The organism is Parafrankia sp. EUN1f (genome assembly GCF_000177675.1).
In the GTDB taxonomy this organism is placed as follows: Bacteria; Actinomycetota; Actinomycetes; order Frankiales; family Frankiaceae; genus Parafrankia.
On sequence record NZ_ADGX01000011.1, the window covers coordinates 1 to 57671 of the forward strand.

The 57671-nt window shown below is 68.6% G+C and carries 45 protein-coding genes (1 of these 45 running past the window's edge); 14 read left to right on the forward strand and 31 right to left on the reverse strand.

The annotated features are described in order from the left end of the window. On the forward strand, positions 1-453 hold a 453-nt coding region (locus tag FREUN1FDRAFT_RS04705; RefSeq protein WP_035950010.1), incomplete at its 5' end, for an acyl-CoA dehydrogenase family protein. A 105-nt stretch (positions 454-558) separates the two neighbouring features. Here FREUN1FDRAFT_RS04705 and FREUN1FDRAFT_RS44950 read toward each other — a convergent pair. The 3 genes from FREUN1FDRAFT_RS44950 to FREUN1FDRAFT_RS04720 all read right to left on the reverse strand — a co-directional run bounded on the left by FREUN1FDRAFT_RS44950 (position 559) and on the right by FREUN1FDRAFT_RS04720 (position 3148). Next, positions 559-1581 carry a hypothetical protein gene (locus FREUN1FDRAFT_RS44950; RefSeq protein ID WP_006538813.1) on the reverse strand — a complete coding sequence of 341 codons (1023 nt, stop codon included), beginning with the start codon at positions 1579-1581 and terminating at the stop codon, positions 559-561. A 662-nt stretch (positions 1582-2243) separates the two neighbouring features. Then, positions 2244-2741 (reverse strand): GNAT family N-acetyltransferase, encoded by a 498-nt coding sequence (locus tag FREUN1FDRAFT_RS04715; RefSeq protein ID WP_006538814.1) that lies wholly within the window; start codon positions 2739-2741, stop codon positions 2244-2246. A gap of 104 nt (positions 2742-2845) precedes the next feature. Further along, positions 2846-3148 carry a DUF1778 domain-containing protein gene (locus FREUN1FDRAFT_RS04720; RefSeq protein WP_006538815.1) on the reverse strand — a complete coding sequence of 101 codons (303 nt, stop codon included), beginning with the start codon at positions 3146-3148 and terminating at the stop codon, positions 2846-2848. A gap of 177 nt (positions 3149-3325) precedes the next feature. Here FREUN1FDRAFT_RS04720 and FREUN1FDRAFT_RS04725 point away from each other — a divergent pair, with 177 nt between their 5' ends. Then, on the forward strand, positions 3326-3724 hold the full coding sequence (locus FREUN1FDRAFT_RS04725; RefSeq protein ID WP_083828554.1) for a YkvA family protein: 399 nt from the start codon (positions 3326-3328) through the stop codon (positions 3722-3724). On the opposite strand, the gene FREUN1FDRAFT_RS04730 is transcribed toward FREUN1FDRAFT_RS04725, so the two are convergent. The 5 genes from FREUN1FDRAFT_RS04730 to FREUN1FDRAFT_RS04750 form a co-directional block, all read right to left on the reverse strand. Next, positions 3700-6483 carry an aconitate hydratase gene (locus FREUN1FDRAFT_RS04730; RefSeq protein ID WP_006538817.1) on the reverse strand — a complete coding sequence of 928 codons (2784 nt, stop codon included), beginning with the start codon at positions 6481-6483 and terminating at the stop codon, positions 3700-3702. The two genes, FREUN1FDRAFT_RS04725 and FREUN1FDRAFT_RS04730, sit on opposite strands and share 25 nt — an antisense overlap. 549 nt (positions 6484-7032) lie before the next feature. Then, on the reverse strand, positions 7033-8451 hold the full coding sequence (locus tag FREUN1FDRAFT_RS04735; RefSeq protein ID WP_006538818.1) for a glycosyltransferase: 1419 nt from the start codon (positions 8449-8451) through the stop codon (positions 7033-7035). A 322-nt stretch (positions 8452-8773) separates the two neighbouring features. Then, complete coding sequence (locus FREUN1FDRAFT_RS04740) at positions 8774-10150, reverse strand: nucleotide sugar dehydrogenase (protein WP_035950013.1); 1377 nt, start codon at positions 10148-10150, stop codon at positions 8774-8776. A gap of 27 nt (positions 10151-10177) precedes the next feature. Continuing rightward, on the reverse strand, positions 10178-11356 hold the full coding sequence (gene wecB, locus FREUN1FDRAFT_RS04745) for a non-hydrolyzing UDP-N-acetylglucosamine 2-epimerase (RefSeq protein WP_006538820.1): 1179 nt from the start codon (positions 11354-11356) through the stop codon (positions 10178-10180). Then, on the reverse strand, positions 11353-13848 hold the full coding sequence (locus FREUN1FDRAFT_RS04750) for a bi-domain-containing oxidoreductase (protein ID WP_006538821.1): 2496 nt from the start codon (positions 13846-13848) through the stop codon (positions 11353-11355). The genes wecB and FREUN1FDRAFT_RS04750 overlap by 4 nt, the downstream gene beginning before the upstream one ends. 233 nt (positions 13849-14081) lie before the next feature. Between FREUN1FDRAFT_RS04750 and FREUN1FDRAFT_RS04755 the strand changes: the two genes are divergently transcribed. The 6 genes from FREUN1FDRAFT_RS04755 (at position 14082) to FREUN1FDRAFT_RS04780 (ending at position 22602) form a co-directional block, all read left to right on the forward strand. Continuing rightward, positions 14082-15272, forward strand: coding sequence for a glycosyltransferase family 4 protein (locus FREUN1FDRAFT_RS04755; protein ID WP_006538822.1), 1191 nt, complete (start codon positions 14082-14084; stop codon positions 15270-15272). A 102-nt stretch (positions 15273-15374) separates the two neighbouring features. Further along, positions 15375-16874 carry a glycosyltransferase family 4 protein gene (locus tag FREUN1FDRAFT_RS04760; RefSeq protein WP_006538823.1) on the forward strand — a complete coding sequence of 500 codons (1500 nt, stop codon included), beginning with the start codon at positions 15375-15377 and terminating at the stop codon, positions 16872-16874. Continuing rightward, positions 16871-17782, forward strand: a complete 912-nt coding sequence (locus tag FREUN1FDRAFT_RS04765; RefSeq protein ID WP_006538824.1) for an NAD(P)-dependent oxidoreductase — start codon at positions 16871-16873, stop codon at positions 17780-17782. The genes FREUN1FDRAFT_RS04760 and FREUN1FDRAFT_RS04765 overlap by 4 nt, the downstream gene beginning before the upstream one ends. A gap of 269 nt (positions 17783-18051) precedes the next feature. Beyond that, positions 18052-19728 (forward strand): heparinase II/III family protein, encoded by a 1677-nt coding sequence (locus FREUN1FDRAFT_RS04770; protein WP_232295045.1) that lies wholly within the window; start codon positions 18052-18054, stop codon positions 19726-19728. 16 nt (positions 19729-19744) lie between these two features. Beyond that, positions 19745-21250 carry a DUF362 domain-containing protein gene (locus tag FREUN1FDRAFT_RS04775; protein ID WP_232295046.1) on the forward strand — a complete coding sequence of 502 codons (1506 nt, stop codon included), beginning with the start codon at positions 19745-19747 and terminating at the stop codon, positions 21248-21250. Continuing rightward, positions 21247-22602 carry a phenylacetate--CoA ligase family protein gene (locus tag FREUN1FDRAFT_RS04780; RefSeq protein ID WP_006538827.1) on the forward strand — a complete coding sequence of 452 codons (1356 nt, stop codon included), beginning with the start codon at positions 21247-21249 and terminating at the stop codon, positions 22600-22602. Before FREUN1FDRAFT_RS04775 ends, FREUN1FDRAFT_RS04780 begins: the two co-directional genes overlap by 4 nt. 470 nt (positions 22603-23072) lie before the next feature. On the opposite strand, the gene FREUN1FDRAFT_RS41040 is transcribed toward FREUN1FDRAFT_RS04780, so the two are convergent. From FREUN1FDRAFT_RS41040 to FREUN1FDRAFT_RS04810, 6 genes are all read right to left on the reverse strand, one after another. Continuing rightward, complete coding sequence (locus FREUN1FDRAFT_RS41040) at positions 23073-23963, reverse strand: glycosyltransferase family 2 protein (RefSeq protein WP_006538828.1); 891 nt, start codon at positions 23961-23963, stop codon at positions 23073-23075. Between the two features lie 208 nt (positions 23964-24171). After that, positions 24172-25689 carry a hypothetical protein gene (locus FREUN1FDRAFT_RS04790; RefSeq protein WP_006538829.1) on the reverse strand — a complete coding sequence of 506 codons (1518 nt, stop codon included), beginning with the start codon at positions 25687-25689 and terminating at the stop codon, positions 24172-24174. Continuing rightward, positions 25686-26696: a glycosyltransferase gene (locus FREUN1FDRAFT_RS04795; protein WP_232295047.1), complete on the reverse strand. Its 1011-nt coding sequence runs from the start codon at positions 26694-26696 to the stop codon at positions 25686-25688. Before FREUN1FDRAFT_RS04795 ends, FREUN1FDRAFT_RS04790 begins: the two co-directional genes overlap by 4 nt. Before the next feature lie 29 nt (positions 26697-26725). Next, positions 26726-28102 (reverse strand): oligosaccharide flippase family protein, encoded by a 1377-nt coding sequence (locus tag FREUN1FDRAFT_RS04800; RefSeq protein ID WP_006538831.1) that lies wholly within the window; start codon positions 28100-28102, stop codon positions 26726-26728. Beyond that, a complete protein-coding gene (locus tag FREUN1FDRAFT_RS04805; RefSeq protein ID WP_232295048.1) occupies positions 28099-28845 on the reverse strand; it encodes an FkbM family methyltransferase in 747 nt (248 codons plus the stop codon). Before FREUN1FDRAFT_RS04805 ends, FREUN1FDRAFT_RS04800 begins: the two co-directional genes overlap by 4 nt. Before the next feature lie 498 nt (positions 28846-29343). Further along, positions 29344-30552, reverse strand: a complete 1209-nt coding sequence (locus FREUN1FDRAFT_RS04810) for a glycosyltransferase family 4 protein (RefSeq protein ID WP_006538833.1) — start codon at positions 30550-30552, stop codon at positions 29344-29346. 1162 nt (positions 30553-31714) lie between these two features. Here FREUN1FDRAFT_RS04810 and FREUN1FDRAFT_RS45855 point away from each other — a divergent pair. The 5 genes from FREUN1FDRAFT_RS45855 (at position 31715) to FREUN1FDRAFT_RS04835 (ending at position 37866) form a co-directional block, all read left to right on the forward strand. After that, the gene (locus FREUN1FDRAFT_RS45855; protein ID WP_255348191.1) at positions 31715-32572 is read left to right on the forward strand and encodes a glycosyltransferase family 4 protein; all 858 of its coding nucleotides are present in this window, start codon (positions 31715-31717) and stop codon (positions 32570-32572) included. Between the two features lie 142 nt (positions 32573-32714). Then, complete coding sequence (locus FREUN1FDRAFT_RS04820; protein WP_006538835.1) at positions 32715-33731, forward strand: UDP-glucuronic acid decarboxylase family protein; 1017 nt, start codon at positions 32715-32717, stop codon at positions 33729-33731. A gap of 345 nt (positions 33732-34076) precedes the next feature. Beyond that, positions 34077-35141: an NAD(P)-dependent oxidoreductase gene (locus FREUN1FDRAFT_RS04825; RefSeq protein WP_006538836.1), complete on the forward strand. Its 1065-nt coding sequence runs from the start codon at positions 34077-34079 to the stop codon at positions 35139-35141. Positions 35142-35648: 507 nt separating this feature from the next. After that, positions 35649-36809, forward strand: a complete 1161-nt coding sequence (locus FREUN1FDRAFT_RS04830; RefSeq protein WP_006538837.1) for a glycosyltransferase — start codon at positions 35649-35651, stop codon at positions 36807-36809. A 169-nt stretch (positions 36810-36978) separates the two neighbouring features. After that, entirely contained in the window at positions 36979-37866 is an 888-nt protein-coding gene (locus tag FREUN1FDRAFT_RS04835) for a TylF/MycF family methyltransferase (RefSeq protein ID WP_006538838.1), read from the forward strand. 270 nt (positions 37867-38136) lie between these two features. On the opposite strand, the gene FREUN1FDRAFT_RS04840 is transcribed toward FREUN1FDRAFT_RS04835, so the two are convergent. Further along, positions 38137-39384, reverse strand: a complete 1248-nt coding sequence (locus FREUN1FDRAFT_RS04840; protein WP_006538839.1) for a DegT/DnrJ/EryC1/StrS aminotransferase family protein — start codon at positions 39382-39384, stop codon at positions 38137-38139. Continuing rightward, complete coding sequence (locus tag FREUN1FDRAFT_RS04845) at positions 39381-40124, reverse strand: sugar transferase (RefSeq protein WP_006538840.1); 744 nt, start codon at positions 40122-40124, stop codon at positions 39381-39383. Before FREUN1FDRAFT_RS04845 ends, FREUN1FDRAFT_RS04840 begins: the two co-directional genes overlap by 4 nt. Before the next feature lie 267 nt (positions 40125-40391). Between FREUN1FDRAFT_RS04845 and FREUN1FDRAFT_RS04850 the strand changes: the two genes are divergently transcribed. Further along, the gene (locus FREUN1FDRAFT_RS04850) at positions 40392-41174 is read left to right on the forward strand and encodes a DapH/DapD/GlmU-related protein (RefSeq protein ID WP_006538841.1); all 783 of its coding nucleotides are present in this window, start codon (positions 40392-40394) and stop codon (positions 41172-41174) included. An 87-nt stretch (positions 41175-41261) separates the two neighbouring features. Here FREUN1FDRAFT_RS04850 and FREUN1FDRAFT_RS47625 read toward each other — a convergent pair whose 3' ends face one another. The 15 genes from FREUN1FDRAFT_RS47625 to FREUN1FDRAFT_RS04925 all read right to left on the reverse strand — a co-directional run. Beyond that, positions 41262-41840 carry an acyltransferase gene (locus tag FREUN1FDRAFT_RS47625; RefSeq protein WP_006538842.1) on the reverse strand — a complete coding sequence of 193 codons (579 nt, stop codon included), beginning with the start codon at positions 41838-41840 and terminating at the stop codon, positions 41262-41264. Then, positions 41800-43062 (reverse strand): glycosyltransferase, encoded by a 1263-nt coding sequence (locus FREUN1FDRAFT_RS04860; protein ID WP_198144241.1) that lies wholly within the window; start codon positions 43060-43062, stop codon positions 41800-41802. Before FREUN1FDRAFT_RS04860 ends, FREUN1FDRAFT_RS47625 begins: the two co-directional genes overlap by 41 nt. A gap of 8 nt (positions 43063-43070) precedes the next feature. Then, the gene (locus tag FREUN1FDRAFT_RS39475; protein WP_006538844.1) at positions 43071-44102 is read right to left on the reverse strand and encodes a bifunctional 2-polyprenyl-6-hydroxyphenol methylase/3-demethylubiquinol 3-O-methyltransferase UbiG; all 1032 of its coding nucleotides are present in this window, start codon (positions 44100-44102) and stop codon (positions 43071-43073) included. A 65-nt stretch (positions 44103-44167) separates the two neighbouring features. Next, positions 44168-45691 (reverse strand): lipopolysaccharide biosynthesis protein, encoded by a 1524-nt coding sequence (locus FREUN1FDRAFT_RS04870; RefSeq protein ID WP_006538845.1) that lies wholly within the window; start codon positions 45689-45691, stop codon positions 44168-44170. Next, positions 45688-47334, reverse strand: coding sequence for an O-antigen polysaccharide polymerase Wzy (gene wzy / locus FREUN1FDRAFT_RS04875; protein ID WP_198144242.1), 1647 nt, complete (start codon positions 47332-47334; stop codon positions 45688-45690). The genes FREUN1FDRAFT_RS04870 and wzy overlap by 4 nt, the downstream gene beginning before the upstream one ends. Continuing rightward, positions 47322-48494, reverse strand: a complete 1173-nt coding sequence (locus FREUN1FDRAFT_RS04880; protein ID WP_006538847.1) for a glycosyltransferase — start codon at positions 48492-48494, stop codon at positions 47322-47324. Before FREUN1FDRAFT_RS04880 ends, wzy begins: the two co-directional genes overlap by 13 nt. Next, positions 48491-48739, reverse strand: a complete 249-nt coding sequence (locus FREUN1FDRAFT_RS42870) for a hypothetical protein (protein WP_006538848.1) — start codon at positions 48737-48739, stop codon at positions 48491-48493. Before FREUN1FDRAFT_RS42870 ends, FREUN1FDRAFT_RS04880 begins: the two co-directional genes overlap by 4 nt. Continuing rightward, positions 48700-49770: a glycosyltransferase gene (locus FREUN1FDRAFT_RS04890; protein ID WP_006538849.1), complete on the reverse strand. Its 1071-nt coding sequence runs from the start codon at positions 49768-49770 to the stop codon at positions 48700-48702. The genes FREUN1FDRAFT_RS42870 and FREUN1FDRAFT_RS04890 overlap by 40 nt, the downstream gene beginning before the upstream one ends. A gap of 140 nt (positions 49771-49910) precedes the next feature. Then, positions 49911-51284: a choice-of-anchor P family protein gene (locus FREUN1FDRAFT_RS04895; RefSeq protein WP_006538850.1), complete on the reverse strand. Its 1374-nt coding sequence runs from the start codon at positions 51282-51284 to the stop codon at positions 49911-49913. A 243-nt stretch (positions 51285-51527) separates the two neighbouring features. Continuing rightward, the gene (locus tag FREUN1FDRAFT_RS04900; protein WP_232295050.1) at positions 51528-52172 is read right to left on the reverse strand and encodes a NeuD/PglB/VioB family sugar acetyltransferase; all 645 of its coding nucleotides are present in this window, start codon (positions 52170-52172) and stop codon (positions 51528-51530) included. A 190-nt stretch (positions 52173-52362) separates the two neighbouring features. Next, positions 52363-53070: a Protein-tyrosine phosphatase, low molecular weight gene (locus FREUN1FDRAFT_RS04905; protein ID WP_006538852.1), complete on the reverse strand. Its 708-nt coding sequence runs from the start codon at positions 53068-53070 to the stop codon at positions 52363-52365. Positions 53071-53181: 111 nt separating this feature from the next. Continuing rightward, positions 53182-55218 (reverse strand): bifunctional diguanylate cyclase/phosphodiesterase, encoded by a 2037-nt coding sequence (locus FREUN1FDRAFT_RS04910; RefSeq protein ID WP_006538853.1) that lies wholly within the window; start codon positions 55216-55218, stop codon positions 53182-53184. 547 nt (positions 55219-55765) lie between these two features. Further along, positions 55766-55924, reverse strand: coding sequence for a hypothetical protein (locus FREUN1FDRAFT_RS44955; protein WP_006538854.1), 159 nt, complete (start codon positions 55922-55924; stop codon positions 55766-55768). Positions 55925-56023: 99 nt separating this feature from the next. Continuing rightward, positions 56024-57016 carry a class E sortase gene (locus FREUN1FDRAFT_RS04920; RefSeq protein ID WP_006538855.1) on the reverse strand — a complete coding sequence of 331 codons (993 nt, stop codon included), beginning with the start codon at positions 57014-57016 and terminating at the stop codon, positions 56024-56026. 21 nt (positions 57017-57037) lie between these two features. Then, positions 57038-57671 carry the 3' portion of an energy-coupling factor ABC transporter ATP-binding protein gene (locus FREUN1FDRAFT_RS04925; RefSeq protein WP_006538856.1) on the reverse strand. The gene runs 140 nt beyond the window's last position, so the window shows 634 of its 774 coding nt (coding positions 141-774); its start codon lies beyond the right edge, outside the window — the gene reads right to left on this strand; its stop codon occupies positions 57038-57040.

A 57671-nucleotide genomic window follows, 5' to 3' on the forward strand; every position in this document is an offset into this window, starting at 1 on the left:
CTGCGCACCGCGCTGCGCACCCTCGACCACACCCGGCCGACGATCGGCGCGCAGGCCGTCGGCATCGCGCAGGGCGCGCTGGACGCGGCGATCGGCTACGTGAAGGAACGCCGCCAGTTCGGCCGCCCGATCGCGGACAACCAGGGCGTCCAGTTCATGCTCGCGGACATGGCGATGAAGATCGAGGCGGCTCGGCACATGGTGTATGTCGCGGCGGCCCGCGCCGAGCGCGGCGAGCCGAATCTCGGCTTCATCACCGCCGCCGCCAAGTGCTTCGCCTCGGACGTCGCCATGGAGGTCACCACCGACGCCGTCCAGCTCTTCGGGGGCGCCGGCTACACCCGTGACTTCCCGGTCGAGCGGATGATGCGCGACGCGAAGATCACGCAGATCTACGAGGGCACCAACCAGATCCAGCGGATGGTCATGTCCCGGGCCCTGCTCCGGGGCTGAGACCGTCCCGTCCCACGGTGAGGCGCCGCCGATACGCGCGGCGGCGCCTCACCACCTGCGTGGCCCGGCTGGCCTACGCCGGGCTCCCGCTGGATTACCTGCCGACTACAGAGCGCCCACAACTGCGGACGTCTCCGACGGACCGTCGACAGAGTCGCCGTAGTCGCCGTAGTCGCCCCACTGGTAGTCATCCTTGCCGGGCTTGTCGTACTTCTCGTGGTGCTTCTTCTTGTCGTGCTTCTTCTCGAACCAGAGAACCTTCTCGAAGGTGATCCGGATCTTCTTCTTCACCAGGTTCTTCTTCTCGTGGTGCTTGTAGTCCCCGCCCGGCCTGGGGCTGTAGGCCACCGGCTCCTCGACAGCACCCGGGGTCCCCCAGTCTCCGGGGTCGCCGTAGGAGTCGTCACCGTACGAGTCGCCACCGTAGTAGGGGTCGTCGTCACCGTAGGAGTCGTCACCGTAGGAGTCATCGCCGTACGACTCCTCGCCGTACTCCTTCTTGTCGTGCTTCTTGTGGTGCTTCTTCTTCTCGTTCTCGAACCAGAGAACGCGCTCGTAGCTGATGGCGTCCTTGCGCTTCGAGATGTTGTCGTGCTTCTTCTTGTGGCGCTTCTTGTCGTACGGACCAGCCAGCGCCTCCTCGCCGGCAACCGGCCCGTCCACGACCGTCGGGTCCACGACTGGGGCGGCCGGGTCCACGACGGCGGCCGTCGGGTCCACGACGGGAGCAGACGGGTCGTCAAAGCCGCCGGTGGGCGGGAGAAGCGCCGAGTCGTCGAACCCGCCCCAGCCCTCATCGCCGCCCGGGCCCTCGAAACCGGTACCCGGCTCGTCGGCCGTCGGGTCGGCGGCCTCGTCGTCGTAGCCGGGCCACTTCTTCTTGTGGTCCTTCTCGTCCTTGCCGTGGTGGTCCTTCTTCTTGTGCTCCTTCTTGTCCTTGTGGTCGAACCAGAGAACGCGCTCGTAGCTGACGGCGACGCGCTCCTTCTTGACGTTCTGCTTGCCGTGGTGCTCGCCGCCGTACGGAGCGGCCTGCGCGACACCGGCGCCCGCGCCGAGCGTCACCGCGACGGAAACCAAACCGGAGGTCGCGAGAATCGCGGTACGGCGCCCAATTCTGCTCGCCATTTCCAACCTTTCAAAAAAGATCTGCTGCATCGGTTCGTCGGGCGACAACATAGCCGCTGGCCAGCAGGCGGACGGAGGCTCAAAACAGACGTGTCGCCAGGACCTTTGGACCTTCTGTTCCGACCCATTTAGCCGAATGCGCAGGCGACGGGAGGCTGACCCGAAACAACGATCCTTTTCCATCTCACGGTGTACGGTCAGGGATGCCACGGGTCCGAGTCGAGACGGAAAAGGCCCTTGATTCCCACCCCGAGATCAGACCATAGGAGCGCAGAAATCACGCGAATCCACCCGCCACCCACCCGTACACCAGACGCCAGAACGGGGAAATAGGCGTATGCGGCGCCCGACCAGGCATGACACCCGGAACAATAACCCGCCGGCCATGACGGGTCGCCGGCGACCTGTTTACCTGCACTGTTGAGCGACCGAAAGACGGCAGGAAAGGTGCGCCGCCTTCCGGAGCCGGCAGAAATTGTGTCGACCGCGAAATCAGGCGCCGGCGGAGAACCCACCCCGGCACCCGGCGCCGGCACAGGGCCTGGCTCTCCCGCGGCGCCACCCGGCCTCGGCGCAGGCCCTGGTCGTGTTCATGGCCGCGTTCGTGGCCGCGTTCGTGGCCGGAGCCCGGTGGCCGGCGGCCGGCGGCGGCCGGCCGGCGGCTAGCTCGGGAGGCTGGCGGCGTCCTGCAGGGGCAGGAGCAGCAGGTGCGGGTCCACCCCGGTGGGCGCGAAGCCGAAGTGCCGGTAGAAGGCTCGGCCGGTGGAAGCGATGGCGTGGGCGCCCAGCAACGGAGTTCCCACCATGCGACGCACCGTCAACGCCCGCATCGTCGCGTCCCGCAGCAGCCGGGCACCGACACCCCGCCCCTGATAACGGACGTCCACGGCCAGTCGACCGACGAGCATCAGCGGCACGGGGTCGGTGGGGCGGCGGGACCGCCACCGCGACGGTGGCGCCACCCGCTCGGCTGCGGCTGTCGCAAGGCAGTAGAACCCCGCGATGGTGGTGCCGTCGAGGATCACGAAGGTGTTGGTGATCCGTTCCTTCTGGTGGTCCTTGGCGTGATGGCGCAGCCAGCCGTCGACGGCCGGGTCACCACAGCCGAACGCGACCGTGTCGTGGTCCTCCAGCAGGGCCGACGGCTTCGTGAACGACACGGAACAAGCTCCCATCCAGCCAAGACCGATCTCAGATGTGCTGACGTCCGGTACCGACGCGGAACCGGCGTGGCCGGGGCCTGCGGGCCGGCACCGGCGTTCGACTAGGCGTCCGGCTGGCCGGGCTGTTGGCCGGGTGGCTGCTCACGCGGTTCCTCGTCGAGCAGGCGTCGCATCCGCGGGTTGTCGGCCGGCGGTGCCTGCAGCATCGCCTCCAGCTCGGCCCAGGCGGACTCGGCGACCCGGAACAGGCGGCGGTCGGCGAGCACGTCCCGGGCGTGGCGCCGCATGCTCTCGACCGCGAACATCGCCAGGCTGAGACCCTCTGCCTCGGCAGCGGACCGGATGATCTCCGCGTCGTCCTCGGGCAGGTCACACGTGATCTTCTCGTCGCCAGCGAAGGTCATACCGGCAGTCTGCCGTCCCGACCCGGGCGAGGGGAAGCCGGGGTACCGCGGCGCCCAGCGAGCGCAGCTGCGCGCGAGCGAGGAACGTTGGTGCCGCCGGGAACGTTCGCAATGGCGTCGGAACGGGCATTCGGAGTGCGGATCACTCCGACTGCCGAAGGAACGGTGAGCATCACTATGAGCGACGATCTCGGCACCGCCCTGGTGGTGATCCTCGGCGTGATCGCCTTGGTCGGCGTGCTGCTGGCCGGTGGCGCCTGGTACCTGCTGCGCCGCTACCGGCTGCCGTTGCACGCCGTGGCCACGACGATCGCCAGCCTGCTCTACGTGATCTCGCCGGTGGACGCCGTGCCGGAGGTTCCACTCGGGCCGGTCGGCCTGGTCGACGACCTCACAGTGATCATCGCAGCGGCGCTGTACCTGCGCAGGCTCGTCGGCGCGAGGAGCACTGCGGCGGCAAGGAGCACTGCGGCGGGGTCCGCCCAGAAGGCCTCGGGAGGCCATCCCGGACGAACCCCGACCTCGACTCCGACTCCGATTCCGACCCAGGATCAGATCAGAGAGCGCAGGACGTAAAGCAGGATGCCGCCGTGGCGGTAGTACTCCGCCTCGCCGGGGGTGTCGATACGGACCACGGCCTCGAACGACCTGTCCCCCGCCTGGACGGTGATGGTGGGGGTCTTCTCGTCGATGGTGGCCAGGCCCGTGATGGTGAAGGTCTCCTCACCGGTGAGCCCGAGCGACTCGGCCGACTCGCCGACCGGGAACTGCAGCGGCAGCACGCCCATCCCGATCAGGTTCGACCGGTGGATCCGCTCGTAGGACTCGGCGATGACCGCCCGCACGCCGAGCAGGGCCGTGCCCTTCGCGGCCCAGTCACGCGAGGAGCCGGAACCGTACTCCTTGCCCGCGAGCACCACCAGCGGCACGTTCTCGGCCGCGTACTTCTGCGCCGCGTCGTAGATCGCCACCTGCTCGCCGTCGGGCAGGTGCCGGGTGACGCCACCCTCGACGCCGGGCACCAGCTTGTTGCGCAGCCGGATGTTGGCGAAGGTGCCCCGGATCATCACCTCGTGGTTGCCGCGGCGCGACCCGTAGGAGTTGAAGTCGGACGGGGCCACCCCGTGCTCGGTGAGGTAGCGCCCCGCCGGGGAGTCCTTCTTGATGGAGCTGGCCGGGGAGATGTGGTCGGTGGTGACCGAGTCCCCCAGGTAGGCCAGCACCCGGGCGCCGACGATGTCGGTGCGCGGCGTCGGCTTGGCGGACATCCCCTCGAAGTACGGTGGGTGGCGCACGTAGGTGGAGTCCTCCACCCAGCCGAAGGTCTGGGAGACCTCGCCGCCGTCACCGATGGGCAGCGCCTGCCAGCGGGCGTCGCCGGAGAGGTCGGCGTAGCCACTCGAGAACATCTCGGACGCGATCGAGCTGGCCACGACCTCGGCGACCTCGGCCTCGCTCGGCCAGATGTCACGCAGGTAGACCGGCTCGCCGGCGGTGTCGGTGCCCAGCGGGTCGGTGTCCAGGTTGATGTCCATCGTGCCGGCCAGCGCGTAGGCGACCACCAGCGGCGGGGACGCCAGATAGTTCATCTTGATGTCCGGGCTGATCCGGCCCTCGAAGTTCCGGTTGCCTGACAGCACGCTGACGACCGCCAGGTCCGCCTTGTTGATCTCGGCGGAGATCTCGTCGGCGAGCGGGCCCGAGTTGCCGATGCAGGTGGTGCAGCCGTAGCCCACCAGGTTGAACCCGACCTTCTCCAGGTAAGGGACGAGGCCCGCGCGCTCGTAGTAATCCATGACCACCTTGGAACCGGGAGCCAAGGTGGTCTTCACCCACGGCTTGCGGGTCAGGCCCTTCTCCACCGCGTTCCGCGCAAGCAGCGCCGCGCCCAGCATGACCTGCGGATTCGAGGTGTTGGTGCAGGAGGTGATCGCGGCGATGGCGACCGCGCCATGGTCGATCTCGAAGGTGGTGCCGTCGGCCAGGGTCACCCGCGTCGGCTTCGACGGGCGGCTGCTGATGTCACCGGCGACCGCGTTGGCCGAGACCGGCGCGTCCGACGGCTTGTCCGCGAACGGCGCGGCCGAGTCGGAGGCGGGGAACGACTCGGCGTCGGCCTCGTCCAGACCGCCGTTGACCAGTTCCGTCGGACCGGCGTAGGTGCCCAGCGCCTTGCGGAAGGCGGGCTTCGCCGTCGACAGCGGAACCCTGTCCTGCGGGCGCTTCGGGCCGGCGAGGGAGGGGACCACGGTCGAAAGATCCAGCTCGAGAGTGGTGGTGTAGTTGGCCTCGTGGCTCGGGTCGTGCCAGAGGCCCTGCTCCTTGGCGTAGGCCTCGACCAGCGCGACGAGCTCGTCCGGGCGGCCGGTGAGCCGCAGGTAGGACAGCGTCTCGGCGTCGATCGGGAAGATCGCGCAGGTGGAGCCGTACTCGGGGCTCATGTTGCCGATGGTGGTGCGGTTCGCCAGCGGGACGTTCGCGACGCCCTCGCCGTAGAACTCGACGAAGCGGCCGACCACGCCGTGCTTGCGGAGCTGCTCGGTGATGGTGAGCACCATGTCGGTGGCGGTGGTTCCCGGCGGGAGCTCACCGGTGAGCTTGAAGCCGACGACGGTCGGGATCAGCATGCTGACCGGCTGGCCGAGCATCGCCGCCTCGGCCTCGATGCCGCCGACGCCCCAGCCGAGCACACCGAGGCCGTTGACCATCGTGGTGTGGCTGTCCGTCCCCACGAGGGTGTCGGGGTAGGCCAGCGTGCCCTCGGCGGTCTCCTTCGTGAAGACGACCCGGGCGAGGTGCTCGACGTTGACCTGGTGCACGATGCCGGTGTTCGGCGGCACCACGGTGAAGTTGTCGAACGCCGCCTGGCCCCAGCGCAGGAACTGGTAGCGCTCGCGGTTGCGCTCGAACTCCAGGGTCGCGTTCAGCTCGAACGCGTCGGGCCGGCCGAAGTGGTCGGCGATGATCGAGTGGTCGATCACCATCTCGGCCGGCGCCAGCGGGTTGATCTTCGACGAGTCACCGCCGAGCGCGACCATCGCCTCCCGCATCGCGGCGAGGTCGACCACACAGGGGACACCGGTGAAGTCCTGCATGATGACCCGGGCCGGGGTGAACTGGATCTCCTGGCTCGGCTCGGCCGCCGGGTCCCAGTTGGCGAGCGCTCGTACGTGGTCGGCGGTGATGTTCGCGCCGTCCTCGGTACGCAGCAGGTTCTCGAGCAGAACACGGAGGCTGTACGGCAGGCGGTCCGCCCCGGGCACCGCGTCCAACCGCCTGATCGTGTAGGTGCGATCACCTACCGCGAGTCTGCCGGTGCTGCCGAAGCTGTCCATGGCCTTCGTCTCCTCCTCGTCACCTCCCCGCTTCTCGTCAGCGGGAAGGTTCGACACAACCACCGATCACTGTGGCCGACCCTGAGTTCGCCACGGTCGTCCACTCGACCCCATCCTGGCACTGTCAGGGGTGACGGCGACGCCGAGAGCCGTTGGTCACATTCCCACAGGGCTCGACGTGGCTGTGACCGCCGCCTCCCGGGCACGTGCCCCCGGTCCCGGCGGTCCACGCCGTTTTTCCCTCGCAGAGGCTACAAATATCAGGTGGTCGGTCCGGACGTGTACCGCATGCCCCCTGGTCAGGCCGGACGAGACGGCCGGGATCACGGCGACGGGGGGTGCGTTGTCCGCTGGCCATGACACCGGAAGGTGGGATGTCCCACCCAGGCCGGACCCACCTTGGACGGACCCGGCCCGCACCGGATCATCCGGCGCGGGTAGAGGCTGCGCTGGAACAGCGGGTAGATGCTGCGCTGGAACAGACCGTGCCGGAACAGGCTGTGCCGGAACAGGCTGTGCCGGAGCAGGCTGTGCCGGAGCAGGCAACGGCTACGACCACACGGCCGTGATGTCGCGCTGCCAGTTCTCCATCGTGAACGGAGATCGCCGCAGCCGGCGCATCGCTTCCCGACGCTCGTCCAGCGTCGGCGGCACGACCGCCAGGTCGGCGGCGGTACTGGCCCAGATCTCGTTCGGCGTTCCCAGCGGAAGCATGGTGATCCCGGGCAGCACCCGGGCGATCTCCGCGACACCCGGCAGATCCGACGACAGCACCGGGGTACCGACCGCGCACGCCTCGAGCACGACGCTCGGCAGGCCCTCGTGCAGCGAGGTCACCAGCAGCAGCGACGAGTTCACCAGGAGCTTGGGAACATCGCCCCGCTCGCCGAGGAACTCGACCCGGTCCGACACCCCCAGACCGCTGGCGAGGGTCATCAGCCGCTCGGTCTCCTCCGGGCTCTGCCGACCCACGAACCGCAGCCGGACGTCGAGCCCGCGGGTACACATCGCCGCGACGATCTCGATCGCGCGCGACCGGTTCTTCACCGGATCGGGGCGGGCGATGTGCAGGACCGTCAGCGGCGGCGGTGCGACGTCCCCCAGCTCGTCGAGTTCCGGCAGGGAGGGCATCGGGCGCTGGCCGGCGATGGCCACCCCGAAGGGCTCGAGCTCGACGCCGTTGTAGATGACCCGGCACCGGGGGTCCAGCCGCCAGGACTCGCGCCACAGGCCACGCATGGCCGCCTCGCTGACCGCGATCAGATCGGTGGCGAACGCATCCAGCAGAACCCGGCCCAGCGCCCGCTGGAGCCGACCGCGGACACTGTCGCCGCGGCGATCCGTACTGGTGAAGAAGTGAGCCACCCGGCGGCGCACACCGGCGGCCCGGGCAACCGTCAGCACCACACCCGAGAAGGTCGCCACCCCGGAGTGGACGATGTCGGGCCGGACCTGGCGCAGCAGCCGGTGGAACGCGAACGGGAAGCTCGGATCCGCGCGGCAGTAGTACACCTCGCCCCCGAGCGACCGGATCTCCTCGTCCAGCGATCCGGGCGCCCCCGAGGTGACGCAGAACAGCAGCCGGAACTCGGCCGGGTCCAATCGTCGCAGCAGGTTGACGGCCCGAATCGTCTCACCGGCCACGTCCATCCTCGACAGCACCTCGAGCACCGTCACCGGGTTGGCACGGCTGGACGGGGCGGGAGCCGGGCTCACCTGCCCGGCCGGCGGGGGGAGCAACCGGTCGCCGGTCGCCGCGCCGCGCGCGTCCCCCGCCGCGGGTGCCGGCCCGTCGACCACACTCTGCCCGTCGACCGCACTCTGCCCGTCGACCACACTCTGCCCGTCGACCACACTCTGCCCGTCGACCACCGCGAGGAGCCCGTCGACTGTCACCGGCCCGCCGGACCGGTCGGCGCCCGCAGGCCATCGATCGGTCCGAGCGCCACCCGTGCCCCTGCCACCCATGCGCATGCCACCTGCCGGTCCGCCGCCGCTTCGTCTGCCCTTGGCCCGTTCGTCACCGATATCCACCCGCCGCCGCGACTGCGCACACGTTCCGAACTCGGATGTGGACGCTCAGCACCTGGCCAGGACATCTGGCAACCTTCGCCAACCTACAGAGAGAGTTCTACTACACAGAGTTATGACACTCGGCAACGTGAGACGAAAAGGCGGGGCGCCGCCTCGCGACGCCCCGCGCCGAACCTGCGATTCGGGCCAGACCGACGGGTGACCGCTCGACCGCGGATCCCCAGGCCAGGTGGCGGCGTACGTTCCCAGCGCGGCGTCACATGGACTCGACCATGGCCCGTCCCGGCGCGGAGCGCTGCGCGGGAACGAAGGCTCTCGCCGAGCCGCTCGGAGCAGCCACGCCGACCGTTGCGGCCGTTGCGGCCGTTCCCGCCGCCGACCCCGCGGACGGCTGCAGCCAGTGGCGGGTGTCCAGCACGGCCCGGGCGTGGCGCAACACGATGTCGCGCCGGAACGCGTCGTGATCGACCAGCACGACAACCAGGTCCGCCGCCGCCGTCTGCTCCTCGTCGGCATCGACCAGCTCGATCCGCCCCGGAACGTGCGCGGGATCGACGTGCGGGTCGGCCGCAAAGACCTCCGCTCCGCGATCAGCCAGCAGCGCGGCCACCCGGGCCGCTGGCGACTCCCGCGAGTCCCCGGTGTTCCTCTTGTAGGCGAGCCCCAGCAGCAGAATACGACTTCCGTGCACAGAACATCCTCGTCGGCCAAGCATCTCGGCCACCCTGCTCACCACATGGTCCGGCATGTGGTGATTGATATCGTTGGCCAGTTCGACAAACCTGAAGCTGCGACCAAGCCGCGACCGGACGCGCCATGACAGGTAGGACGGGTCGATCGGAAGGCAATGACCTCCGACGCCGGGACCCGGTCGGAACGGCATGAAGCCGAAAGGTTTGGTGGAGGCGGCGTCGATCGCCGCCCAGACGTCCGCGCCGAGCTCGTGCGCAAACATGGCGAGCTCGTTGACCAGAGCGATGTTGACATGGCGGAAGGTGTTTTCCAGGAGCTTGGTGAGTTCCGCGGTCCTCGTCGAGGCCACCGGAACGGTGCTGTCCACCAGCGAGTCGTAGAAGGCGGTCACGGCCCTGAGCGAGGCCTCGTCGACACCGGAAACGACCTTCGGAGTGTTCTCCAGCCGCCAGACCTTGTTCCCCGGATCAATACGTTCCGGCGAGTAGCCAAGCCGGAAGTCGGTGCCGGCAGTGAGACCGGACAACTCTTCCAGCAATGGCCCGAACAGTTCTTCGGTCGTGCCCGGGTAGGTCGTCGATTCCAGCACCACTGTGACGCCGGGTGCCACAAAGGGTGCCAGGCTCCGCGCCGCGTCCGTCACGAAACTGAGGTCGGGCACGCCTTCCCGCAACGGGGTCGGCACGGTGACGACCGCGACGTCGAAGGCCGCCGCCGCGGCGTAGTCGGTCGTCGCCTCGTACCTGCCGGAGGCGAGGGCCGCGGCCAGCTGACCGTCAGCGATGTCCTCGACATAGGACTCACCGACCACAAGTCTTTTGACTCGACTGATGTCGACGTCGACGCCCACCACCCGCCAGCCGGCCTCCACGGCGCGCATCGCGAGCGGGAGACCGACATACCCCTGGCCGACCACTACCAGCTTTCCCGATGAAGTCATGAGCCCAGTGTGGCGCCATCGCCACTCTCAGCTATGCATCGGCAAGTTCGTGTCACGGTCAGTTACCGCTCGCGGGGTAGGGAGCTCCCGAACTCCGTCGCGCAGATCTTGCCCGCCGCCGCTGCCGGCGAAAGTCCGGGCGAGCACGGCGGAGATCCGTTGACCGGCACGCCCGTCCCACAGCGCGGGACATCGCGGCGGAGGCGGCCGCTCCAGCCATTCGAGCGCCGCGGCGACCACCGCATCCGGGGAACGGCCCACCACCCGGTTGGTCCCCTCGGTGACAGTGATCGGCCGCTCGGTGTTGTCCCGCAACGTCAGGCACGGAACTCCGAGAACCGTCGACTCCTCCTGCACGCCGCCCGAGTCGGTGAGCACCAGTCGCGCTCCCATCTGCAGCGCGAGGCAGTCGAGATACCCCACCGGTCCGAGTAGCCGCAGACCAGCCGGGAGTCGACCGACCAGCCGGTTGGCGGTACGTGGGTGCACGGGGAAGACCAGCGGGCATCGGCTGGCGATCTCCCCCAGTGCCGCGACCAGGTCGCCGAGCACCGCGGGATCGTCGACGTTGCTCGGCCGGTGCAACGTCACCATGCCATACCCGCCCGAACGCAGGCCCAGCTCGGCGAGCGTGGGCCGGGCACGAGCCCGCTCCCGGCACGCCAGCAGCGTGTCGACCATGACATTGCCGACCAGATGCACCGAGTCCGGCGGCACGCCCTCCGCGAGCAGGTGCTTCACGCCCTCGGGACTGGGCGCGAACAGCAGGTCCGACAGCCGGTCGGTGACGATCCGATTGATCTCCTCCGGCATCGCCCGGTCGCCGCTGCGCAGGCCGGCCTCGACGTGCGCCACCGCGATTCCCGCCTTGGCCGCGACCAGCGCACAGGCAAGTGTCGAGTTCACGTCCCCGACGACGACCACCACATCGGGAGCCAGTCGCATCAGCAGCGGCTCGAAGGCGGTCATCACCGCGGCCGTCTGCACGGCATGGGATCCGGAGCCGGCCTCCAGGTGGTGATCCGGCGGGCGCAGACCAAGATCGGCGAAGAAGACCCCGCTCATCGCGTCGTCGTAGTGCTGCCCCGTGTGCACGAGGGTGGTCCGGACGCCATCAGCCGTCAGCGCGTCGATCACGGGCTTCACCTTGATGAAGTTCGGCCGGGCCCCGGCCACGACGACCGCGTGCGGCGCGACCGTGGTCACGGCGTGGCCGTCCCGTCGCGGTCCTGCCGTTCAGGCGCCCGACGTACCGCGGACACGCCCAGCGCGCCCAGCGCGCCCGGCCCACCCGGCGCCTCGGCCCGCTCGCCTTCCTCTCGCAGCGCGGGAGAGGCCTGGCCCTCGGGCGGCATGCTGTCCGCGCCCACCCTTCGCGCTGCCGGCACCGCTGGCCGGCCCACCTGCTCCGTGCCCGCACGGCGAGCACCCGCCAGGTCGATGCCAGTCGGCTCCACCGCCACCGCCGCCGCCGACCGCGGAAGACCTGTTGGCTGCGGAAGGCCAGTGCCGAGGCTCGCGGCGGCGGCAAGCGTTGCCCGGGACGACGCGATCAGTTCCGCCGTCACGTCCGTCGCGCCACCGCGACACATCCGCAGGAACGCGCCGACCGCGGCCCGATGCCCCTTGTCCTGCGCGCCTTTCCATTCCGAGACACCATCGATCACCAGCTCCCGGAAGTCGTCGATGCGCAGGTGGCTCCTGCCGGCGAGAGCCTCGACCAGTTCCTTCCGGCAGGCCCGGGGCCGGGCGGAGCTGTACGCGACGGTCGACAGGGTGCCGTCGACATGCCGCATGGTCACGGCCAGGTCCTCGGCCAGCAGCACCTCACCACCGCGGCCGGGCACGGCTGTCGCCGTCTCGACCCGGCTACCTGCCAGCGCCACGCAGGTGTCGATGAAATGGCAGACCTCACCGAGGAGCCGGCCGCCCTCGAGCCGGTCGCCGTACCAGTGGTCGGCGGGTACGGGACCGGCGGCGACCCGGTAGATCAGGCTCAACGGGCCGTCCCGCTCCGCCAGCCGCCGACGGGCCGCGACGACCGCCGGGGAGAACCTGCGGTTGAGGCCCACCATCAGGACCCCGCCGCCCACGTCCGCCGCCCGCTCAACCATCTCGAGCTCGGCCAGGTCGAGGGCCAACGGCTTCTCGCACCACACATGCCGGCCTCGTTCGAGGGCCGCCGCCGCCAGCCGGGCGTGCGTCGAGTGCGGTGTCGCGATCACCACGACATCGATGTCGTCGTCATCGAGCAGTTCCTCAACCCCAGCCGCGGCCCCCTGGAAGCCATGCCGGTCGGCGAAGGCTCGAGCTGATCGCCCACTCGCCGAAGCGACACTGGTGAAACGGTCGAAACCGGCGGCTCTGAAGGCCGGCAGCAGCACCGAGCCGGAGAAGTTCCCCGCACCGATCCAGCCGATCCGATCACCGCGACGCCCAGGTGAACCGGCCCCACGTGCCACCGGTCGCGGGTACCCGACCTGCCGGGCCTTCCCCGCCAGGGAATATTCGGTCGATGTGGTGCTCTCCGCGGGCGGACCGTCGTCCGCCGCCTCGGCGTCTTCCACCGGCCCGGTGCGGCGCGGGTAGTCGAACCGGATGGCCAGGTACGGCTCCCGTCGCGTCGCCACCAGGTCATAGACCTCCGCGGCCCGCTCAAGCGGAAAGGCGTGGGTGACCAGGTCGGCCACGGACAGCCGGCCGGCGGCGAGCAGGTCGAGCACCGCTTCCTGGTTGCGGCCCTCCGTCCAGCGGACCTGGCCCGCCGGGTAGTCCACACCCCATTCCTCGTAGCCCCGCTCGTACCGACCGGGTCCGTAAGAACGCGCGAAGCGCAGGACGAGCTCCTTCTCGTAGAACGGCGCGCGTGCCAGCCCCAACGGGACGTCCCCGACGACGACAAGCTGCGCCCGGTCGCGGGCGAACTCCGTCGCCCGCATCACCGGATCACCGGACCGGCCCGCCGCGCAGATCAGCACCGCGTCCGCCCCGCGCCTGCGGCTCCACTGCCGCACTGCGGCCGTGGTCGCCTCGCCGGACTCCCGCAGGGCCCGCACGCCGGTCGCGGCAGCGGTCTGCAGGGGCAGGTCCGCGAGGTCGACGCCGGCCACATCACATCCGCTGGCCAGCGCGATACGGGAGGCGAGCTGGCCGATGAGACCCAGTCCGACGACGACCACCTTGGCTCCCGGGCCGACCTCAGCCAGCCGGAGCCCGTGGAGCGCGATGGCGGCGATGGTCGCGAAGGCGGCGTCCGCGTCGGGGACCCCGGCCGGTACCCGCGCGCACAACAGCCCGGGCACCGCCTGGAACTCGGCATGGTTCGCCCAGCCGGCACCCCCGGTGGCCACCAGGTCGCCGGGCCGGATGCCCTCGACGGCGTCACCGACGCGGACCGCCCGGCCGGCCCCGCTGTAACCGAGTGGCAGCTCGGAGGCGAGGCGGTCGCGGACCGAGCGGACCGCCTCGCCGATGCCGTCCGCTCGGGCCTTCTCCGCCACCCGGCGGACAAGGTCGGGGCGTGCCCGTGCCTTGGCCAGCAGCCCCGACCGGGCGAGCGTGGTCACCGCCCGCTCGGTGCCGGCGGACACGATGGTGGCGGTGGTCTCCACGAGGACCTCGGTCGCCTCGATGGACGGGATCGGGGTCTCGACGACCCGGACCTCTCCACCGCCCGCGGCCTGGACCACCTGCCTCATCGGAGATCCCGGCCTGTCACTGGGACCCGTCGGGCCGAAGAGCCGCGGCGCCGCGACCGGTCAGACACTCGCACTCGCGTCATGCGACAGAGGGTAGTTGATGACTTACATTCAGCCACGAACAGCGGCCTGTCGTGCCGTTGGAGTGTCACCAACCTGTGAGCAAGCCGCGGCCGCGACGCCAGCATGCCCACGCGGGTCATCGCCTGCCGAGCCGAGCCGTAAGGAGTGACATGATCGCAGCGGGTGCGGCGGCGCTTCTGGTAACCGTCGCCGTCATGCCGGTCGTGGTCAGCGCGATGCGGCGCCTGGCAGCCATCGACGACGTCAACGAACGCTCCTCGCACCAGGTGCCGACCCCTCGGGGCGGCGGCATCGCCGTAGCCCTCGGCATCTTCGCGGGCGTGGTGGTGCTCCAGGTCGCCAGCGGTCACGGCGACCCCCCCAGCCTGCTCCCGATGATCGTCGGGGTGACACTGTTCGGTCTCGTCGGTCTCGCCGAGGATTTGGGTGGAGACGTGGGCGGCATCTCCCCGCTGCGCCGCCTGGCACTGCAACTGCTCGCCAGCCTGGCGGTGTCGGCCGCGCTTCTCACCAGCGTGTCCCTCGACGCCGTACCGATCCCACCCGTGGTGGCGGTGTCCGCCGCCGCGCTGATCGGCCCGCTGTGGATCGCCGGTTTCGTCAACGCGTTCAACTTCATGGATGGGATCAACGGCATCTCGTCCGCGCAGGCCGCCGTCGCCGGCGGCAGCCTCATCGTGGTGGGACATCTGTACGAGGCGTCGGCGCTGGCTGCGGGCGGCACCGTTCTGGTCGGGTCGGCGATCGGCTTCGCGCCGTTCAACTTCCCCCGCGCGCGGATCTTTCTGGGCGACGTCGGCAGCTACATCCTCGGCACCAGCCTCGCCGTGCTCGCGTTCCAGGGCATCCTGTCCGGCATCCCGGTCGAGGCGGTGCTGGCGCCGCTACTGATCTACCTCGCCGACACCGGCGCCACGCTGGTGCGCCGGGTACTACGGGGCGAGCGCTGGTACCTGCCCCACCGCACCCACACCTACCAGCAACTCACCGACGTGGGCTGGACGCACACCCGGGTCACGGTCACGGTCGCCAGCCTCCTCGCGGCGAGCTCAGGCCTGGGACTACTGGCAGCGCGGGGTGACACGGACATCCGGGTGACGGCCGACCTCGCGCTGCTCGTACTGGTCGTGGGTTATCTGAACGCGCCTCGGCTGATCACACTCGCCCACGCACGGGGATGCGCCGAGCAGCCGGCTCCTGCCGATCCCGCCCAGTCGGGGGATGGCTCCCGGGAGCTCGTCCTGCCGCACCAACGACAGGGCGACAACCCACAGCCCACCACTGATCGGCCTGAACCCACCCGGACGGCCCGGGCACCCGACCCGGCCGACACCCGGTGACGACAGCAATCCAGGTTATTCGACAACCATGCGAATACGGTTGACTACTAATAGCAATGAGGCGCGGTCCGATCGCCGGGTTCCCCAGAAGAGGTCGATGTCGTGAGGCGTGGCGCTGGTCCCCCGCGGGTTCTGCTCGTTACCCACTACTTCCCCCCCGAGGTGGGCGCCCCCCAGGCACGCCTGTCGGAGACAGCGCGGGCCTGGGCCGCCGCCGGCCTCGACGTCACCGTGCTGACCGGCATGCCGAACCATCCGACCGGTGTGGTGCCCACCAGTTACCGCGGCGCACGCAGGCGGTTGGAACACACCGACGGGTACCGGGTGGTCCGCACCTGGCTCTATGCGACCCCGAACGAAGGCGTGCTGCGCAAGACCCTCAGCCACCTGTCGTTCATGGTGACGTCGGTGCTGCTGGGCGGCCGGCCCGCTGGCCCCGTCGACGTCGTGGTCGTCTCCTCGCCCACCTTCTTCGCTCTCGGCTCGGCCTGGGTCCTGGCGCGTCTGCGGCGCGCGCGGCTGGTGGTCGAGATACGCGACCTGTGGCCTGCGATCTTCGTTCAGTTGGGTCTGATCACGAACCGCAAGGTCATCGCGGTTCTGGAAAAGCTGGAGCTGGCCGCATACCGGGCCGCAGACGCCGTTGTCACCGTTACCGAAGGCTTCCGTGAGGACATCATCCGCCGGGGCATACCCGCGGAGAAGGTGCACGTGATCCCGAACGGCGTCGACCTCGATCGATTCAGGCCAGACGAACCCGCATCCGCGGAGGTACGGGCCCGGCTGGGAGCCGGGCCCGCCGACACGCTCGTGCTCTACGTCGGCGCACACGGCATCTCGCAGGGCCTGACCTCCGTCGCCGACGCCGCCGCGCTGCTGGCCGAGGAAACGCCCTCGATCCGTTTCGCCTTTGTGGGCGAGGGAGCCGACAAGCGGCGGCTCACCGAGCACATCAGGCGGCTCGGCCTCACGAACACCGCCCTTGCGCCCGCGGTCCCCCGCTCAGACATGGCCGCGCTGGTCGCCTCCGCCGACATCTGCCTGGTTCCGCTGCGGGACGTACCACTGTTCGAGACTTTCATCCCATCAAAAATGTTCGAGCTGCTGGCCGCGGGCCGCCCGCTGATCGGCTCGGTGCGCGGCGAGGCAGCCCGCATCCTGACCGAGGCCGGCGCCGTGGTCGTACCGCCGGAGGACCCGGAGGCCCTCGCCGGCGCCATACTCGACCTGGCGACGGATCCGGACCGCAACGTGGCCATGGGCCTGGCCGCACGCGAGCATGTCGCGCGGCACTTCGACCGATCAGCACTGGCCGCTCGCTACCGTCATCTACTCCTGCGGGTCCTGGCCGGGCAACCTCAGGAGGAACAGCCTCACCACGGGCAGCCCCCACCCAACCAGCGGGAGGGCGGGCAGCACCAGCAGGCACCGGATGGCCCGAGGTCCGAGGACGAGCTGCCAGCGGCGGCCTCGGCATACCGGCCGGCCGCGCAGGGGAAGCCGCGTAACGGCGCCCAACCAGTACCCCGCCCCCGCCAACCTGGTCCTGAGAACCCTCGAACCGTCACCCACCATGCGGAAGGACGAGGGAGCGGGCGATGAGGCTACTCGTCATCGGGGGCAGCGGATTCCTCGGATCCCGGACCGTACGGCACGCCGTGGCCGCGGGCCACGAGGTCACCGGCCTCGCTCGAGGAGGGTCAGGCGCGGGCCGTCTGAGCGCCCTCGGCGCCAAGGTGGTCCGGGGTGACCTGGATGACGCCGCCGCACTGCGCGGCGCCTTCGCAGAGACGAAGGCCGACGCACTGCTCAACATCGCCTCGCTCGGCTTCGGGCACGCCGACACAATTGTCGAAACAGCATTGCAGGCTCACCTCACCCGCGCCCTCTTCGTCTCCACGACCGGAATCTTCACCGCGCTGGACCCGCCGTCGAAGCAGACGCGGCTGGCCGCTGAGAACACGATCCGCACAAGTGGGCTCGACTGGACGATCATCCGGCCAACCATGATCTACGGAGGGCCGGACGACCGCAACATGGCGCGGCTCCTCAACCTGCTGCAGCGCTGGCCGATGTTGCCCATACCGCTGCCCGGCGGCGGTCACCAGCTCCATCAGCCCATACACGTCGACGACCTCGCCGAGCTGCTCGTTCGCGCGGTCGAGCTCGACGTCACGATCGGCCGCACCTACACCGCCGCCGGACCCGCCGCGCTGACACTGCGCCAGGTCGTCGAGCAGGCCGGCGCCGCCGCGGGCCGCCGCCCGACGTGCCTGCCCATCCCGGTCAGGCCGGTGGCGGCGCTCATCGGCGCCTACGAGCATCGATCGGCCCGCCCGCGACTGAAAAGGGAGCAGATCGCCCGGCTGACCGAGGACAAGGCCTTCTCGATTGAGGATGCCGTGCGGGACCTCGGTTTCGCTCCTCGGCCGTTCGCCACCGGCATCCGGCAGGAGGCGACGCTCTGCCGGAACCAGAAGGCAGCAACGAGAGATCGAACGGGCAGATGACGGCCTCCTTCTCCTCCGATGTGGCGAATGATCGGCCTGCCTGGGCCGGCGGCACAGTGACACCCGCTCGGCTCGACACGCTCGACGGGCTCGACGGGCTCGGCAAAGAAGCCGATCAGGGTGAAGTCGACGGCGTCTCATCGACCTCCCCGACCACTGGGTCCGTAATGGCCCGCAGATCACACCTGGCTGGTCGATACCTGCGAACGGTAGCGCTGCTCCGGCCGGAACAGGCCGTCGCGCGTGTTCGTCTCCGCGCGCAACGTGCCATGCCCGTGTACTTCCCCACCACCTCGCGCCGGATCGTGGATGCACTCGCGCGGCCGGGCCTGCGATCTGGAGTTCACGCTCGTTGGCCGGCTTCCTTCGTTCCGTTCGACGCCCGCCTCGGCGAGGTGTGGCCGCGCGCCACTGACCTCGCCGATGGGCACTTCACCCTGCTGGGAACCACCCGCCACCTCGGCGAACCGGCCGACTGGGCCCAGCACGACGCGCCGCTGCTCTGGCGGTACCACCTGCACTACTGGGACTGGGCCTGGTCGTTCGCCCTGCATCCAGAGCGCGAGTGGGCCCGGGCGGAGTTCGACCGGCTTTACCGCTCCTGGCACCGGGCCACAATGTTCGGACGTGGCCCAGCCTGGTCGCCCTACGTGGTGTCGCTGCGGATCTGGTCATGGTGCGGGCTGCTCGGGTCACTCGCCGACGACACACTCGCTTCCGCACTGACCACCGATCTCGCCGAACACGGAGCTTTCCTCCGCCTGCACCTGGAGACCGACGTCGGTGGAAACCACCTTCTGAAGAACATCAAGGCGCTGCTGGGGATCGCCGTCGCGTTCGACGACGCGGCCGCGAGGAAGCGTTGGACCGCACACCTGCTTCGCGAGATCGAGCGTCAGGTACTGCCCGACGGCGGCCATGTCGAGCGCGCACCCGCCTATCACTGTCAGGTACTGGCGGACCTCGATGATCTGGCAGGCCTGCTCGACTCGGCCGGCGAGAGGGTCCCCGACGAGCTGACCGCGGCACGACTACACATGCGGAGCTGGCTCGACGACATCCTGGCACCGGATGGCACGGTGCCGATGACGAACGACGGCTACCCTGTCCCGCGTGCGGCGGTTGGCGTTCTGCTTCCGCACCGGTCCAGAACGCACAGCGTGCGGAATCCGGACCGCCCGGCTGGCACCGGTCTCACACTCTTCAGTGATTCGGGGCTGGCCGTCCTGCGCGCCGGGCCCTGGCGGGTACTCGCCGATGTCGGGCTGCCCTGTCCGGACGATCTTCCGGCGCACGCCCATGCCGACTCCCTGTCGTTTCTCCTCTGGTATGACGGCACACCGGTGCTGGTCGACAAGGGGACCTCGACCTATGCACCGGGTGCGACCCGCACCGCCGAACGCGCGACCGCGGCACACAACACGGTTGTCGTGGACGACGCGGATTCCACCGAGGTATGGGGCGCGTTTCGGGCAGGCAGACGGGCCCGGGTCACGCTTGGCCCGGTCCGCCACGACGAGGCCGCCGACCGGTTGAGCCTGACCGCCATGCATAACGGCTACCGATGGATGACCGGCCGGCCGGATCATCTCCGGACCTGGACGATGGACGCGAACTCGCTACTCATCGTTGACCGCATCGCAGGCGGGCATCGCCACCGTGTAGACGTGCTGTTCCACCTGGATGCCGGATGGCATGCGAAGTATGACGAGGCCGGAGTGATAATCGAACGAAACACCGCGCCAGGACCCTTCCGCCTGACGACGTGTTTCGACGCGCATCGGGACGAAAGCGTCAGGAGGGGCCGCTGGCGAATCTGGACGGACACGCTCGCGGTTGGGTGGCAACGGCAGATCCCAGCCGTGGTCGTCGCCTACACAGTGACCGCGGACCTTCCACTCGAGCTGCATACCCGCTTGACCGCAGTGGGGAGCACCGATGTCTGACTCGCCGGTTTCCAGGTTGCCCTACCAGGTCGCGCTGACCCGCACGAACCAGGCGACCTATCCTTCGACGCCGCCCTTCTCCCCGCATACCGCCTACCCGGAATACGGTTTTGGTCACCTGAGCGGCGAACCGAACCATGTCTATGCGGCGGTTCGGCGGGTTCTCGCTCTGGCCGGCCTCGACACGGCCAGAGTCGATACCTCACAGTGGAATCCGCTTGGCGAGTATGTCGGGCCCGGAGGAACGGTGGTCCTCAAGCCGAACCTCGTACGCGAGTTCCACCCTCGGGATCCCGATGGCTGGCAATGGGTCCTCACTCATGGCTCTGTCATTCGTGCCGCGGCCGACTACGCACTGCGAGCTGTCGGGACAACGGGCCGGATCGTGATCGCCGATGCACCGCAGACCGACTCCTCGTTCATCGGCATCGTCACCGCTCTCGGCCTCGACCAGCTGCGCGACTTCTACCAGGAGCGGGGGTTCAGCGTCGACCTGCTCGATCTACGCCAGGAAGAATGGACAACCCGCGGCGGCGTCGTGACAGCGCGACGTCGTCTCCCCGGCGACCCGGCTGGTACCGTCGCCTTCGACCTGGGCGACCGGAGCGAGTTCGTCGGCCATCCTGGCGCCGGCCGCTACTACGGAGCCGACTACGACTCCCGTGTGGTGAACCATCACCACACCGACGGACGCCACGAGTATCTGCTGTCCGCAACAGTGATGCAGGCTGATCTGATCATAAATCTGCCCAAGCTGAAAAGCCACAAGAAGGCCGGCATCACGCTAGGGATGAAGAACCTGGTCGGCGTGAACGCCGACAAGAACTGGCTCCCGCACCATACCGAGGGATGGCCGGGAAACCGCGGAGACGAGCACCCGAGACCAAGCGCGCGGCACCGCGCAGAGCGCGCGGTGGTCGGGGGCCTGCGGCGTGCCGCTCTCGCCTGGCCCGGAGTCGGCACACGTACATTGCGGATCGCGCGCCGCGGCGGCACTCCAATATTCGGCGACGGGGACACCACCATCCGGAGCGGAAACTGGTGGGGAAACGACACCGTCTGGAGGATGTCTCTGGATCTGAACAAGATTATCCACTATGGCAGGCCGGACGGGACGCTGACGGAAAGCCCACGGCCCACTCGGCACATCGTGCTCGTGGACGGCATCATCGCGGGACATCGCAATGGGCCGATGAGCCCCGATGCGCTCCCCGGCCGGCTGGTCGCCTTCGGGACGACACCGGCCGCCGTGGACGCTGCCGTCACCGTGCTGTTCGGCTTCGATCCTGAACGAGTGCCAACCGTTCGCCAGGGATTTCGCTGCCACCGGCTGCCGCTTGCCAACGGTGACTGGCGCGAGGTCGAGATCGTCGGAGACCACACGGCCTGGAACGGACCGATTGGACGTATTCATCCCACAGCCACCCTCCAAGCTGAGCCTCACTTCGCCTGGAAAGGCCGGGTGGAACTATCGTGGGGCGATGTTCGGACGAATTTCAGCGACGGATCGGGCTCACCATGAAAGGCTCCGCAATAAGCCGCTCGCGGGTCGCGGCAGCCGCCTTCCGCGCTGCTTGCGACAGCCCGCTGGTCACGGCGCACCTGAAAACCCTGGCTCAGCTCGAACTAGCTGAGCCGAACGAGGTCGTTCAATGGCAGGAGAGACGCCTTCGACGTTTCGTCGACAGGTGGGCGACAGCGGTTCCCTATTACCGGGAGAATCCAGAGTATCTGCGATCGCCCGACGGGACGGCGGCGGTGCTGGACAAGGAGACCGTCCGGCGGTCGTCCGCCGCGTTCGCCAATCCGAAGGTGCCCGCGCGGCAGGTGACTACCGGAGGGACTGGGGGCCGCCCGCTGAGCCTCCGGATCTCCTATTCATCCTTCTTTTCGGAATGGGCACACATTGCCTACGTCTGGTCACGCGCCGGAGTCAGACTGAACGACCCGAAAATAACCTTCCGCGGCAGCAGTCTTGGGACCGGCTTCTACGGCCGTCCGATGATCTACCAGAGAACCTACAACCACATGGCCGTTTCACCGTTCCATCTTTCCGAAAAAACCTTCACAGAGTTGCTCAGCAGTATCCGTGATCTACGTCCTGTCGCGATCTGGGGGTACCCTTCCTCCATAACCCCGTTCGCCCTCTGGGCAGCTCGGACCGGCCCGCATCCCGAGCTCGCCCGGCTTCGAGCGGTGCTTCTTGCCAGCGAAGGGGCCCTCGACTGGCAACTGGATCTGTTCCGCGAGGTGTTCGACGCACCGCCGATTCGCTGGTATGGCCAGAGCGAGAAAGTCGTGTTCGGTGCCGAGTGCCCGCGCGTTCCCGGCCATTACCACGTTACTCCCACCTACGGAGTGGCCCAGGTCATCAATGACCGGATCATCGGCAGCGGGATGACGAACGCCGCCATGCCGCTCCTACGCTATGACACCGAGGACGGCGGCGTCCTCGCACCGCCAGGGCTCATGGGACGACGCTGTGCGTGCGGCTCCCCTTTTGTCGTCCTTCGCGACGTGGCAGGCCGCTGGGACCAGTCCCTGGTGTACGGAATGCACGACGAACCCATCTCGTCCGCGGCGCTCAACTTTCACGACGAGGCCTTCGCCCGATTCGACCGCTTCCAGTTCCGCCAGGAGCGGCGCGGAGAGGTCGAGTTGCGGGTCGCCTCGGCGGGTCGAGTTCCCGACGCCGCGGAGCTTGAGAAAGCGCGGTGCCTTCTCCAACATCGCGTAGGTGACCGTCTCGTCATCTCGGTCACCGTGGCGGCTGCCGACGACCTGTTGAGTCGGCGCGGAAAGATCCTCATGATCGATCAACGCTACCGCCCGAGTCAGGCTGATTTCTCAGCCATGCCGGCACAGCCGGCATAGAAGAAAGTAACCGGTCAGGTCCCGTGGGCCGTCGTTCACGGGACCTGACCCACGCCCGATGGTGCCTGAGTGTCGTCCCCGGTGTGGCTTGACGCTGGAAGGACGCCGGATCCGTTCGGTGTGTGCCGACACGGTGTGGCCGGTGACCGCGAGCGGGTCCGGTTACGGGCTCGAGTATCCGAGAGCCCGCTGCCCTGGCCACGGGTTGCGGAACTGTGACAACCCGCTCCACTGCCTGCTGTGCCTGCCGTTCCCGTCGTTCGAGCTGCCGCGGGTGCTCGGCGTCGACGACCGCGCGCCGCGTCGCCGGCGCCGGTCCGCCACCGCCCAGCCGTCGACGCCACCCTCACCGTGGCCCACCACAACGGTGGAACCGACCGGCTGGTTCTACAGTCCCGTCAGCGGACATCCGACGGAGTCAACCTCGGGACTACACCTCTCCCCGCCGCAGACCCCACGGCGAACTTCCGTCATGTTCCAGCGCTGACCCAGGAGCCCCAGAGTCTCGGGCGCGGCTCGTTGGACATCAGTTCGTCTGATCTCGGTTGCGTCGCCAGTCCGTCCCGAATTCCGTGAAGAATCATTCTGGAATGTTCGTGCGACTGCCGGGAGACTGCTTCCTTGAGAGCGACGCGGGGCGCGACGGCCAAGGCGAGCCAAGCTCCGACCAGGGCAACCGTCAAGGCATTCCGGTGCGACCGGGCAAACCAGAGTCTATTCCGCGCGAGATAGTAGGAGAATCCAGCTGAAGGAAGCGTTCCACCGCCACTGTGCCAGGCCTGCGCCGGACTGACTACAACTCTCCACCCGGCAGCTCTGACCCGGTAGCAGTAGTCAGTGTCCTCATATCCCAGGAAATACTTCACCGGCATTGGAACCTGGCGAAGACAATCTCCCCTGACGAACATGATCGCACCATTGATCCAATCCACGTCATCAACGTCGGTGGATGGAACTCTCCGCTTCTTCGGAATCGATGCCACCGGGGTCATCCTGCCGCATCCGGTGTGGATCCCGTCAGCGTTCAGCTGCGTCGGCCCTACAATTCCGACGCGCGGATCCGCGAATACGTCCAGGCATTCCCTGACCGTACTTCCCGTGAGCCGGACGTCGTTGTTGAGGAGGAGATAGGTGTCCGCTTCGGGCGCCGCCTCATATCCGGCCATAAAGCCGCCACCGAATCCGCGGTTGGAATCCGGGGTGAGCCACGTGAAAGCAGGGTCGAAAGACGAAGGCCGCGGCTTTCCGTCGTTCGCGACCACGATCACACGAGAAAACAGTGAGATCTCATCGAGCTGCCTCGCAAGCTCGATCGTCGGTTCGACCCCACCCCAGTGAACGATGACTGCGACAAGATTCATGATCGATTCTCCGGATTGAAGGACGGCCGGCTCACTCCGCGAAACCACCCGCCGGCTGGCCGTAATGACATCAGGTCAGCGACGACACATCCCGCCCAGTCTAGCTTCCTCGCACGCCAGGCTTTCGCACCGTTCGTCGTGTCTCCGGCTGACCCAGGAAGAATCAGCGTGAGCCGATTCCAGACCTCGGACGTCGCCCTGCGGACCATCAGCTAGGTTTTCTCTCCAACCCCCCGAAGGCGAACCGACTCACTACAAGTGCCGCACACAACTGGAGCGGGAGGCTTGCGATGATATCCGAGTAAGGCCTCTCGTGACTGACGAGAAGCAGCATAACCGGGACGAAGATCACCACATATCGAGGATCCGAAAAGGGGTGCAGCGCATCGTCGATCAGCCTACAGAATCCACCGAGGATGAACATCCCGGCCGCGACGACGAAAATTCCGCCGTAACGGTAGAGGTCGGCTATCGGGGAGATTGCGGCGGCGGTGTACAGGCTCGCGTCGGTGCCATAGTACTCCTGATTGAAGGTGTAACCATCCACCACTATCGGCTTATCGGGCCACAGTGCACGTGGTATCGCCGTGAGCATCGGCGCCAGCATGAGGTCCTTGATGTCACGGTTTGGCACGATGGCTGGTGTCCGCTGAACTACGATCGCTATGCTGTCAATTCCACGCAGACGCCCGGAGATGTACTTTGTCGGGCCAACCGACTCGGCGTCATCCGGCTTCCGGTCACTGACTGTTTTTGACAGCAGATCAGGCGCCGAACGCAGCGCAGCGCCTGTTCCGAGGTGCGAGTCAGGGCCACGAACCAGACCCCTGTATGCCATATTGAACGGGATCACCACAAAGACAAAGACAACTGCGGCCAAGCAGAGCATGCGCACGGGCAGCCGTCTTCGCACCGCGACATAGGCGACACAGGCGCCCGCGATGGTTATAACGAACTGCCCTTTCATGCCGCTGATCAACGCGAAAATGGTCTCGATGAGGGCGAGCGCGGCCACGCACCTGCGCCGGCGGGCGTCACCGTGGCGGCCCAGGTCTGCCACCGCGATCATCAGGCCGGTCACGCCGAGATTCGCTGCCATCGACAGTGGATAGGTGAAGGCGCTTGATTCGCTTACGCGCTTCGACACGTCGCCCAGGTACCCGTACTGGCCGAGCGCCAGCAGCACGAGCCGGGCCGCCGTGGCAACGAACGCCAGAATCCATGGAACCGCGGGTGAGCGCAGGCGGAACTCAGGACCCGGTGCCGCAAGCCTGCCGAAGTTCCGTGCCACGGCTGTCGCCGCACGCCCCAGAGTCAGTAGATATCCCGATGTCCAGACCGCGACGGCAATGCTGACGACCTTGAGAGCCTCAAGCACACTCACACGGTCGATCTGGGCGAGGAGGCCCAGCTGCGGCGCTGTCCATGTCGTAGTCAACAGCCCGAGGACCAGGCCGGTCCAGGCCAGATACCAGGGCCCGAGGCGAATCTCGCCGAGACCGCTGCCTCGTCCGCAACGCGCGCCCACCAGCGTGATCGCGCTTATACATTCCAGCGTCAGCGCGACCGACCGCAGGACGATCCTGGAGTTTTCGGAGAGACTCCAAAGCCCTTCCGCTGAAAACAGCAGCACACTTGCAGCCGCCAACGGAGCCCAGGTCAGGGGGATGGCGGCCACCACCGGTGACGAGCGATGTCCCCGCGGCAGCGTCCCGATTGGGCTCACCACAAGATCTCCAGTAGCCGCGTGAGACGGTCCTGATAGGTGTGATCCCGGTGGCTTCGAGCGGCCGCGGCATCACCGACGGAGCGTGCCGCCGGGCGATCATCCGTGCACCACTTGATGCGCCCGAGCAGCTCTTCGAAGGTCGTGAACCCAAGGACCTCGCGCTCCTCGTCGTACAGGCTTTCCAGCGGAGGTCGACGCTCGCACAGGACAACGGCACCACACGCCGCGGCCTCGAAAAGGCGGCAGTTCACACTGGTCATCTCCGCTGGATGCAAGGCGTTCACGACCGCCAGCGCCTCGCGGAAGACTCTTGCCTTCTCAGCCCCTGTCACGTATCGGCCCGTGTGCCGCTGGACCAATCGCTCGTCCCAGAGCCACTTCGGGATCGGCGGGCCGTAGATCTGGACTTCGACGCCGTGACCGACCAGTTCTGTGATCAGCCGGGCGCGACCTGGATACATATTGCCGACGAACACGACATGCTGCTGCCCGTTCGCCGTATCCGGCGGCCGGTGCCGGGCGGGGTTACATGCCTCCGGCAGATAGTGTGCTGGAAGGCGGAGGACGTCGGCGAGTCTGGTCGTCAGCAGGGGGTCCTTGAAGAAAAGGGCGTTGTAGTCGCCCAGCAGAAACTGCAGACGACCCATGTTGGCGACACAGTCAGGAAACCACAGGCACACGCGGATCCCGCGGCGCCTGAGGTTCCGGACCGTCTGCGGGAGAAGCGGGTAAACCGCTATAACCGTACTGACGCGCTCGCGTTCTGCACGGGCGACGATCTGCCGTTGATAGGTGAGGTCAACCCGGTCGAAGGCGCTTCGCAGCGCAAGAACCGGCCCACTCAGCCAGCCGTTCGGCATCGGAATCGGGGGTCCGAGAGCCACTGGCTGAACGCCGATATCGGGAAGACAGTCTATGATGTTGTCAGCGAAGCTGTCAGACCCCAGTGGGCCGACCACTCCTACACGTTCCGCGCTGCCGGAGACTCGATCGTCGGTCGCCACGGGAGCTTCCTCTACGTTCCTCGCTCCAGTCATACAGTGCTTCCTCTCCCGGTACTTGTGGCGGTCTTCCGCATATGCTGCCCGCGCCGGGCGGAAATCAGTTGCCTGAATCTCACCATCACGGTGGCCAGCGGTGTGTCGAGGACTACCAGCACCGAACGGAGCAGCAGGATGAAGGTGATTCCGCTCGCGAGGCTGGAGGCTATCGCCGCGCCAGACACACCCATAGCGGGCGTCAACCCCGCCAGAAGCGCGATCTTGGCAACCAGGTCAACGAACTCGCACCGCGCTACCGCGAGATTCTCACCCAGGCCGCGCAGGATCTCGTGCATCGCACGGTTGCAGCCGAAGAGCGCGACGCCGCCTGCCATGAGCCAGAGAAGGTCAACGCTGTCCCGGAACTGTTCACCCATCAATGCCACCAGAAGGAAAGGAGCTACCGCACTGATCGCAATCACGAGTACCGTTCCGGTCAGGAGGCTCGCCGCCATCGCCACGAAGGCGATCCGCAGAACGCCACTCCCGCGCGACGCCGGGCTGCTCTCGCTCGACCTGGATGCGGCCAGGCGGGGCATCGCAACGAGGCCGAACGCTGAACAGAGCGGAATACCCACGGTAATTATCGAATTCGCCACCGTGTAGCGACCGAGTTGCGCAGGCTCCACCAGAACAGCCAGCAACAGGACGTCAAGGCGGGATGCCAATGCATGTGGAATGGCTGACAGCGTGGTCGCGGAGCCGTAGCGAGCGAGGTCTACGCCGACGTCACGGCGAACGTGGCCTCGCCCCGGCAGCGTTCGGCCACCAAGTATCGCCGCGAGCACGGCCTGTATCACGATAGATGCGGTCATGCACCATACGGCCAACGTGACTGTGAGCGTTTGCCCCAGAACGACCAACACGATCAATATGCTGTAGACGGCCGGCTGCGTCAGTCGCACCAGGTTCCAGGAAGAGAGGCTTGTCGCCTGTAGCGCAAATACCCAGCACGACCCGGCGAAAATAACCGGTTGCGCCATGAAGGCCATACGGAACGCAGCGACCGCATCGGAGTCACCTGTCGCGATCCACGGCGCTGCGATCATGCCGGCGGCAGCCACGGCCACGCCGATCACGAAAAGTATCAGGGCGCCGGTTCTGACCACGTCCCGCCCCTGGGAGGGGTTCTTTGCGACGAAGTAGCAGATGGCTGCGGTAATCCCCCCTTCGCAGATGGTGGCCGCTGTCATCGTGTAGGCGATGATCGCCGCGTAGGTACCTCGTCCAGACGCTCCCAGGACACGTGCCAGAAAAAGTCCGCTGACGAGCCCGAAGAGCGCTATCAACATGCTGGTGCCGGCCGTCGACCGAACCGCCCTGAAATACCCGCCGTCCTTGGCCGAGCGCCGACGCCGCTTCCCTGTCACGTTGTCTGGTTTCTAGGGAAACGGATCCGCTTCAGTTCCGCCACGACGCGATCAAAACGTTCCCATTTCGGCGTGAGGGCGAGAACATTCGACGAGAAGCCACCCTGGCCGGAGAGCCCATGCCGACTGAGGTTCAGAATTCGGTAGCCGAGGCCGGCGAGGTTGTCAACGATGTCGGCCGCTGTCATCCCACGTCGCTCGAGATGGGCCGGCAGGAGCTCCAGCAGCAACGCCGGGTGCTCTGTCGAGAGGATGTCCGACGCGCCCCGCAGGACGTCCAGCTCGAATCCCTCGACGTCGATCTTCACCAACACGGGCGGCCGGCGGGTGGCAGCGTAGGTGTTCAGGGTGGTCAGCGGCACGCTGACATCCGGCTGACTGCCGTCAGTCACCGGATGGGCGAGGCCGGAGGCGTTCCGGTGTATTTTCATGCCGATCTCTCCCTCGCTGGCACCGACGGCGGAGGACGAGATACGCACGTTCTGCAGCTGGTTCTGCTCGACGAGTGCCGTGAGTGTCGCTCGTGTCCCGTCTACCGGTTCGAAGGCGTGAACCTCCCCGAAATCACCCACGAGCCCCGCCGCCCACAGGGTGTAGACGCCGATGTTCGCACCGACGTCGTAACAGCAGTCGCCGGGCTCGAGGATGGCCGAAAATACCGGCGCGAGCGCCGGCGGCCGATAGCAGAGCGATACAAGCGAACTGATCGATCCGTCTCGGCATTGGTCCACCGAGAAGGTCATGCCATTTGACAGCCGACCAGACAGTGGCCCTGTATATTGCGCGCTCGGGCCCCGCACCAGAGACGTCAGCCGGTCTCGGCCCCTCATTTCTGGTAGCCACGCGGCGAGCTGGGTGGCCACCCGCCAGCGCATCGGACAACTCACACGAAGGTCTACATTAGATGAGATCTTCAAGCTCTCGTCAGACACGCACACTTCGTATCACGCTAACCGTTCGAAGTAGCGGACCCAACCAGTGTCGCGGAATGTTGACCGCCTACCTTCCCGAACAGTTCTGAAAGGCAGCAGAATTGCCGCATGTCGCGACACGGGCAAGCAGCGGGGCATGAGCGCGCCTGCCAGGGCGGGCCCCCGGAGGTGGCCTGGATGACGACGGCGGATCAACGAGATCACCGGATGGACTGATCCGCTGGTCGGTGACGCCGGCTCATCCCTGCCCGTCGCCACGACGTCGAGGCAGGCACCTGAGCACGAGGGTGGCGGAGCCTGTTCCCTGTTCTAGGCATTGACCGGCTGCCTGGACATCCGTGCCGCTGCGACATCGATGGCCGCCGCCTCGTATCCACGCGCCGTCGCCGTGATCGAGTAACGGTCCACTCGCTCCCTGATGCGGGCCGGCAGTCCGGGGTCCGTGAGACTGTCAACCGCCGCGGTCAGGGCGGTGACGAGATCGGTCACGTCACCGGTGCGGAAGACTCGGCCCAGGCCGCGCACGAGGTCAGGACCACAGCCGACGCTGTCGCTGACGACCGGCAGCAGCCCGCAGGCCATCGCCTCGTTGACGACCAGGCCCCAAGGCTCGTGGGACGACGGCAGAACGAGGATGTCGCCGAGGCTGTAGACGTCCGGGATCTGAGACTGGTTGACGAATCCCACGCAGGCGGCTGCCAGCCCCTGGCACGCCTGTTCCACCTCCGCCCGCAGAGGGCCGTCCCCCATGATGATCAGCGCCACTCGATCACCCATCGACCTGACCGCGGACACGACATCCAGCGGGCGCTTCCACTCCTGCAGCTTCCCCGAGAACAGCACGACGGGACGGTCGGTGGGCAGACCGAGCTCCGTCAGACGGGCGGCCCGGCCAGGGCGACTGGTCGCCGCCGCCGCGGAGAACCGGTCGTTGTCCACCGAATAGGGCGCGAAGAACTGGCGCGCGACGGAGAACCGCTCGTAGAAGGCCGCGTTGAGCTCACCGATCGCGAGACCGGCCGCACAGTGGCGCACCGACGCCCCCGCAACCGCATCCCGCAGTCGTGCCTTCAACCCACCCGCCGAGCAGTGCGGCCGGGCCTCGCCGCGCAGCAGGTACGGCCGCCCGCTCGCACGGGCCAGGATGCTGCCCGTGAGCATCCACGGACTCGCATGACCGTGGATGACGACGACATCCTGCTCGCGGATCCAGGAACGCAGGTTTCGGGCGATAGTCCCGGCATTCCCGCGTCCCCTCTGCCCCTCGTTCAGGAACCGGTGTGGGTAGCCGTCGAGCAGATCGATGTCCCAGGTGATGTTCAGGCCGAATTCCTTGTCCAGGTAACTGCGTGCGCCGGCCGCGGACAGGAATCCCACTTCCAACCGGACCCGCTGCCGGCCGGCAATCTGTCGATACAGGGGCACCTGGTACTGGATCAGATGCGTGGCGAGCACCCCGAGCCGGGGCGCTGTCGGATCAGTGGATCCGTTCCGGCTGGTTCCCTCAGGTGTGCGCATAGACGCTCCTTGTCCCTTCGTTCGGGATTCTTCTGCTCTGGGTGGGCGCGCTGGCGTCACTGACGGGAATCAGCTCGGCAGGAACCCGCAGTCGGACATCCCGATGAGGACAGTGACGTCCGCGCGCGCGGCCGACTGGTAGTCCGGTGTTGTCGCCGAAGCGGGCCTGCGGCGCACCGATCTCGGGCGGGAGGAGTGGGTCACGAGCAGGATCCGCGGTCGCCGGTCTTCGCTCGCGGCACTGCGGTCTTCGCTCGCGGCACTGCCGAGATGTGAGCTCCGGGACCCGGCGGCTCCGCACCGTTCTCCGACGTCCGCGGGCCCCTTTCTGATCACACTGACAGTGCGGCCACTATAAGCAATGAGCTAGCCACTATCCGCCCCTACACGCCGACAGGGAGGCGGCCTCGCCCGGACACGAGAAGGCCTCGGAATGGCGAAAATCCGGACCTTCGGTGCTGGCGGGTTCGGCGAGACGACAGTGCGAGGTGCCCTCGACGCCAGTGGGCACGAGATCGCCGCCCGCGGGCACGAGATCGCCGTGGCACGCGCTCTGATCCGCTCGTTCGCGAGGTTCTGCCGGCGTTCGCTGGTCACGGCGCCGGGTCACCGGCCTCCGTCATCTCCGTCCCAGCCGTCACATCAGCAATCACCGCCATGCCGCCCGGGGCAGCTAATATCCCGGTTTCGACCCACACGAAGGGTGGAGCGAGAAGCACTTAATCCGCACCGGCCGGCCTGTATCAGGCGATACTCCCGCCGAGGTCGACGACTCGCCGATCCAGCCCGAGAATTCATTCCGGGAAATTCGATCTGTAGGATCACGGGCATGCCTCGATCATCCTTTCGTCGCACCGTCGCGACGGAAGAGCCGACCCAGACTCCCTGCCGGATTCTACTCCTCGCGCCATCCCAAGGTCTCGGCGGCGGCATCGAGCGGTACCTGTCGACCGTGGAGGAATGCCTCCAAGCCGGCGGAGTCGAGGTACACCGGATCGATATGCTACGTCCGGAGCAGAGTCTCACCGCTGCCCGCAGAATCCGCTTCGCTCTCCGTGTGGCGTACACCGGCCTGCGATTGGGGCAGATGGACTGCGTGGCAACCGGTCATCGCAACATGATCCCCGTGGCAGCTGTGGCCGCGAAGATTGTGGGTGCCAGGATGGCCCCGATCGTATTCCACGGTAACGATATCTGGGAGCTGCCGCGCTCATATCGTGCACTGGTTTCTCGGAGCGCTACCCTTTTTCCTCTGACCGTCAGCTCCTACAGCGCAGGGGCGTTGTCAACGCTCGGGCTCGCGCCGATTCTCCCGCCGAGTATCGCGCCTGCCTGGCGCACGACGCTCATCGAGGAGAGCCGGAGGCGAAGACCACCGGCGGCCGTCCCGACGGTGCTGAGTGTGTTCCGACTGCCAGCCTGGGAAGGCAAGGGCCTGCCTGTCCTGGTCGAGGCGCTGGCAGCGATCAGGCAGCGCACCGGGCCGGTGCGCCTTGTCGTGGCGGGCCGCGGGCCGCTACCGGGGACGCTGCGGGATTTCGCCTCGGCTCACCCGGAGCTGGAGTTGCATGAGAACCCCGATGACCATTTCCTCGCCAGTCTGTACGGTGAGGCCGACCTCTTCGCGCTCTGCACTCGCACCATGCCTCCGAGCAGCGGCGAGGGCTACGGAATCGTGCTGCTCGAGGCCCAGCTCGCGGGATGTCCGGTGGTCGGTCCCGCATCCGGCGGATCGTACGATGCGTATCAGGAGGGACTGACCGGGGTGACGCCTGCGAACGAATCCAGTGAGGCCCTGGCCGCCGTGCTGTTGGACCTGCTCACCAACAGGCCCCGGCTTGCCCGGATGAGCAGCCGGGCAGCCGAACTGGCGGTGGCCACGACCGATCCCGCCGACTACACCCGAAAGGCCATCACGGCGCTCACCGGAACTCCGCCGGCAGTCCGTCCGCACCCCGGTGTTCCCAAGCAGCGGGTGGCTTTGGAGCGGCTGCCCGAACGTCTCACCACCCGAAGCTGACCAGAAAGCACCTTCCTCAGCCGGGTGGACATGGGCCGTCATCTTTTGGCATGGTGTTCCGTGATAGCGCGAAAACGCCTTCGTAAAGCCCTGGCTGGGCATCGGTCCAGACGAAAACCACCCACCCAGCAGGAGGTCGGGCGTGCGTGTAGTGATAACCGGTGGCGCTGGATTCGTCGGCAGCCATCTCTGTGATCGGCTGTTGACCGAGGGGCACCACGTCATCTGCCTCGACAACTTCCTCACCGGCAGACACTCGAATGTAGCGCACCTACAGAGCGAGCCACGTTTCCAGTTGCACTGCCAGGACGTCACGGATTCCGTTGAAGTGGACGGCCGGGTGGACGCAGTACTTCATTTCGCCTCGCCCGCCTCGCCCGTCGACTACCAGAATTTTCCGCTGGAAACTCTGCGGGTCGGCGCCCTCGGCACCCTGCACACGCTGGAACTGGCAGAAAAGCATGGCGCCCGGTTCGTTCTCGCCTCAACTTCCGAGGTCTACGGCGACCCAGCGGTGCACCCCCAGCCGGAGACATACTGGGGAAATGTGAATCCGATCGGCCCACGCAGCATGTACGATGAGGCAAAACGCTATTCGGAAGCGCTGACGACCGCCTTTCGCGCGACGAAGGGGACGAACACCGCTATTATCCGCATCTTCAACACCTACGGTCCGCGCATGCGCCAGGATGACGGCCGGGCAATACCGACGTTTGTAACCCAGGCGTTGAACGGATACCCGGTCACGGTGGCCGGCGACGGCCGACAGACCCGGTCGGTGTGCTACGTGGACGACCTCGTCGAAGGCATCGTCAGGACGCTGGCCAGCGGCGTCGCCGGGCCGCTGAACATCGGAAACCCGCATGAGATGAGCGTTCTTGAGCTGGCCCGCCTCGTCATCGACCTGTGCGGCGCCGACGTACCGATCGTCTTCGTGCCCCGGCCCGGGGATGATCCGATGGTTCGGCAGCCGGATATCCTTCGCGCCCGCACCGAACTCGGCTGGAACCCTACGGTCGACATCCAGAACGGACTCCTGCGCACCATCTCGTGGTTCAGGGCAGAGGCTGTCGCGGCGGCGTCTCCCATGACGGACGTGCCGCTCCCTCGCCAGGAATCCGCTCAGCCGGCACGCGCGCCACAGACCCCGGGCGGTTGATGGCACAGGTGCTTCGCCGGCACGATCAAACGTCCTCCGCGTTCAACCGCGCCCGCACGAGAACGGGGAGCATCGCTGCCGAAGAGATCGTCCAGCCGAAGATCCTCGCGGACGAGCAGGCCATGGGAGCGTCGATCCGGGCCACGGCAGGCCCTTTCCGCTCCTACCAGCGTGCTGATCTCCGACACGGCGCTGGTCGACTTGTCCGAACAGGGATCGGCGCGCCTCCGCCGTCGACGGTGACCGGCGCCTACCGTCTCCCTTCGCGACATCGACTGTGGGTAGTCGAGTCATGGCCACAGCGGCCGTGCAGCCAGCATGGAACGCCGAGGAGGGACACAGCCCGTGCCTGCCGGTAGACCGTCCACCACAACTGGCAGCCCGTCTGCCGGGCTCGCCCCCACCGCGGTCCAGACCGGGCCGCGCCGGCGGGACGGTCCCTCGACCGTGCTGCTCACCGGCGGCACTGGTCGCGTCGGCAGGTGGGTACGTGCCGCGCTCCAGGACCGCGATCTGATGCTGCTCGGCCGGAGCGACCCACACGCCGAGGCCTGGGAACGGTGGATGCCCTTCGACCTCGCCGCCGGGCAGCTCGAGCTCTCAGCGCCGACGGGTGCCGCGCTCTGCCACCTCGCCTACGACAACGCCGATCCAAGCCGGAATCCAGACATGGCGCTCGACCTGGTGGCCGCGGTGAATGGCTGCCCCGACATCACGCGGGTCGTTGTCGCCAGCACGATCTCCGTGTACGGAACCGGCCACCGCGGCGTCATCGACGAGGCCAGCCGATGCCAGCCGCGCAGCGCCTACGGCCGGGCGAAACTCGCCAGCGAGCAGCCCTGGCTGCGGGCGTTGCGGCCAGACTGCGAGCTCGCGGTGCTGCGCCTCGGCGCGGTCGTCGCGGCCGGTCACCCGGCGTCCTACGCGTTGGTCACCGACACCCTGCGCCGCCCGCTGCGAGCCGCGCTGCTCGGCTCGGTGCGGCGCGGTACCGGGGTGTACTACGTCGCGGCGCAGACCGCCGCCGCGGCGATACGGTTCGCGCTGGACTCACCGTTGCCATCCCGCCGGGCCGTGTTCAATGTCGTCGATGACGAGCTGGGCTCCAACACGGATTATGCCGCTATGCAGGATGTCGTGCGGTCCCTGGCGGGACAGCCGCCACAGGCCCGGATCTCGCTGCCGGACGCGATTGTCGCAGCCGCCGACCGGCTGACCGGCGGGCCACGCAACACCGCCCCCATCAGCTCGGCCGCATTCCGGTCCGCCGGTTTCGTCAATCCTGCACCTCTGCGGGACGAGCTGGCCCGCATTGTCGGGACAGTTAAGGGCACACCTCCTATCAAAAACGGTCACGCGGCACCCGCGGGAGGCAGCCTAAGGAAACGAGTCCACCAGCGAGCCAGGTAAGGCCAGGTAAGGCCAGCTCGGTTTAGGCTGGTACGCACCCAGGTCGGCTCAGACGTTCCCCTGGCAACCGACTCATGGTGCGTTTCAGGACACACGAACGGCATCAAAAGCGCGGCACGGGACACGAACCCCTCATTCATCGGCAACGGCACCAGGCCAGGTGCCACGACACGCCGCCATGAAGACCTACCACCACTCGACACAACCTATAGTAATCATCGTGAACGCTCTCCGTGACACGAAGCGCACGATCCGACCCTCGGCGGATGTAGGCCGGGAAACGCCCCCCGCGCTTCTTCTGGCGCCACCGGCCGGGCTGGGCAGTGGTAGCGAGCGTTACGTCACCACTGCGGCGGAGCTGAAGTCCGAAGGCGCGGAAGCACTACGAATGTATTTCCATGAGCCGGGCCGCCGACGGGCGCCACGGCCCCGGTTCGCCGTTCGGACATTCTCCCGCGCAGGGCGGTCACGCCAGGTGCACACGGTCGCGACCGTCGAGGAGCCCTCATGCACATCGTGACCGTAGTGCCGGCCGTCGACGCGCGCAGCGGCGGCGGCGTCGGGGAGCGAGGAGTGCAGCTCGCCCGCCGGTATCCGCGGCTCGGCGGCGCTGACGTCAGTTCCGAGGTGCTGACTCTTGACCTCGACCTCACTCCCGACCACCTGAAGATGGCAGCGCCAGCCACGGTCACCGCGCTCCCCTGCCGAAACCGCAGGTACTACCTGCCAGGGAGTCCCACCGCGATAGCCGAACGGGTGCGCGCGGCCGATGTCGTCCACCTCATCAACCACTGGACCGTCCTCAATGCCCTCGCGGCCGAGGTGGCTGCTCGCTGCGACGTGCCGTACGTGTTCTCGCCATGCGGAGCGCTGCCGATCCGGGGGCGGAGTCGCCTGACGAAAAGGGCCTACGACCTGGCCGTCGGCAGCAGACTGGTCCGGCGGGCCGCTGCGATCATCGCGGTTACCGACCCCGAACGGGCGGACTTCGTTCCGTATGGAGTCGACCGACACCGCGTGCTCGTCGTACCCAACGGGGTCTCGGCGTCCGACCACGAACAGGACACGGCAGGGAAGGTTCTCGCCCGGTACGGCCTCACCCGACACCGCTATGTCCTGTTCCTCGGTCGACTGAACTGGATCAAGGGAGTGGATCTGCTCGTCGACGCGTTCATCTCGACGGTCCCGGCTGAATCCGGCTGGCGCTGCGTGGTGGCGGGGCCGGACCAGGGAATGCTGACCGACCTCACCGCACGTGTGTCGGCGGCAGGCGTCGGCGATCAGGTCTGCTTCACCGGTATGGTCCGTGGCCCCGAACGCACCGAACTGTTGCGCGGCGCGGCGCTGCTGGTGGTCCCATCTCGCCACGAGGCAATGTCGATTGTCGCGCTGGAGGCCGGGATCAACGGCACACCCGTTCTCATCACGAACAGCTGCGGATTCGACGAGGTCGAGCAGATCGGAGGCGGCTGGGTTGTGCCCGCCACGACGGAAGCGCTGGCGGGTGGGCTGCGGGTCGCGCTACACGACCCGCAGGAGCTCGAGCGGCGCGGGGAGGCGCTTCGGAAGCTCGTCTCCCACTCGTACACCTGGGAACGGGCAGCGGGCAGCCACCTCGAGATCTTCGAGAAGGTGGTGGCGAGCCGGCGTCGCCACCCAGCCAGCTAGCTGGCAGCTAGCCTGGCCGGTGATCATCAGTCGGGCGGCAGGTGCGACAGCCGCCGTTTCGTGCCGCACTCCACGGTTCCCCAGCGAATCGGAACCAGGCCGGCATTTCGACACATTTCAGAGGACGCGGGAACGCATAAACTTCCCGCAAATACCAGCAGGGGTCAAGATGACATATTCGACAACTACCACCAACACGGAAACCGCGCCCGGCTCGTCCGAACTCACCGAGCGATACCTCACCCTTCTCCAGGATACTCTTACGTTCTCGCTGTGGGACAGCCTGGACGGGCAGGTATGGATTCCCGAGGGCACCGCCAAGCGCGCGCTCGTGCGGTTCCTGGAAAAATATGGGCTGGAGATCACCCGGCGCACCACTGCCGAGAAGCGCGAGCACGGCGGGGACTGGCCACGGCTCGCCCACACGATGACAGGTTCCCTCAGGATGCGGAACCTTCGGGACAGCGTGGAGACTGTGCTCGCCGAGGGAGTCCCGGGCGACCTCGTCGAGACCGGAGTGTGGCGCGGCGGTTCATGCATCCTGATGCGAGGAATCCTTTTCGCGTATGGAGTCGATGACCGGACCGTGTGGCTCGCCGACTCGTTCAGGGGACTACCCAAGGCAGATGCCCAGCGCTACCCCGCAGACGCCGGTGACCGCCACCACGAGTGGGCTGCCCTCGCCGTGAGCGAGGAGGATGTCCGCATGAATTTCCGGCGCTACGGGCTGCTTGACAGCCAGGTGCGATTCCTGAGCGGCTGGTTCCGGGACACCCTGCCCACCGCGTCGATCGAACGGATCGCCGTACTCAGGCTCGACGGGGACATGTACGGGAGCACGATGGAGGCACTCGACGCACTGTATCCACGCCTCTCCGACGGCGGATTCTGCATTGTGGACGACTACGGCGCTGTCGAGGGATGTCGCCGCGCGGTGGAGGACTTCCGGACGCAACACAACATCACGGAACCACTCACGAAAATCGACTGGACCGGGGTGTACTGGCGCCGAAACTCGGATGATCGCCGCGAGTCTCTGGACTCCCCTGTCGCATGACTGGTTCACGCGTGCGGCTCGGCGGGACGCGGAGACCGGTGTCCGACGCCGGAAATCTCGCGGGTAGGTGGTACCCGATTCGGTGAGGCGCGTTCTGGTCTGGCCCTGCCGCCGTACGGATCGTGCTGTCCGAGTCCGAGCGCGCCAGGTCGAGGACGTCATCGTCCCGACCCTGCGCCGCGCACCTCGGTCCGCGATCACAGGGTCGGGACGGGCTCCTCGGCCGGCGGGGACCGTCGCGGCCGGCCCGGAAAGTGTTCCCGTTGATCTTCAGACGGCCTGGTCGATGGTCGCCTCCGCCAGCACGTCGGTGACGAGATCCGCCCAGTGGTGCATGTCAGCGGGCTCGAGGGTCGGGTGGACGAGAAACGCCAGCGATGTCCGGGCCAGGTCGGCGGCGGCCGGCAGCGCACGGGCGGGTCGCCACTCGACGGGAAAGGCCTCCTCGCGGTAGACCTCGCCGCAGCTCCCGACGCTGCACGGGACCCCGACGGCGGCCAGGGCCGCCAGGATTCGGTCCCGGTCCCATCCGTCGCGCAGGTACTCCGGTCGGACGAACGCGTACCAGCGGTAGTAGGCGTGTTCGACCCACGGCGGCGGTGTCGTCGTGCGCAGGGCGGGCAGGTGACCGAGACGTTCGGCGAGGATCGCCGCGTTCCGGCGGCGTGCGGCGAGGTCGGCCGGCAACCGCGGTAGGGCGGCCCGCCCGACCGCGGCCGCTATCTCGTGCATCCGCGCGTTCGTGCCGAACGAGTCATGCAGCCAGCGGAATCCGGTGCCCTGGGCAGGCTCATGCGCCTTGCTCCAGTTCTTGCCGTGGTCCTTGTAGGACCACGCCGCCTGATACAAGGCCGGATTCCTGGTCGTGATCATCCCTCCTTCGCCGGCGGTGGTCAGAATCTTGTCCTGGCAGAAGGACCACGCCGCCACGTCGCCCCAGGAGCCGACAGGGCGCCCGCACAGCCGCGCGCCGTGCGCCTGTGCGCAGTCCTCGACGACCGCGATGCCGTGCTCGCGCGCGAGTTCGAGCAGGCTCCTCATCTCGGCCGGCCACCCGGCGAGGTGCACCGCGACGATGGCCTTGGTGCGCGCGGTGAGCCCGGCCAGCACGGTCCGCGCGGTGAGATTCTGGGAGTCGGGGTCCACGTCGACCACGACCGGTCGAGCGCCGAGCGCAACGGCACAGCTCGCGGACGCGATGAAGGTACGACTCGGCACGATCACCTCGTCGCCCGGCCCGACCCCGAGGACCCGCAGTGCGATCTCGAGCGCAATCGTTCCGTTGGACACGGCCACGCCGTACTCGCAGCCGACCGCTGCCGCGAACTCCTCCTCGAATCGACGGCCCTGAGTGCCGGTCCAGTAGTTCACCGCGCCGCTGCCGAGCACCTCGACGGCGGCGGCGACCTCGGCATGACCGAAGACAGGCCAGGTGCCGCGCACCGCGCTCTCCTGGGGGACGACGGCCTGGGCTGGCAGTCTCGCCGGGGCCAGGCCGGTGGGCGTGGACTCGGTCATGCGACGCCTCCGGCCAGCACACGCGGCGGTGGGCGCTGGCCGTCTCCGGTCCGGTCAGCGCGCAGGGGCGCTGTGGCGCGCGGGTGGCCGCGACGCCGGCGAGGATGCGATCCGGCTGCTGGCGCGCAGCGGCATCCGCCCTCGCCCTGGCAGTTCCCGAAGTCCTGGGTGACTCCGCTGGCGCCGTAGGTGCCGTCACCAGCCACCGCCGTCAACAGGGCACGCCAGAGGATGACCAGGTCAAGACGCAGGCTCCAGTTGTGGATGTACCACAGGTCCAGTTCGATCCGGCGATTCCAGCAGATCTGGTTCCGGCCGTTGACCTGGGCCCAGCCGGCGATTCCAGGGTGGACCTGGAGCCGGCCCATCTGTCTGGCGGAATATCGGTTCACCTGGCTCCGGACCGTAGGCCGGGGCCCGACAAGGCTCATCTGCCCAGCCAGGACGTTGAGTAGCTGGGGTAGCTCGTCGATGCTCATCCTGCGGAGCACGCGCCCGACCCTGGTTGTCCTCGGGTCGTCCTGCCCTGCCAGCAGCCCGAGTCCGGTGTGCTCGGTTCCTACTGTCATCGTCCGCAGTTTGAGCATCGTGAACGGTTCGCCGGCGACGCCGACTCGCTCCTGCCTGAACAGGACCGGGCCGCCGTCGTCCACCTTGATGGCGACTGCGGCGACGGTCAGCACAGGCGCGGCCACAGCGAGGCCCGCCAGGGATCCGACGATGTCGACTGCCCGCTTCACGCCTGGAAGGGGCAGCGGCTCGACGGATGGGGGTGACCATCCGACGGAGGGCTGCGTGGCCGGGTCCGCTGGCGACGCCGCGGGAGGAGCTGAGCGCTGCCGAGGTATCGCGACCGTAGTCATGTCCACACGAGAAACTTACTATGAGTAAGATCATTGTTACGTCAAGAGGTCGCGGTACCCTAACGGAGAGTCAGTTTGAATCACCATGTGTAGCGGAGACCGTCGTACAGGCACGGCACCGGCCGTGCGGAGGGGATGAGAACGTTGCTCCGAAACCGGCTGTTCCACGCGAAGGCGGCATCGGATGTCGCACCTGCCACCGGGCTCGCGACCGGCTACGCGCGCCTCATCCAGCGCGGCTCCCGAGGCGCCGCGCTGGCCGCCTCCTGGACCAGGATCATTCTGGTGCGGATGACGCAGCCCGGAGTCCAGGTGGGGTTCGACTCCTTCATCGGGCCCGGATGCACAATCCGCTGCGCTCCCCGCGGCACGATGGTCATCCGGCGCACGGTCCTCATCCGAGATGTCCAGCTCGAGGCCGCCGACGGAGCGCTCCTCACCCTCGACACGGCCTATCTCGCCGCCCATTGCGTGGTGGTGGCCCGCCAGCGGGTGGCCGTCGGCGCCGGCAGCCTACTGGCCGAGATGAGCGTGGTCCGCGACCAGGATCACGTGGTCGGGCCCGGCGTCCCGGGTATGGCGATGCTGTTCTCCGCGACGCCGGTGACACTCGGCCGCAACGTGTGGATCGGCGCCAAGGCCACTGTGCTGCGGGGCGTGACCATCGGCGACGATGCGGTGGTCGGGGCGGGCGCGGTGGTGACCAGGGATGTACCGCCCGGGGCCAGGGTCGGAGGCGTGCCAGCGGTGCCGTTGGGCACGTCTCGCCCCGATGCGGCGCCTGCCGATGAGCGGGATGATGTCCCGGCCGCCGCGGTCCCGGCCACCGCTGCCGCCCCAGCCGTTCTGCCTGCGCCGCGCTCCGCGGTGCAGCCGATCTCCGCAGCACGAGCGGGCTCCGCGACAGCCTCGCAGCCGGACTCCTGACACGGAGGAACGTCACACCGTGAGCACCCTGACCCGGGCGACAGGCGAGTAGGCCGGGCGGGTCGCTGACCCGCCGCCCGCCCGGCATCAGCTGTGCTCGAACAGCTCCTGCAGCCGCCGGTGCTTCTCCTGCTCGGGCAGCCGGCCGGTACCCACCGAGGCGGCGAGAGTACGGGCGCGGAAGTCCGCGCAGGATCCCACGACCCGCGCCGGCACCCCGGCCACCACCGATCCCGCGGGGACGTCCCGGTTCACCAGCGCACGCGCGCCGATCACGACGTCGTCGCCGATGGTCACCCCGGGCATGATGAGCGCACCGAGCCCGATGAAGACGTTCGACCCCACGATGATCGGGGCGACGACATCAGCCTCCGGATGATCGTCACGCAGAACCCAGACAGCCCCGTCGTGCGTCACGAACCTGACCTCGGCCGCGACCACCACGTGGTCGCCAAGGCGGATCAGGTACGGCTCACTACCGAACGTCGACCCGCTGACGCCGATCAGCCGGCAGCGGTCACCCAGGCGGACCCCGATCCGCCGGGCGTAGCCGATCGGGTCCGTCCGCTGCTGGTAGCGCAGGTGAAGGGCGACCGGGGCCCGGCGGGCGATGCCGACGAGGCTGTCAATCCTGCGCTTCGGGCGCTGGTACCCCTGCTCGGTCACTGCCTGTGCTCCAATCTCGACGATCCGGCGACACGGCGTGACGATCCGGCGGCGCCCAGGATTGCGTCGGCGATATATCTGCGGTTCTTCTCCTGATCGAGCAGCTCCTCGGCCCGCTCACGCGCGGCCTGCCCGCGCCGAGCCAGACCGTTCGCACCGGTCCCCCCTGCAGCGCCGCCTGGTGCAGCTCGAAGGCCGCGCGCACGGCGACCGTGAGGGCCGCGGGATCACCGGGCGGCACCAGCCAGCCGTTGTGGTCCTTCACCAGCTCCGGCAGCCCGCCCACGGCCGACGCGATGCTCGGCACCGCGCAGGCGGACGCCTCCGCCACGGCGCCGTAGTTCTCCGACAGCGACGGGCTCACGCTCACGTCAGCCGCCGCGTAGAAGGGACGCACATCCTGGGCGGGGCCGGCCCAGACCACCGAGGCGGCGCCGGGCAGCCCCGCCGCCCAGGAACGCAACCGGTCACGGTAGGCCTCGCCGCCCGGGCCGTGCCCACCGCCGACCAGCACCAGCGTCGCGGGCCCGGAGCGCGACGCGAACCGGGACCAGGCCTCGAGCAGGACCTCATGCCCCTTGATCCCCTGCCCTCGGTGCACCAGCCGCTTCGGCGGGTAGAAGTAGGCGACGCAGACGGCGACGAAGGCTGACGGGTCCAGGCCGAGCTCCGCCCTCGCCTTCGCCCTGGCAGCAGCGCCGGGCGGGACGAACGACACGAGGTCGACGCCGTAGGAGGCGGTCGGCAGCCGATCCGGGCGCACGCCGAGGGCGAGGTAACGCTCACGCAGGTGCCCCGACGAGCAGACAACCAGGTCATCCGCCCGGGCGAACCAACGCTCCACCAGCTCGATCAGCCGGTTCTCCAGGTAGAGCGGCCCCGCCACCATGTGCACCCGCGCCGGCCGCCGGCTCGGGCCGCGCCCGAGGGAGGCAAGCCGCGCGAGTACCGCGGAGGCGTACAGGTGGTAGTGCAGCACATCCGGGTCGAGCTCGCGCAGCAGCGTACGGAGCTGCCACACACCGGCTGCCTGCCGCAGCGGCGAACGCGACGGCACCGGCGCCGGACTGCGGACGACCCGGATGCCGCGCTGGGCGCAGCGCCGCGCGAGCGCGCTGTCCTCCTCGGGAAGCAGCACGACCACCTCGTGACCGTCGTCAGCCAGCGCCGTCAGGATGGGGATCGTCCACAGGCAGCCGTTTCCGGTCTTCAGAACAGTCACGATCCTCATCACCGGCCCGCCTCTCGGCCGCCGCCGCCCCGTTCCCCGCTGCCACGTTCCCCGTGCTGCTTCCCGCCCTGCTGTTCGCCTTCCGGACGGCGCGCGACCCAGATGCAGCTGGCCCCCCACCGGCGGAGCACGGGCAGTTTGTCGACGGTGAGGCCGAGCGGCCGGCTGATCGATCCCGGCAGCTGACCAAGCCACGGCATCGACCAGGTGGCGAGCGTGAGAAGGGTTCCGTGCAGCCTGACGTCCACCACCTCGAAGCCGAGGCCACGCAGAATCGCGGACATCTCCTCCGGTGCGAAGGCGTACTGGTAGAAGTCCTCCCATTCGTCCGGTTCCACGGCGGGAGCCACGTCCGGTCCGTTCTCAAAGAGATGTCGCCGGCGCTGCAGATATTCGTTCAGGCACGGCGTGGACACGATCGCGACCCCACCCGGCTTCAGGACACGGTAGGTCTCCGCGAGTATCCGCTCCGGGCCCTCCGCGAAGTGTTCGCACACCCCCGGTGAGTAGACGGCGTCGTAGCTGCCATCAGGGCAGTCGAGTTGTCGGACGTCCCCCGACCGCAGTGGCACATCGGGAAGCAGTGCGCGAATCCGGGCGAGCGTCTCCGGGGCCCAGTCGACGCCTTCCGCCGCGAAACCACGGGCCCGAGCCGCGACGGTGAAGTGCGCCAGGCCGCAGCCTGCTTCGAGGACCCGCCCGCCTGGAGCCGCCCAGGTCAGGAAGGTGGACCGCAGCTGATGAGGCAGGTGTCCGCGCCGGCTCCGGCGATACGACAGACCGATGTCCTGCCAGACGCCATCCCAGTAGGCCGCATCCGCCTGCGCCGAGAAGTAGGCGAGCCGGCCGCCGTGGGCTCCTGGCAGCCACACCACTCGGAATCCCCTGACCACCGAGGCCGCGCCCGGTCGGCGGACGCCGCGTCGCCGGATCCCGCTGGTGCCGGCGCCGGAAACGGCCCGGCCCGGCCCGCGGTCGATCTCACCCGGGTCGGCGGCACCGGATCGGACCGGGGTCCGTTGAGCTGGCATGGCGGGCTCCCCCTGTATGTGAGCTGGAATCGACGGCCGGCGCGACGCGACGGACGGAAATGTGGCTAGGTGGTGCCAGAAGGCTCCGGTCTGGTCGGCGCGAGACTCATCGGCTCGTCGCCGGTCCCCCGGGGCTCGCGGGGATCATGGGGCACGTGGGGATCATGGGGCACGTGGGGATCACGCGGCACGTGGGGATCGTGGGGATCGCGGGCCATCGCGGCTCTGGTCCACAGGCTGACGACCCCATAGGCGATCAGGCTCGCCCACGCCGCGCCCACCATGCCCGCCGCCGGAATCAGGATGACATCAGCGGCCGCGACCACGGCGAGACCGACCAGGCCCGCCGCGCCGCACGCCTTGGTCCGGCCCTGACCGCTCAGGACCCGGGCATCGATCTGGAAGGCCACCAACAGAAGCTCGGCGACCAGAAGCACCCGTAGCGGTGTGACCGCGCTCCGGTAGGCATCGCCGAAGAAGAACAGGACAAGGTGGTCCGCGGCGAGCCACATGAGCGCGGCGACCCCGGCCATCACCGCAAACACGCGAACCAGCTCGGCGAACACAGCTCGGGTGCCCATCGTGCCGCTGGCCACCCGGTAGCAGAGAACCTGGCCCCAGGAGGACGGGACAAGCCGGAGAACCTCACTCGCGGTCGCCGCAACGCTGTAGATGCCCACGGCCGACGTCCCCGACATCACCCCGATCAGGTACCGGTCGAGCCGGAACGTCATCGACATCGCGGTGTTCATGCCGAGCGCGGGAACGCCCGTCCGGATCAGCAGCGCGGACGCGGCACGATCCAGCTGGGGCCGGGTCACCAGACCCGCCCGCCGCAGGAGAAGGAACCCGGCGACGCACTGGAAGGCGCCCGCGACGACGGACACCGCGAGAACCGGAGCTACTCGCAGCGTCCCGGCCGATACCTGCAGCCCGACCAGGGCCGCCAGCTGCGCCAGGCAACCCGCCGTGTTGACGAGGGCCGAGGCGATCACCTGGCCGACCGCGTTCAACGTGTCGATCAGCTGGATGCTCAGCAATGTCGACACGGACAGCAGCCCGGTGAGCACCAGAATGCCGGGACCCCGCTCGGGCGCGTCCGCCAGCCAGAGGGTCGGCCCCACGATGCCGGCGGTAAGCAGGCACTGCGGCACCAGGAGCAGCAGGCTCAGCCCGAGTACGTGGTCGACCGAGACCCGCGGGTCCGTGCGCCCGAGGTAGTACCGAGCGGAGGTACCCGTACCCAGAGCGACGAACATCCCGGTGAGACCGGTGACCGTCAGGATCAGGACGAGCTCGCCCCGGCCCTCGACGTCCAGGGCGCGTGCGGTCATGACCGCGACGACCAGGTTCGTCAACGCAGCGCCCAGCGCCGCAGCGGAGACGGCGACAGCGGGGCCGGCGACGCCGGACGCCCGCGCCGCGGAGCGCCCGGCCCCACGCGAGACCGCCCGGTGGCGCCCGCTCGGGGAAGGTGGCTCGGGATGAACGTCGCCCCCGCCGGCAGCATCACCGGCAGCACCATCGATGGCGGAACCGTGCCCGGCAGGCAGAACAGTGCCGGCGCCGACCCGGCGCACCCCGCTCATCGGGAGGCCAGCGAGCGCAGACCGGTGCTCGTCCGCTGAGCCCCCCGCATCCTCCGCGACCCGGGCAACCCCTGCGGCCCGGGCAACCCCTGCGGCGCCAGTCTCGCTGGCGGCGCAGAGTCGTTCAGGCTGCCGGAGCCCACCCGCGGGACATCGCTCCACCGGCCGGGCGAGGCCTTGCGCCACCAGTGCCCGGCCGCTCGGACCGCGACCAGCACAACGGTGCCAACCAGGACCTGCATCGGCAGCGGGGTGAAGTCGTTGCGCACCCCGATCAGGAGCGGCACGAGGAGGACGCTGCAGGCCGCGTCGGTCCACCTCGACCGCCAGCCGTCGAGCCAGCCGCACAGCAGGCCGATCACGAAGAGGATGGCCACCACGCCGGGAACGCCGAAGTTGTAGTAGGCCTCGGCGATCGGAGAGCCACCGATCGGCCCGGATCGTTCCCGAATGACCGTGTTGAACAGCCGGTCATCGATCTCGGCCGGTGGCTGCGGGATTCCGAGCACGCGCCCTTCGATGATGCGGGCAAGCTGACCGGTGTAGGTCCGGCCGCCCGCCGCGGGTTCGCCGTACCCGTCTCGCCAGGCGACCGCCTCCGCTACGGGACGAAGCGACGCCCCCATCTCAGCCAGACCGTCGAGGGGTCCGAAGCCGATCTGGCTCAGCGTGACCTCGGCCAGGCCATGCTGACGGATGTCCCGAAGCGCCCCGACGGCACTCAGGAGGACGACTCCCGCCAGCAGCGCGGCCCCCATCCCGGTCCAGCGGCTTGGGCCACGGCCAGCGGCTTCAGCCGGCGGAAACGAGGGGACGTCGCCGGACCGGCGCATCATGTGAGCCACGGCGGCCGCAGCCACGGGGAACAGGATGGTCCCCCGCATACCCAGTGGCAACGCGATCAGCGCGAACAGCCCGAACATCAGGTAGCCCGCCCGTCGCAGCCGCCGCCCGCCATCGACGGTCAGCAGCATGAGGCCGAAACCCAGACCGAAATCCAGATAGGGAACCAGCGGATCGCGATATGCCAGGGCGATCAGGTCCTCGTACGATCCGAACAGCAGGCCGCTCCCGCCAGCCCGCCTGATCAGCAGGAGCATCAGGCTGATCGAGGCGGCGAGAACCGCGAATCCGACCACGCCGGTCGCAGCCGACCTCGTCGGCGGTGCAGGCATGTCGGCAGGCGTGTCCGTACCGGTCGACCGGTCGCGGTGCACCCGGCCAGTCGAGGAAGCAGGCAGGGACATTCCCACCGCGGCAGCTGCCACGCCGATCGCCGCGATCGTGAAAATCCGTCCTGTCGAGACGGACAGGATCCAGTCGAAACCGAGCTGCCCGTCGCTGGAGACCAGTGGGCGGTGCAGCGCGAGCGGCAGCGCGAGCCCGAAATGGAACAGGACCAGCAGTACGAGGTAGACCGCCGAACACGAGAGGACGCCCTGCGTCCGGGCCCGGACGCAGAGCGCGATGAGGCACCCGAGCACGCCGAAGGTCACCGCCGCGACCCCGGCCGGAGACAGTGCCGAGATCTCCTCCGAGAACGCCAGCAGTGCTGCGAGAATGCCGCCGGCGCCCAGCCGGAAGGCCAGCACGCGCGGGCTCGCGCCGAAACCGACGGGCACGCCGGTTGTCACTGATCCCACAGGCTGGTCATGCCGCGCCGCCACTGGTCCATCACGAACGGGGAGGAGGAGAACGCACGAAGTGCCTTTACACGCTGCGCCGACGTGGGCGGTGCGGCCAGCATGCCGGCCGCGGCCTCGGCCCAGGCCTCGGCGGCGCAACCTTGCGGCACCGTCGTCACGCCGTCGAGCAGGCGGCCGATCTCCACGACTCCGGGCAGGTCCGGAGCAAGCACCGGCGTGCCCACGGCGCAGGCCTCGAGGACGACGGTCGGCAGTCCCTCGTGCCGCGAGGTCAGCAGCAACAGGTCAGCACCAGCCATCAGGCCGGGGATGTCGAACGACTCGCCGGGCAGGTCGAAGGCGTCGGCGACCCCGCCGAGCTCGGCCCGGCGACGCAGCTCCGCCGACTCGCGTGCATCCTGGCGCCCGACGATGCGCAGCCGGGCCGGAACACCGCGCCGCCGCAACGCGATCAGAACGTCAACCGCGGCGCTCCGGTTCTTCACCGGGTCGGGCCGCCCGACGTGCACGATGGTGGGCCGCCACTCGGCCGCCGCCGTGGAAGCGACGGAGGCAGCGACGACTGTGGCGGCTGTGGAGGTGGTGACGAGCGCGCGCTCGAACGGTGCCGGGTCCAACCCGTTGTAAAGCACCCGGCAACGACGCTCCCGCTGCCAGTCCGACCGCCACAGGCTGGTCATCGTGGCCTCGGCGACCGCGACGAGGTCGGTGGCGCACCAGTCGATCAGCCGCCGCATCACCGCGCGCTGGACACGTCCTCGCAGGCTGGCACCGTGGCGGTCGCCGGTGCTGTGAAAGTGCGCCACCCGCAGCGGCACACCGGCGGCCCTCGCGATCAGCAGGACCGCTCCGGAGAAGGTGGCCACACACGAATGCACGACGTCGGGTCGCAGTGCGCGCAGCAGGCGGAGGAAACGCACCGGAAAGCCCAGGTCGAGGCGACAGGGGTGGACCGAGCCGCCCAGCGAACGGATCTCCCCCGCCAGGGCGCCGGGACGGCCGGTGAGGGTGACGAAGACGAACCTGTAGCGATCCGGGTCCAGATTGCGCATCAGGTCGACGGTGCGCAGTTCGGCGCCGGCCCGGTCCATGACGCCGAACACGTGCAGGACCGTACGGGGCCGCGGGCGCGCGGACGCCCGGTCCGCGACACTCATCGCCCGGGCCTGACGAACGGTTCGGCGGTTTCGCGGGGGCGGGCCCGGCGCTGCGCCGGCGTGGCGGCCGCCGCGGTGACTTCTCGCAGCGTCTGATGAAAGGAGAGGATGACCGGTCGGATCGTCTCGAAGGAGTGCTCCCGCGCGGTTGCGAGGTTGCGCTCGGAGGCGGCGCGGTACCGGGCCGGGCTCGCGATCAGCTCGCTCAGCGTCTCCGCGAGCCGCCTGGGATCATCCGGCGGCACGAGGTCGCTCGGCGGCAGGAACTCGACCACGCCCCCACCGCGGACGCGACCGCGGGCAGCGCCCGGGCAGCGGCCTCGGCCAGGACCCGCGGAAGGCCCTCGGTTCGGGACGGGAGCACGAACACATCCGCGTCGTCGAGCGCCGCTCGGACCTGCGCACGGCTGCCAAGCCAGCGGATGAAGCGCACGTCCCCGCCGAGGCCGCGGGCCACCGCCCGCCGCACGATCTCGTCGTGATGCCGGCCGTCACCGACGATGGTCGCCATCACCGGGAGGCCGTTGGACCGCATCAGCGCCACCGCGTCGACGAGGACGTCATGCCCCTTGTACACACGTTCCTGCGAACCGATCGTCAGAAGGCGGACCGGTCGGCCGGGGCGCGAGTGCCCGGGCCCGGTCGTCCCCCACTCGCCGGGGGCTCGGCGGGGTAGCGGAACGAAGTCCTCGTCCTCCAGCAGCGACCCAGGGCAGCTCATCATCGGCACGCCGGGGCGGGCCGGGTACCTGCTCTGCAGGACATTCCGCGTGACATAGCTGACGGCGTCGGCGCTGCGGCACTGGCAGGCGAGCAACTGGCCGGCGAGCAGCGCGGCAGGGCGGTGGTCAGCGAGCACCTCGGCCACGTCTCCGACGACCTCGAGCCCGAACGGAACCCGCCGGCGCCGGAGCTCACTCAACAGAACCGTGCCGACCAGGCCGGGAACCCGCGCGACGAAGGCGGTGTCCGCGGCGGGACCGTGGAGTTCGGCGACCGCTCGACGCAGCGCGCCGCGCAGCGCGGGCCAGCGGCGTGCGTAGGCCGCGACGCCCTGGAACGTCGGCAGCGGCAGCACGCGGACGCCGGCGCCCTCCACGGGGATGCCGTCCTGGTCGCCGGCCGCGCCGCGGGCCACCCGGGCGGCGAGCAGCACTTCGTCGAAGACACCGAGATAGCTGGCCCAGGTCGGGTAACCGGCGGCGGGGTTCGGCGTCAGCACACGGCCGTCCTCGTTCTGCTGCAACCTTGCTTCGGTGGCGACAACGATCCGCATGGTCTCCCTCAGCCCAACCCTCGAACGAATTCGGCCACTCATCGTACTCATAGCGATGCAGATAGCGACACAGCCCGACCCGTGTCGCGGGGTCCCCACAACTGCCGCCGCGGGGACCCCGGATCACCTCAGTGGAGACGTCAGGTCAGGCAGGCAACCGCATCCTTCTGGTCGGAACAGACCTTGTTGAGCAGGTCGATCTGGTCAACCTGCGCCGACAGCCCGATCGGATCGTCGGAGACGGCGTAGATGTTCGCCACGCTCACCTGGATGACCGAGTAGGCGGGCAGCGTCCCGCCGGGGTAGAGCACGGGACCGGTCAGCACGAGCTCGAGCGCCCGAACACTCAGCGACGTGGCGTCGGAGATCTGCCGGTTGACGAACAGCACGCCGACCCCCGGGATGGGAATCTCGGTACCCGGGTCAAGTGGCCCGACGTACGGCACACCGGCGATCGCCAGATCAGCGATGTTCGTACCGGTCGAGTCGAACGTCGTGGAGCTGCCGTCGTAGTGCGCGTTGGCCTTCGCCGTGACCGCACCCGCGGTCACCAGACCGCCGAGCAGGCTCACCCCCGCGATGGTGCTCGTGGTGGAGCCCGATGAATCCGGGCTTCCGACCGTGGCCTCACCGGTCTCCGTGATCGCGCCGACCGTGATCACCCCCGGGATGTTGATCCCGAGCGAGGTGTCGGTCGAGGTCCCGCCCGTGCAGGGCACGCCCGTCGCGGCCAGAGGTCCGACGGTGAGCGGTCCCGCGGACACCAGGTTGCTGTAGGCGACCCCGGAGATGATCACCGGCAGCGGCGGCCGGAAGAACGAGTGGGAGTAACCGATCGTGATCGAGGTTCCCGCGAGCGGCCCCAGGGTGATGTCGAGCGAGAGTCCGATCGTGACGAGACCGGCGTTGCCCGGGACGGGGATCTGCCGGTTGACCACCAGCGAGCCGACTCCCGGGATGGCGATCCCGGTGTTCGGCGCGACCACCCCGTTCAGGATGGTGATGCCGCTGAGCTTGAGGTCCGTCACCGTCACAGAACCCGTCGAGGTGACCGTCCCGTCGGCCGCACTCGTCGCCGTCGTGGTGATGTCAATCGCGTCGGCGGAGATCAGGGGAAGGAGGGGGGTACCGAGCAGGTCCAGGCCGAGGAGCTGGCTGGTCGAGGTACCGGTCTGCACCGGCCCGACAGCGAGCGTCGACACGGTGTTGGTGCTCGCTCCCGCGCTCAACGAGAGTCCCGGGATGGACACCGCGCCGCCGTTCGAGCGGCTCACCCCACTGGCTGTCGTGCATCCGAGGCCCTCGGGGAAGGTGGCCCCGGAGTCGATCACGCCACCGACCGTCACCTGGGTCGAGTAGGCGAGCTGGTCGTACATGGCAGGGGGGGACGCCGCCGTGGCGCTCCCTCCGGTCAGAACGATCGTGCCACCCGCGACCGCGGCGGCGACGATCCCACTGACGGACCGGGCGAGCCTGAACCTCCCGCCACGGCATCTCACTTGCACTTCGCGCATCTAGTCACTCCATTCGACGTCGTCAAGTCGATCAGACATCAACGGAGAGTGACGTTAGCTGTGCTTACGCTGAGTAGCGGCTCGCCCCGCCGACGCAAGCTCGGGATCGGATCGCACCGGCGCGCCGGTCAGGACCGGCAGGAAGGAGGGGCGGGAAGGAGGGGCGGCGCCCGCGCGGGTTCAGCTCCAGCACGTCGGCGCTGTTCGACGAAGCCGCGGCACTGGAGGCCCAACCCGCAGCGATCAGTACCAGCCGAGCTGTGGCACGGGCGGCCGGTGGTGAGCGGGAACCCCGACGGCCATCACCTCGGCGGGAAGCTCCCGGATCACGACCGCACCGGCGCCGACAACCGCGCCGGCCCCGACTGTGAGCCCCTGCCGGACAACCGCACCACTCCCGATTGTCGCCCCGTCCCCTATCACCGCGGCGCCACTGATCCGAGCACCGGGAGCAAGCGTGGTGTAGTCACCGAGCCGGCAGTCGTGCCCGACCGTCGCCGCGATATTGACGTGAGCGTGGCGGCCGGTCAGCACATTGGACGTGATGCTGGCAAACCCGCACACCACACTGCCAGGCCCCAGGGTGACCCGCCGGCCGACCATGGCGGCCGGGTGCACGAGGGTCGCCGGTACACGGCCCCAGCCGGTGGCAGCACGATCGATCGCCCGCCGCGCGTACGGGGAGCCGATCCCCAGCACATACCTGGCATCCAGCTCGGCGAGGAGGCTCACCGGCCCCAGATGACGGACTCCGTAGGTCGCGAGGAGGTCGAGATCGGGCTCACCGTCGTCGAGTACGCCGAGAATGTCGTAAGTCGGCTCGACCTCGTTCACAGCCTCGACGACCTCCAGCAACTCCCGGCCGTGCCCACCCGCACCTACGATCACCAGCGCATCCATACCGCAACCAGCTCTCTCTTCGCATACCCGAAAAACATCGAATATTTTCCGGAGGCTACTTGCTGCGAGAGTAGCCGATACCTCTCCGCACCTGGCCGCAATCAACCGGTACGGTGCGCGTCGACACCCGCCCGGCCGCGCCACACCTATGCGCTTACTTCAATCTCTGTTGCAACGGTTATTCATTTTTCCGGTCCTCGGTCAGCCGCCCCGGACCGAGGCAGCAGCAGGCTCGTAAGCACGTGTTCCACCGACCTGACCGCCGCGTCGATGATGCCGCGCAGTCGCGGAAGGTCTCCAGGTTTCCACCGAGCGGATCGGCGATGTCGTCATGTTCCGGAGCAGACGGACGCGTCATGCCACGCGCTGCCGCCGCGGCGTCCGTCAGCGCCATCCCCGCCACCCGCAGGTGCTCCGGCTGGATCCCGAGCTCCGGCTCGAGCGAGGCCAGGCGACCATCGGCCAAGGCCCAATCCGCCAGCCGCGCGAACTCGCGCAGGGTGAATGATCTGCGGACCGCCCGCGGTGCCAGCGTGACGACGTCCGCACGATGTTGACGCGTCGCACAGAGAACGAGGTCCGCCCGCTCCGCCATCGCGGTGGTCACCTGCCGTGCACGGAACCCGGCATCGTCCACGCCGTGTTCGTCCAGCGCCGCCGACGCGAGCGGGTGCATGGGTTCACCCACGCAGGCTTGGACTCCCGCGCTGCTCACCACTGCCGCGCAGGCGAGTGGCTCACGCAGCCCGACCCGCGCCATCAGCCGGGTCAGCCGGGCGACGGCCAGCCGCTCCGCGACCGGGGACCGGCAGATGTTGCCGGTACAGACCATGAGCACCGACCAGCTCGCCCGATCCGGCACGGCTTCCAGATGTCCAACCGCCATCCGCCCTCCACAACCTGCCCGCCCGACGCCTGCCCATCCACGGCGCCACGGCATGGCCTGGTGGCCAGGCCCACCTCCCGCGAGGCCTGGCCACCAGGTGCGCCGTTTCCGCTAGCCCGTCAGCCGATCCTCGTGCACCAGCTGGCCGGACAGGCGTCGCCCTCCCGTGTCGACGCGCTGTGAGCCGCGATGTGCCCGCGATCGTGGTGAAGGGCCGCGCACGCCGATCTTCAACGGCGCGGTGTTCGGTGGAACCGGCGTGCCGGTCAGATCGGATCCGCCTGCCATCGGGGCTACCGCTGCGGTCGCCGTGAGCGAGGTTGCCTCGGGAACGGGCTGCGGGAACACACCGGCGCCCGGCGCCCCGGATGTCACCTTGATCGGCCCTGTCATCGCCGGCTCGCCCACCTGCGGCGGCCGCCGGAGACGGTCATCCCATTCCTTCAGCCAGCTCAGCACCCGCTCCCCCGTCATCGGGCGGGAGACGAAATAACCCTGCGCCTCGTCGCACTGCCAGGCGGCGAGTGAGGCCCACGAGCGCGACGTCTCGACGCCCTCGGCCACGATGCGCAGGCTCAGGGCGTGTGCGAGGGAGACGGTGGATCGGACGATCTCCGCCGCGGAGGGGTCCCGATCGATGTCACGCAGAAAGCGCTGGTCGAGCTTCACCTCGTCGGCCGGGAGCTCGAGCAGATAGGCAAGGGAGCACAGCCCGGTGCCGTAGTCGTCGAGGCTGACCCGCACACCGTGGTCACGCAGGCCCGCGAGCGTCCGCTGCGCCTTCTCCAGAACCGTGATGAGCCCGTCCTCGGTGACCTCGACGACCAGGGCCGACGGGGGCAGGCCATGGAGCTCCAGCTCCCCGCGTACCAGGTCGACGAATCCTGGGTCGACGATGACCGAGGCCGGCACGTTCACCGACACCGCGAGCGTGGCCCCGGCCGCGCGCCACCGAACACAGTCGGTGAGCGCCAGGTCGAGGACACGCCGGGTCAGCAGCTCCATCAGACCCGCCCGCTCCATCTCGGGCAGGAAGAGGTCCGGCGGCCGGAGGCCTCCGGTGGGATGCCGCCAGCGCACCAGGGCCTCGACTCCGCTGATCCGCCCGCTGCGCATGTCGACCTTGGGCTGGTAACGCAGCTCGATCTGGCCCTTGTCCAGCGCTTCACGCAGATCCGCGCGCAGCCCCAGGCTCGCCCGACTCCCCAGCTGGCAGTCGGGAGCGTAGACGCGTTGGCCGCTGTGGGTGCCCTTCGCCGTGTACATGGCTTCTTCTGCTCGCCGCATAAGCTCGAGCACGTTCCGCCCGTGTTCCGGGAAATGGGCGATACCCACGCTCACCTCCGCCTGCACGCGCAGGTCGTCGAGGCTGACCGGTGTCCGCAGTGCCTCCCTGATTCGCCGCGCCACCCCCTCCGCGTCGGGGAGGTCGACTCCGCGCAGCAGTGCCGCGAACTCGTCACCGTCCACGCGCGCCAGCAGATCGTCGGCGCCCAGAACCTGCTGGAGCCGGTCGCTGACGGACCGAAGCAGTCGGTCACCGTTCTCATGACCGAGTGTTCCGTTGATATCCCGCAGGCGATCAAGGTCAACGAGGATGAGTGCGGCGGGAGCTGCGCCGCCGGCCCGATGCCCCCCTCCCAGCCACTGGCCGGCGGTCTTCAGGAAATGCCGGCGGCCCGGCAGGCCGGTGAGGCCGTCCACGCCGCGCCGGCGCCGGCCGAGCAGCGCGGCCGCTCGGCCGCTGACGCCCAGCACCGGCAGACCGACGGCAAGCGTCGTCGCCAGGGAGGAGGCCAGGATCGCTGGCAGAGTCGACCCGCCGCGGCAGAGCGACCAGACCACGATGGAGACCAGAAGGACCGGGGCGAGGACGAGTGCGGCGGCGGCCCGATGCGCCGATCCGGGCGCGACGGAACGCCGGGCAGCCATCGGTCGGGCGGAAGCGGCGCCGCCGGAGCACGGTGCCGGGTCCGACGGCGGCGTCGACGCTCCCGCCCGCACCGGGCCGGGCGCCTCCACGCCGCCGGGCACCACGTTTCCCCCCGGACCGGAACAGGCCGTCTCGCCCTCGCCTGCGCCGGCCGTGTCGACTCCTGTCAGCGCAGCGCACGCCGACGGCCCGGACGAATGGTTGTGCTCACCCACCAGGTTTCGTTCCGCCGGCGCGTGCGTCGCCGGCGCTTCCGCCGCTGCCGCTGCCGGTACCGGTACCGGTACACCGGCAGGACCCGCCGGCAGCCGGCGCGGCACGGTACGCCGCCTGATCGTGCGGTCCACCCGCGCCGAGGTCACCACCGACGCTCACCTGGTGAACCGCTCAGAGAAAAGTCTTGCCTGACCATACGATTTGCCCCCGAAGTCGAACCTGCTCCGTTAGGAACGGACTCCCCACGCCTGCCCTGTTGTAGCGGCAGCCTGCGCCTGGTTCGCTCGCCCCCGCGGTACGTGCGGGTCACCCGCACGAGTTGGCAGGTTATCGGACCCCGGGATTCTTGGCCCGGCCGCAAGGGCTACTAGCCCCGCCGTTCACTCATCGGAAGACATCACGGGACAAGATTCCCTGACGAACGGCAAACGTTCGACGCTTCAACGGCATGATCCTGCCACTTGTGATCTGCGTGTGGTCCGACCGTGGAACCCGCCAGGGAAAGCTCGCGTGCCACAGCGAGCAACACACCGGCGCGTTCCCCGCCTAGTCCCCGACGGTTACGCTCGTAGCGGGCAGATACGACTCGACCAGCGGGAAGACCAGGAAAAGGAGAATCGCGACAACGGCGAGCGCGAGAAGCACCGCGAGCGGGATCCGCACCTGCCTCGGCCCGGGGAGGTGTCTGAATATCCAGCTGTACATGAGTCATTCCCCTAAGGCGATTCGCACCGATCGTGGTCGGCACGGGCAGTGATCCAGGGGTCACCTCCAAGGCCGAGGAGGAGCCCAGGGCTGAGCTGGCTACCCGCCCGTCAGTTCGGGAGGCGGCCCATCACTCTTGTCTCTCGTCTCATCGAGCTCCGCGAAGACGATGAGTCGGCTCTTCGCGGAGAAGCGCGGATGGCAGGTCGTCAGCGTCATCCGCGCCTTGGTGGGGGCCTCCCCCAGATGCCCTGGTACGGGGTAGGTCACGTCCAGCCGGTGGGGGTCGACGATCTCCGATCTCGTGACCCGGTAGGTGAAATACCTGTCGGCGACCTCGACCACGATGGGGTCCCCCACCTTGAGCTCGTCGACCCGGCTGAAGGGCTTGCCATAGGTCGTGCGGTGTCCCGAGACGACGAAGTTCCCGATCTCGCCAGGCATGGCCGAGCCCGGGAAGTGCCCTGGTCCGCGGCGCAGGTCCGCCGTCGACACGCCCTCCACGACGACCGGCGCGTAGTCCGTTCCGAAGCGCGGCACCCGTAGCACGGCGATCCCGTCGCCGAGCTCGACGGGCGGCACGGATGGCCGCTTCCTCGGATCCGCACCGCCGCCCCGCGCCGGCTTCGGGACGGCATGCTGGGCCCAGGCTGTGGTCAGATCGTGGCGGATCTGATCCTGCGTTCGAGCAGCGAAGATGTCAGTGATCCACAGCTGGTAGCACAGGAAGAGAACCACGATGACACCACAGGTGATCATCAGCTCGCCGGCGCCCCGGGCGAGATGGCCGCCAAGAGATCGCACCGTCCGATCCCGCAGCGGGTCCGCTGCCGGCAGCTCCGGGGCGGCGTATCCACGTCCTCGCGCCCGCGCCGGACCATATGCCGGTGCCAGACCCTGGGCCGGCACCGCGGCAACAGGTGGATTCCGCGGATCCGGGCCGCCCATCAGGTCGTCGAGGCTGTCGAGGCCGTCGAGCTCGCCCCGGGCATCGACTTCTCCCCGGTCAGCCCCGGCCAGGTCGGCCGGTGAGGCCGGCGCCGACAGTGAACTGCCCGGTTCCTTGCCCTCGCCCGGAGTCCCAGCAGCCATGCTGCAACCCTAAGCCATGAATCAACTACTCTCCGCGATGGCGTGGCGCGGGTTGAACCCGAAGGGCAACTCCAGTCGGTGCGACGTCATCAACGGCTCGTCACTCAGCAGGGTGGCCGTCGCGCCATCCGCGACGATCATTCCCTGGTCGAGGATGACCGAGCGCGGGCACAGTTGCAGCGCGTAGGGCAGATCGTGGGTGACCATGATGAGGGTGAGGTCCAGGCCCTGGAGGACCTCCGCGAGCTCGCGGCGACCGGCCGGATCAAGATTGGCCGATGGCTCGTCGAGGACAAGAACCTCCGGCCGCATGGCGAGCACCGTCGCCACCGCGGCGCGGCGCCGCTCTCCCAGGCTGAGGTGATGCGGTGCCCGCTCGGCGTACTCCGCCAGACCGACAGCCCGCAGCGCCTCGGCCACCCGACCCGACAGCTCCGCGCCTCGAAGGCCCAGATTCGCGGGGCCGAACGCGACGTCCTGACCCACCGTCGGCATGAAGAGCTGGTCGTCGGGGTCCTGGAAGACCAGGCCGACCCGGCGCCGGATCTCCGGCATGTTCGCCTTCGCGACGGGCATCCCGCCGATGCGAAGCGTGCCCGCGCCAGCCGCCAGAATGCCGTTGAGATGCAGCATGAGCGTCGTCTTGCCTGCACCG

What these genes read in the sequence shown, in the direction of transcription:
- FREUN1FDRAFT_RS04755 (WP_006538822.1), top strand. Translation starts at nt 14,082, where the DNA reads ATGATCGCAGCGGGTGCGGCGGCGCTTCTGGTAACCGTCGCCGTCATG.
- FREUN1FDRAFT_RS04735 (WP_006538818.1), bottom strand. Translation starts at nt 8,451, where the DNA reads ATGGGTGGCAGGGGCACGGGTGGCGCTCGGACCGATCGATGGCCTGCG.
- FREUN1FDRAFT_RS04810 (WP_006538833.1), bottom strand. Translation starts at nt 30,552, where the DNA reads ATGCGCACACCTGAGGGAACCAGCCGGAACGGATCCACTGATCCGACA.
- FREUN1FDRAFT_RS41040 (WP_006538828.1), bottom strand. Translation starts at nt 23,963, where the DNA reads ATGAATCTTGTCGCAGTCATCGTTCACTGGGGTGGGGTCGAACCGACG.
- FREUN1FDRAFT_RS04770 (WP_232295045.1), top strand. Translation starts at nt 18,052, where the DNA reads ATGCCCGTGTACTTCCCCACCACCTCGCGCCGGATCGTGGATGCACTC.
- FREUN1FDRAFT_RS04920 (WP_006538855.1), bottom strand. Translation starts at nt 57,016, where the DNA reads ATGGCTGCTGGGACTCCGGGCGAGGGCAAGGAACCGGGCAGTTCACTG.
- FREUN1FDRAFT_RS04765 (WP_006538824.1), top strand. Translation starts at nt 16,871, where the DNA reads ATGAGGCTACTCGTCATCGGGGGCAGCGGATTCCTCGGATCCCGGACC.
- FREUN1FDRAFT_RS04890 (WP_006538849.1), bottom strand. Translation starts at nt 49,770, where the DNA reads ATGCGGATCGTTGTCGCCACCGAAGCAAGGTTGCAGCAGAACGAGGAC.
- FREUN1FDRAFT_RS04720 (WP_006538815.1), bottom strand. Translation starts at nt 3,148, where the DNA reads ATGACCTTCGCTGGCGACGAGAAGATCACGTGTGACCTGCCCGAGGAC.
- FREUN1FDRAFT_RS04830 (WP_006538837.1), top strand. Translation starts at nt 35,649, where the DNA reads ATGCACATCGTGACCGTAGTGCCGGCCGTCGACGCGCGCAGCGGCGGC.
- FREUN1FDRAFT_RS39475 (WP_006538844.1), bottom strand. Translation starts at nt 44,102, where the DNA reads ATGCCAGCTCAACGGACCCCGGTCCGATCCGGTGCCGCCGACCCGGGT.
- FREUN1FDRAFT_RS04895 (WP_006538850.1), bottom strand. Translation starts at nt 51,284, where the DNA reads ATGCGCGAAGTGCAAGTGAGATGCCGTGGCGGGAGGTTCAGGCTCGCC.
- FREUN1FDRAFT_RS04870 (WP_006538845.1), bottom strand. Translation starts at nt 45,691, where the DNA reads ATGAGCGGGGTGCGCCGGGTCGGCGCCGGCACTGTTCTGCCTGCCGGG.
- FREUN1FDRAFT_RS04730 (WP_006538817.1), bottom strand. Translation starts at nt 6,483, where the DNA reads ATGGACAGCTTCGGCAGCACCGGCAGACTCGCGGTAGGTGATCGCACC.
- FREUN1FDRAFT_RS44950 (WP_006538813.1), bottom strand. Translation starts at nt 1,581, where the DNA reads ATGGCGAGCAGAATTGGGCGCCGTACCGCGATTCTCGCGACCTCCGGT.
- FREUN1FDRAFT_RS04780 (WP_006538827.1), top strand. Translation starts at nt 21,247, where the DNA reads ATGAAAGGCTCCGCAATAAGCCGCTCGCGGGTCGCGGCAGCCGCCTTC.
- FREUN1FDRAFT_RS04750 (WP_006538821.1), bottom strand. Translation starts at nt 13,848, where the DNA reads ATGAGGCAGGTGGTCCAGGCCGCGGGCGGTGGAGAGGTCCGGGTCGTC.
- FREUN1FDRAFT_RS04725 (WP_083828554.1), top strand. Translation starts at nt 3,326, where the DNA reads ATGAGCGACGATCTCGGCACCGCCCTGGTGGTGATCCTCGGCGTGATC.
- FREUN1FDRAFT_RS44955 (WP_006538854.1), bottom strand. Translation starts at nt 55,924, where the DNA reads ATGTACAGCTGGATATTCAGACACCTCCCCGGGCCGAGGCAGGTGCGG.
- FREUN1FDRAFT_RS04740 (WP_035950013.1), bottom strand. Translation starts at nt 10,150, where the DNA reads ATGACTTCATCGGGAAAGCTGGTAGTGGTCGGCCAGGGGTATGTCGGT.
- FREUN1FDRAFT_RS04835 (WP_006538838.1), top strand. Translation starts at nt 36,979, where the DNA reads ATGACATATTCGACAACTACCACCAACACGGAAACCGCGCCCGGCTCG.
- FREUN1FDRAFT_RS45855 (WP_255348191.1), top strand. Translation starts at nt 31,715, where the DNA reads ATGGCCCCGATCGTATTCCACGGTAACGATATCTGGGAGCTGCCGCGC.
- FREUN1FDRAFT_RS04880 (WP_006538847.1), bottom strand. Translation starts at nt 48,494, where the DNA reads ATGAGTGTCGCGGACCGGGCGTCCGCGCGCCCGCGGCCCCGTACGGTC.
- FREUN1FDRAFT_RS04840 (WP_006538839.1), bottom strand. Translation starts at nt 39,384, where the DNA reads ATGACCGAGTCCACGCCCACCGGCCTGGCCCCGGCGAGACTGCCAGCC.
- FREUN1FDRAFT_RS04905 (WP_006538852.1), bottom strand. Translation starts at nt 53,070, where the DNA reads ATGGCGGTTGGACATCTGGAAGCCGTGCCGGATCGGGCGAGCTGGTCG.
- FREUN1FDRAFT_RS04805 (WP_232295048.1), bottom strand. Translation starts at nt 28,845, where the DNA reads ATGACCTTCTCGGTGGACCAATGCCGAGACGGATCGATCAGTTCGCTT.